The 50,907-nt window shown below is 45.8% G+C and carries 44 protein-coding genes, 1 pseudogene and 1 riboswitch; of the genes and pseudogenes, 25 read left to right on the forward strand and 20 right to left on the reverse strand.

What is annotated here, in order from left to right:
• Positions 1-112 precede the first annotated feature (112 nt).
• The 3 genes from QUB04_RS17540 (at position 113) to QUB04_RS17550 (ending at position 2,067) form a co-directional block, all read left to right on the forward strand.
• Positions 113-871, forward strand: a complete 759-nt coding sequence (locus QUB04_RS17540) for a DNA cytosine methyltransferase (RefSeq protein ID WP_333286346.1) — start codon at positions 113-115, stop codon at positions 869-871.
• Positions 872-1,191: 320 nt separating this feature from the next.
• Positions 1,192-1,674: a hypothetical protein gene (locus QUB04_RS17545; RefSeq protein WP_333286237.1), complete on the forward strand. Its 483-nt coding sequence runs from the start codon at positions 1,192-1,194 to the stop codon at positions 1,672-1,674.
• Positions 1,675-1,905: 231 nt separating this feature from the next.
• The gene (locus tag QUB04_RS17550) at positions 1,906-2,067 is read left to right on the forward strand and encodes a DNA cytosine methyltransferase (RefSeq protein ID WP_333139071.1); all 162 of its coding nucleotides are present in this window, start codon (positions 1,906-1,908) and stop codon (positions 2,065-2,067) included.
• 479 nt (positions 2,068-2,546) lie between these two features.
• Here QUB04_RS17550 and thiC read toward each other — a convergent pair whose 3' ends face one another.
• A complete protein-coding gene (gene thiC, locus QUB04_RS17555; RefSeq protein ID WP_333102218.1) occupies positions 2,547-3,920 on the reverse strand; it encodes a phosphomethylpyrimidine synthase ThiC in 1,374 nt (457 codons plus the stop codon).
• Positions 3,921-3,927: 7 nt separating this feature from the next.
• Positions 3,928-4,024: riboswitch (TPP riboswitch) on the reverse strand.
• A gap of 225 nt (positions 4,025-4,249) precedes the next feature.
• Here thiC and QUB04_RS17560 point away from each other — a divergent pair.
• The gene (locus tag QUB04_RS17560) at positions 4,250-4,396 is read left to right on the forward strand and encodes a DUF4058 family protein (protein WP_333286239.1); all 147 of its coding nucleotides are present in this window, start codon (positions 4,250-4,252) and stop codon (positions 4,394-4,396) included.
• Positions 4,397-4,573: 177 nt separating this feature from the next.
• On the opposite strand, the gene QUB04_RS17565 is transcribed toward QUB04_RS17560, so the two are convergent.
• From QUB04_RS17565 to QUB04_RS17580, 4 genes are all read right to left on the reverse strand, one after another.
• Positions 4,574-7,408 (reverse strand): hypothetical protein, encoded by a 2,835-nt coding sequence (locus QUB04_RS17565; RefSeq protein WP_333286241.1) that lies wholly within the window; start codon positions 7,406-7,408, stop codon positions 4,574-4,576.
• A gap of 268 nt (positions 7,409-7,676) precedes the next feature.
• Positions 7,677-7,856 carry a tetratricopeptide repeat protein gene (locus tag QUB04_RS17570; protein WP_333286243.1) on the reverse strand — a complete coding sequence of 60 codons (180 nt, stop codon included), beginning with the start codon at positions 7,854-7,856 and terminating at the stop codon, positions 7,677-7,679.
• 12 nt (positions 7,857-7,868) lie between these two features.
• Complete coding sequence (locus QUB04_RS17575; RefSeq protein ID WP_333286246.1) at positions 7,869-8,429, reverse strand: Uma2 family endonuclease; 561 nt, start codon at positions 8,427-8,429, stop codon at positions 7,869-7,871.
• Between the two features lie 34 nt (positions 8,430-8,463).
• Positions 8,464-8,619 carry a hypothetical protein gene (locus QUB04_RS17580; protein WP_333286248.1) on the reverse strand — a complete coding sequence of 52 codons (156 nt, stop codon included), beginning with the start codon at positions 8,617-8,619 and terminating at the stop codon, positions 8,464-8,466.
• Between the two features lie 746 nt (positions 8,620-9,365).
• Here QUB04_RS17580 and QUB04_RS17585 point away from each other — a divergent pair.
• Both QUB04_RS17585 and QUB04_RS17590 read left to right on the forward strand, forming a co-directional pair.
• Complete coding sequence (locus QUB04_RS17585) at positions 9,366-15,410, forward strand: AAA family ATPase (protein ID WP_333286250.1); 6,045 nt, start codon at positions 9,366-9,368, stop codon at positions 15,408-15,410.
• Positions 15,411-15,419: 9 nt separating this feature from the next.
• Positions 15,420-16,919, forward strand: a complete 1,500-nt coding sequence (locus QUB04_RS17590) for a response regulator (protein ID WP_333286252.1) — start codon at positions 15,420-15,422, stop codon at positions 16,917-16,919.
• Between the two features lie 169 nt (positions 16,920-17,088).
• Here QUB04_RS17590 and QUB04_RS17595 read toward each other — a convergent pair whose 3' ends face one another.
• Positions 17,089-19,239 (reverse strand): tetratricopeptide repeat protein, encoded by a 2,151-nt coding sequence (locus QUB04_RS17595; RefSeq protein ID WP_333286254.1) that lies wholly within the window; start codon positions 19,237-19,239, stop codon positions 17,089-17,091.
• A gap of 31 nt (positions 19,240-19,270) precedes the next feature.
• Between QUB04_RS17595 and QUB04_RS17600 the strand changes: the two genes are divergently transcribed.
• On the forward strand, positions 19,271-19,396 hold the full coding sequence (locus QUB04_RS17600; protein WP_333286256.1) for a hypothetical protein: 126 nt from the start codon (positions 19,271-19,273) through the stop codon (positions 19,394-19,396).
• A gap of 149 nt (positions 19,397-19,545) precedes the next feature.
• Here the strand turns inward: QUB04_RS17600 and QUB04_RS17605 are convergent, their stop codons facing one another.
• Positions 19,546-19,857, reverse strand: coding sequence for a 6-pyruvoyl trahydropterin synthase family protein (locus tag QUB04_RS17605; protein ID WP_445301068.1), 312 nt, complete (start codon positions 19,855-19,857; stop codon positions 19,546-19,548).
• A 43-nt stretch (positions 19,858-19,900) separates the two neighbouring features.
• Positions 19,901-20,185, reverse strand: coding sequence for a TRADD-N-associated membrane domain-containing protein (locus QUB04_RS17610; protein ID WP_333286258.1), 285 nt, complete (start codon positions 20,183-20,185; stop codon positions 19,901-19,903).
• Between the two features lie 162 nt (positions 20,186-20,347).
• Here QUB04_RS17610 and QUB04_RS17615 point away from each other — a divergent pair, with 162 nt between their 5' ends.
• Positions 20,348-21,703 (forward strand): pentapeptide repeat-containing protein, encoded by a 1,356-nt coding sequence (locus QUB04_RS17615; protein ID WP_333286259.1) that lies wholly within the window; start codon positions 20,348-20,350, stop codon positions 21,701-21,703.
• A 177-nt stretch (positions 21,704-21,880) separates the two neighbouring features.
• Here QUB04_RS17615 and QUB04_RS17620 read toward each other — a convergent pair whose 3' ends face one another.
• The gene (locus QUB04_RS17620; RefSeq protein ID WP_333286260.1) at positions 21,881-22,753 is read right to left on the reverse strand and encodes a 6-carboxytetrahydropterin synthase; all 873 of its coding nucleotides are present in this window, start codon (positions 22,751-22,753) and stop codon (positions 21,881-21,883) included.
• A 442-nt stretch (positions 22,754-23,195) separates the two neighbouring features.
• On the opposite strand from QUB04_RS17620, the gene QUB04_RS17625 reads away from it, so the two are divergent.
• Both QUB04_RS17625 and QUB04_RS17630 read left to right on the forward strand, forming a co-directional pair.
• Positions 23,196-24,695, forward strand: coding sequence for a cyclic nucleotide-binding domain-containing protein (locus tag QUB04_RS17625; RefSeq protein ID WP_333139051.1), 1,500 nt, complete (start codon positions 23,196-23,198; stop codon positions 24,693-24,695).
• The gene (locus QUB04_RS17630) at positions 24,685-24,819 is read left to right on the forward strand and encodes a hypothetical protein (protein WP_333286262.1); all 135 of its coding nucleotides are present in this window, start codon (positions 24,685-24,687) and stop codon (positions 24,817-24,819) included. The genes QUB04_RS17625 and QUB04_RS17630 overlap by 11 nt, the downstream gene beginning before the upstream one ends.
• 184 nt (positions 24,820-25,003) lie before the next feature.
• Here QUB04_RS17630 and QUB04_RS17635 read toward each other — a convergent pair whose 3' ends face one another.
• The 7 genes from QUB04_RS17635 to psbD all read right to left on the reverse strand — a co-directional run bounded on the left by QUB04_RS17635 (position 25,004) and on the right by psbD (position 34,746).
• Positions 25,004-25,684 (reverse strand): J domain-containing protein, encoded by a 681-nt coding sequence (locus QUB04_RS17635; protein ID WP_333286264.1) that lies wholly within the window; start codon positions 25,682-25,684, stop codon positions 25,004-25,006.
• Positions 25,685-26,294: 610 nt separating this feature from the next.
• The gene (gene cysK, locus QUB04_RS17640) at positions 26,295-27,257 is read right to left on the reverse strand and encodes a cysteine synthase A (RefSeq protein ID WP_333286266.1); all 963 of its coding nucleotides are present in this window, start codon (positions 27,255-27,257) and stop codon (positions 26,295-26,297) included.
• 56 nt (positions 27,258-27,313) lie between these two features.
• Positions 27,314-27,754 carry an RrF2 family transcriptional regulator gene (locus QUB04_RS17645; RefSeq protein ID WP_015176708.1) on the reverse strand — a complete coding sequence of 147 codons (441 nt, stop codon included), beginning with the start codon at positions 27,752-27,754 and terminating at the stop codon, positions 27,314-27,316.
• A gap of 393 nt (positions 27,755-28,147) precedes the next feature.
• Positions 28,148-30,418, reverse strand: coding sequence for an iron uptake porin (locus QUB04_RS17650; RefSeq protein WP_333286268.1), 2,271 nt, complete (start codon positions 30,416-30,418; stop codon positions 28,148-28,150).
• A 292-nt stretch (positions 30,419-30,710) separates the two neighbouring features.
• Positions 30,711-32,363 (reverse strand): HD domain-containing phosphohydrolase, encoded by a 1,653-nt coding sequence (locus QUB04_RS17655; protein ID WP_333286270.1) that lies wholly within the window; start codon positions 32,361-32,363, stop codon positions 30,711-30,713.
• A gap of 141 nt (positions 32,364-32,504) precedes the next feature.
• A complete protein-coding gene (locus QUB04_RS17660; RefSeq protein WP_333286272.1) occupies positions 32,505-32,786 on the reverse strand; it encodes a 4a-hydroxytetrahydrobiopterin dehydratase in 282 nt (93 codons plus the stop codon).
• Positions 32,787-33,687: 901 nt separating this feature from the next.
• On the reverse strand, positions 33,688-34,746 hold the full coding sequence (gene psbD, locus QUB04_RS17665; RefSeq protein ID WP_333055206.1) for a photosystem II D2 protein (photosystem q(a) protein): 1,059 nt from the start codon (positions 34,744-34,746) through the stop codon (positions 33,688-33,690).
• Between the two features lie 89 nt (positions 34,747-34,835).
• Here psbD and QUB04_RS17670 point away from each other — a divergent pair, with 89 nt between their 5' ends.
• The 3 genes from QUB04_RS17670 to QUB04_RS17680 all read left to right on the forward strand — a co-directional run bounded on the left by QUB04_RS17670 (position 34,836) and on the right by QUB04_RS17680 (position 36,126).
• A complete protein-coding gene (locus QUB04_RS17670; RefSeq protein WP_333286274.1) occupies positions 34,836-35,015 on the forward strand; it encodes a hypothetical protein in 180 nt (59 codons plus the stop codon).
• Positions 35,016-35,161: 146 nt separating this feature from the next.
• Positions 35,162-35,431 (forward strand): hypothetical protein, encoded by a 270-nt coding sequence (locus QUB04_RS17675; protein ID WP_333286276.1) that lies wholly within the window; start codon positions 35,162-35,164, stop codon positions 35,429-35,431.
• Positions 35,428-36,126, forward strand: coding sequence for an energy-coupling factor ABC transporter ATP-binding protein (locus tag QUB04_RS17680; protein WP_445301067.1), 699 nt, complete (start codon positions 35,428-35,430; stop codon positions 36,124-36,126). The genes QUB04_RS17675 and QUB04_RS17680 overlap by 4 nt, the downstream gene beginning before the upstream one ends.
• 124 nt (positions 36,127-36,250) lie before the next feature.
• On the opposite strand, the gene QUB04_RS17685 is transcribed toward QUB04_RS17680, so the two are convergent.
• Positions 36,251-37,039 (reverse strand): DUF4058 family protein, encoded by a 789-nt coding sequence (locus tag QUB04_RS17685; RefSeq protein WP_333286348.1) that lies wholly within the window; start codon positions 37,037-37,039, stop codon positions 36,251-36,253.
• A gap of 157 nt (positions 37,040-37,196) precedes the next feature.
• The gene (locus QUB04_RS17690; protein ID WP_333286280.1) at positions 37,197-37,439 is read right to left on the reverse strand and encodes a hypothetical protein; all 243 of its coding nucleotides are present in this window, start codon (positions 37,437-37,439) and stop codon (positions 37,197-37,199) included.
• 127 nt (positions 37,440-37,566) lie between these two features.
• On the opposite strand from QUB04_RS17690, the gene QUB04_RS17695 reads away from it, so the two are divergent.
• From QUB04_RS17695 to QUB04_RS17705, 3 genes are read left to right on the forward strand one after another with little or no spacing between them, the layout of a single operon-like run.
• A complete protein-coding gene (locus QUB04_RS17695) occupies positions 37,567-37,779 on the forward strand; it encodes a helix-turn-helix domain-containing protein (protein ID WP_194063647.1) in 213 nt (70 codons plus the stop codon).
• 20 nt (positions 37,780-37,799) lie between these two features.
• Positions 37,800-38,012, forward strand: a complete 213-nt coding sequence (locus QUB04_RS17700) for a helix-turn-helix transcriptional regulator (protein ID WP_333286282.1) — start codon at positions 37,800-37,802, stop codon at positions 38,010-38,012.
• A 20-nt stretch (positions 38,013-38,032) separates the two neighbouring features.
• Positions 38,033-38,245 (forward strand): helix-turn-helix transcriptional regulator, encoded by a 213-nt coding sequence (locus tag QUB04_RS17705; RefSeq protein ID WP_333286349.1) that lies wholly within the window; start codon positions 38,033-38,035, stop codon positions 38,243-38,245.
• Between the two features lie 285 nt (positions 38,246-38,530).
• Here the strand turns inward: QUB04_RS17705 and QUB04_RS17710 are convergent, their stop codons facing one another.
• Positions 38,531-38,803, reverse strand: a complete 273-nt coding sequence (locus QUB04_RS17710; protein ID WP_333286284.1) for a hypothetical protein — start codon at positions 38,801-38,803, stop codon at positions 38,531-38,533.
• A gap of 175 nt (positions 38,804-38,978) precedes the next feature.
• The gene (locus QUB04_RS17715; protein ID WP_333263523.1) at positions 38,979-40,487 is read right to left on the reverse strand and encodes a UbiD family decarboxylase; all 1,509 of its coding nucleotides are present in this window, start codon (positions 40,485-40,487) and stop codon (positions 38,979-38,981) included.
• Positions 40,488-40,677: 190 nt separating this feature from the next.
• On the opposite strand from QUB04_RS17715, the pseudogene QUB04_RS17720 reads away from it, so the two are divergent.
• From QUB04_RS17720 to QUB04_RS17760, 9 genes and pseudogenes are all read left to right on the forward strand, one after another.
• Positions 40,678-40,773, forward strand: a pseudogene (locus QUB04_RS17720) (IS1/IS1595 family N-terminal zinc-binding domain-containing protein); the annotation flags it as partial.
• 69 nt (positions 40,774-40,842) lie between these two features.
• Complete coding sequence (locus tag QUB04_RS17725; protein WP_445301069.1) at positions 40,843-42,111, forward strand: NYN domain-containing protein; 1,269 nt, start codon at positions 40,843-40,845, stop codon at positions 42,109-42,111.
• A 210-nt stretch (positions 42,112-42,321) separates the two neighbouring features.
• Positions 42,322-43,350 (forward strand): phosphate ABC transporter substrate-binding protein PstS, encoded by a 1,029-nt coding sequence (gene pstS, locus QUB04_RS17730; protein ID WP_333286287.1) that lies wholly within the window; start codon positions 42,322-42,324, stop codon positions 43,348-43,350.
• 512 nt (positions 43,351-43,862) lie between these two features.
• Entirely contained in the window at positions 43,863-44,864 is a 1,002-nt protein-coding gene (gene pstC / locus QUB04_RS17735; RefSeq protein ID WP_333286289.1) for a phosphate ABC transporter permease subunit PstC, read from the forward strand.
• Positions 44,865-44,946: 82 nt separating this feature from the next.
• Positions 44,947-45,927 (forward strand): phosphate ABC transporter permease PstA, encoded by a 981-nt coding sequence (gene pstA, locus QUB04_RS17740; RefSeq protein WP_333286291.1) that lies wholly within the window; start codon positions 44,947-44,949, stop codon positions 45,925-45,927.
• Between the two features lie 56 nt (positions 45,928-45,983).
• A complete protein-coding gene (gene pstB / locus QUB04_RS17745) occupies positions 45,984-46,835 on the forward strand; it encodes a phosphate ABC transporter ATP-binding protein PstB (RefSeq protein ID WP_333286293.1) in 852 nt (283 codons plus the stop codon).
• A 384-nt stretch (positions 46,836-47,219) separates the two neighbouring features.
• The gene (locus QUB04_RS17750; RefSeq protein WP_333286295.1) at positions 47,220-48,491 is read left to right on the forward strand and encodes an APC family permease; all 1,272 of its coding nucleotides are present in this window, start codon (positions 47,220-47,222) and stop codon (positions 48,489-48,491) included.
• 42 nt (positions 48,492-48,533) lie between these two features.
• Positions 48,534-49,943 (forward strand): NYN domain-containing protein, encoded by a 1,410-nt coding sequence (locus tag QUB04_RS17755; RefSeq protein ID WP_333286297.1) that lies wholly within the window; start codon positions 48,534-48,536, stop codon positions 49,941-49,943.
• A gap of 184 nt (positions 49,944-50,127) precedes the next feature.
• Positions 50,128-50,835, forward strand: a complete 708-nt coding sequence (locus QUB04_RS17760; protein ID WP_333286299.1) for an SDR family oxidoreductase — start codon at positions 50,128-50,130, stop codon at positions 50,833-50,835.
• Positions 50,836-50,907 lie beyond the last annotated feature (72 nt).

Raw genomic sequence — 50,907 nt, forward strand, 5'->3', positions numbered from 1 at the left:
TAGAGTCGAACTCATGCACTGGCTAATTTCATAAATTCCTTTTTTTGTCAACTCCTAATAATGAACCGACGCCCTAGTAGGAATTTTAAATGCTTCGCCCCAATTTGGCTTAATTTCTGACTTAGGCCCAAAAGATTCGCATTCCTCTAGTCATCAACAGCTATCCTTATTTTCCCCGTTAAGTCAACCTGTTACAGTTGCAGATATTTTGGAAGACAATCCAGATCCAAAATATGATTGTTCGCCAGAATTTGTTAATGCGTTGAAACAAATAGTTAACAATGATTTCAGTCGCTTGCACGGTAGGCGGCTAATTGACTATCGCGGCGGCAATTCGATTCATTCTTGGGAACTGGGTTTGCGAGGCGAGTGCAGTTTAGACGAAATTGAATTAATGAATCTTTTTATATTGAAAAGGCGCAATAAAGAATTTGGCGCTGACCAAGATGGCAAGCTATTAACTAAAGAGCAAATAGCTACTTTTTTTGCTCATCCCAATCTCGATGAAATTCTGGATTCATTGGTAAGAAAAAAGTACCTGCAACGGAACAACAATCAATACAAACCTGTATCAGGTAACTTTTCCTTTGAAGTCTATAAATTTCTCGATCCGCATAAGATTTCTGTAACAATTGTTGCCAGTGATGCTAATAGATTAGGGGTTTACTCTCATAACCGAGTCCGCAGGATTACTCCCCGCGAAGCAGCACGGATACAAGGTTTTTCCGATAGTTTTATTTTGCATCCCAATGATGATAAAGCTTATCATCAACTGGGTAATAGTGTAAGTATTAATGTAGTTAAAGCTGTTGCTCTAGAAGTTATTCAGAATGTTTTGTGTTCTACCAAACAAAAAGTTAGCGCCTGGTGAATTGGGAAGGGTGGGCGGAGTGTTTCGCCTCACCCTAGCAACTAGCTTTGCGCTACAGGTTCCTTAGCCAAAAACTTCTCTAATTCCGCCAAAGCATCGCCCATCAACCTTAGATCGGTATTTTATGGGGTGGCATTAGAAACTATGTCTGCTCTAATTTTATCAAAATCAGCTCAGGCACTTGCAGGACAAGGGAAAATAAAGTTTTCGGTGCTAAGCAAGCGCAAGCTTTCAGGTTCAGAATCTCTACCAATCGGCTGATTTTAGCAGAGGGAAATTATAACCTGAGCGAGATATTAACTAGAGAAGACTGTTTTAATATGTTAGATGACGCGCAAGGAGAAGCAGTAATGATTTTACCTGCATCTATTAAAAGCAAATGGAAACTACTGGCAACAGCCTTTATTTGTCCTCTGACACTGATTGGTGTTGGGATTCAGCAACAACCGCTTCAAGCACAACAAAATCCATCTAAGACTAATGTTGCTGCTTTGCCAGATGGTATTTACCTGTACGGAGATTCGCCACAGCCCAACCAAGTTCTTCAAAACTATATCGTGTTTCAACGTCAGAACGATCGCGTCGTTGGTGCAATCTACGCGCCGCGATCGGACTTTGCGTGCTTCACTGGTAAAATTGAGGGAAATACACTGTACGGGAAAACCATGTCAGGCGGACAAATTCAAACAGTTGAAGTCAATACTCAGCTAACAAATCTGCATTCTATTCGCACAATTAGCGCAAACGATCGGCGCATTCTTTCAACGTGCAAAGATACAGCGCGAGCTAACATATCCAGGTAAATCTTTTACTTAGCTCAAATGGTACATTAGGCGGGCGGTGCGTTACACTGCATTAACGCACCCTACGAATTGAAAATTTCTCGTTACCAGGCTCTACCTGGTAATGAATATCTAGAGGCTCTGCCTCCATATTTCTCGTTACCAGGCTCTGCCTGGTAATGAATATCTAGAGGCTCTGCCTCCATTAAAAAATAGCACAAAATATGAGTTTTCACCACCGGCTTAATAGCCATGAAAAAAATCCGTTTTATTGACTTATTCTCAGGAAGAGGCGGCATGAGATTAGCGTTTGAAGCCGCCGCTAGTTCCTTGAATCGGGAAACGGAATGCCTCTTAAGCAGCGAAATCAATCCCGACGCTCAGTTAGTTTACCAGTACAGGGTAGGCCGCTAATTGACTATCGCGGTAGCAATTCTCTTCATTCTTGCAAACTGGGTTTGCGAGGCTAGTGCAGTTTAGACGAAATTGAGTTGATGAAGAGTTTTATATCGACAAGGCGAAATAAAGAATTTGGGCATGACTAAGATGGCAAGCTATTAGCTAAAGAGCAAATAGCTACTTTTTTTGCTCATCCCAATCTCGATAAAATTTTGGATTCCTTGGTAACAAAAAATTACCTGCAAGGGAACATCGCAATTCTCGTTGTCGGAAACTGCTTTTAATAAGTAACCACACAAAATTAATTACATAAAGACTCCTTGCTAGGCAAGGGTTTCAGTAGAAATATTGTGTAATTAATTCTGCACACCTACTTATAACCTTAAGTAAGGTACGCCATCAGCACCATAGTTTTGGGCGAGCAGGAGGCCCGCCCACAAGAAACGAAACAGCTTTAGGATTAAGTAAGGTGAGCAATGCCCACCCTACTAATATTAGCTTTGGGCTACAGGTTCCTTAGCCAAAAACTTCTCTAATTCCGTCAAAGCATCGGCATCAACCTTAGTCTGCATCGGACAGAACTTAGGCCCGCACATCGAACAGAATTCAGCAGTTTTGTAGATATCCGCCGGCAAAGTTTCGTCGTGATATTCCTTTGCCCGTTCTGGATCTAATGACAGCTCAAATTGACGGTTCCAATCGAAATTGTAACGCGCTTTCGAGAGTTCATCATCGCGATCGCGCGCACCCGGACGGCCCCGCGCAATATCTGCAGCGTGAGCCGCGATTTTGTAAGCAATCAGCCCGTTTCGGACATCCTCAGCATTCGGCAATCCTAAGTGTTCCTTCGGTGTCACGTAACACAGCATTGCAGTACCGTACCAACCAGCCATCGCGGCCCCAATTGCTGAGGTAATGTGGTCGTACCCAGGCGCAATATCTGTCACCAACGGCCCCAAAACATAGAAGGGTGCTTCCGAACATTCCTCCATTTGTTTCTTGACATTAAACTCAATTTGATCCATCGGCACGTGGCCCGGGCCTTCCACCATTACCTGCACATCATGTTCCCAAGCTTTGCGAGTTAATTGTCCCAAAGTTTTGAGTTCAGCTAATTGAGCATCATCCGACGCATCGTGAGTGCAACCGGGGCGCAAAGAATCTCCCAAACTAAACGAAACATCGTATTTTTTGAAGATTTCAATGATGTCGTTAAAGTGAGTGTAGAGAGGATTTTGTTTGTGGTGATGCAGCATCCACCGCGCCAAAATGCCGCCGCCACGAGAGACAATCCCAGTCAACCGATTTTTTACCAACGGCAAATGCTCGATCAAAATTCCGGCGTGAATTGTTTGGTAATCAACACCTTGTTGAGCGTGTTTGTCAATGATGTGAAGAAAGTCATTCGGCGTTAGACTTTCCATATTACCATGAACGCTTTCTAAAGCTTGGTAAATTGGTACAGTACCGATCGGCACCGGTGAAGCTTTGATAATCGTAGTGCGAATTTCATCCAAATTGCCGCCGCCAGTGGACAAGTCCATCACGGTATCAGCGCCGTATTTCACTGCTAATTTAAGCTTGTCAACTTCTTCTTCCATATTGGAAGAGTTGGGAGATGCACCGATATTAGCATTGACTTTGCATTTAGACGCAATGCCGATCGCCATCGGTTCCAAATTCGGGTGATTGATATTAGCGGGAATAATCATCCGTCCCCGCGCTACTTCCGCGCGGATAAGTTCTGGCGGGAGATTTTCTCGCTTCGCAACAAAGTGCATTTCCTCAGTAATTACACCTTGGCGGGCGTAGTGCATTTGAGATACATTGCTCTGGCCCTGACGCTTAGCGATCCATTCGGTACGCATATTTAATTTCCTTGATAAACAGCTTCCCTCCGCTGGTATTACCCAGACTCAGGTTCTAAGGGTGTTTTCTCAGCCCGGATATTCGGGCACCCCTAGCTAAGCTGTTGATTGTATCACCGATTTCTGTGCGCCACGGCAGCAACTAAGGAAATCTTAATATTGAGAGATAGATGAGGGGAGCGATCGGTCTTTTGGGGCTTCTGATATTTCTGCTGTTTAAAAAGTGCGATTGTACCCCATTTAACAATCTAAAAACAATCACACCTCATCAGGATTAATCCCCATTTCGCGCAATTTGGCTGCTACGCGATCGGTGCGTTGTTTTTCTTTTGAAGCTTTTTCAAGACGATAAAGTTAAAGATCTGTCAGGAGATGAAGAACCTGTTGTGAATTTATCTGAGGTTTTGGGTGAAGTTTATCAGGAAGCAGCTTTAGATTTGGCGATCGATTATTCAGTGCCGCCTGTACACCCCTGAGCGATAGAGATTTTCAGTGGGTGCGATCGTTGATGGAATCGTAGAACAGGTTCTTTATTGTAAAACCATTGTCTCCTCCAAATAGAACTTATGCAAGAGTCGGATGTTGAATCTTGCATTTCACTGCTACTCAGATTCCTATCAACTTTCAATAATCGGTTTACACAGCTAAACCGATTAACTTCTTGTCGCTTTGTCAATTAACCGGTTAATTTCATCTGCTACTCGATTGGTCGTAGCATTCCAGTAGTGGGTATGTGCACCTGCTCCTAAACAAAACTCCCGGTATTTACCCTTCTCTGAAATATTATCTTTATCTTCAACAGAAGAGCTGGGTTTAAATAGTTTCTCTTCCCTAGTCCGTTTCTTTTCGTTAACCTCGCTCTTGCTCTTTCGCCAGAGATAACGTCCCACATAGTCACCACTGTTATATGTATTGACCCACTGCTCTAACCCCAAATCTTCTGGTTTTGGCTTATCGCCAAGCCCATTCTGATCGTAATTGTTAGGTCCATTTTCATCGGGTTCGTTATAATTTATCACCCACTCGTAAAGATGAGGAAAACCAACACTGTACAGTTGACGAAGGGGATTGCCCATCGAGAAAAAGTAGACAGGAATTTCCTCTTGGTGTGAAGAAGAGAATAGCCGCTTTAAACTTTTGCGTTCTTCATTTTTAATAAACCGAAGTAAATCTGCTGTAATCACTGCTCCTTGGCTATGTGCCACAAGGATAAGTGCATCGTATTTAGGTTGATTTTGCGAATCTGTCTCTTTGCACAGATAACGCAATAACGAGTAATAGCGAGAAAAGATGCGAGCACGTGGATTATCCTTTTCCGGGTGCAGCCGTAGGTAGTTGTCTACATCCAAAATGACATCTATAACGTTTCGTATCCCCAAAGAAAGCTGTTCTAGCCTGCTACCAATCACGAAAATGCTAGTAGCAGAAGCGGTTATAAGTACGGCAAAAAACTGTGTTACGGGTTCTTTAAATAATACATATTTCTTAATAAATTCAACAATCCATAAGTTGGGAAAAAAAACGATTATGGTCCAGTAGGCGATGACCACAATAATAAAAACTGCAGATATCGCCGATAGAAAACAATGCACTGTTCTATACCCGTTGTTTAGCCATATTCCAAACTTAAGCGACAACTTTTCATCAGAATTAGGCTTGTCTGGTTGAGATGTTAAGTCAGGCTGTTGAACTTCTGCCTTAGGTTTGTCTGTTTTATGTGTAGACTCAGGCGGTTGAACTTCTGCCCAGACCGAGGGCAAAAACGACCATGCCATTAGCGGAAGTACAATTACAATCGAAAATATAGCAATGCCAAGAACCGGATCGACAATGAGTTCATTAATAAAATCAGATGGGGTATAGTAGGGGTCTTTAAGTGACAACCAATTTCTGAACCAGTCAGTTGGACGATACGGATAGTCTGATGATGCTAGACAATACGGACCATAATCTTTTGGCAGTAATGATGCTGGACAATACAGGTGGTTTTTTGGCAGTAGTGATGCACCAACTTGGGCCAAAACAGCCCAGAGCGTTAGGGTGACAGAACTAAACGAAACGCTAGGAATCCACAGTGAAACACTGGCTGTCCAGCTTGCACGTTTGGCGCGTTCTTTTGCTTGAGCATTAGTAAGCCCACATTGGGCAAACCATCCCCAAATTACTACAACGAAGTAGAGGCAAAAAAATAAGATCCACGACACGACCAAAAGGAAATAAATCAATTCAATCAGCTTAAAGCTGACTTTTAGAATTCCCACAGGTGAATTTTCGACTTTAAAAACTGAATTCCACAAGGCTAAAACTACCAAGAGTAATGCTAAGAAGATCGCAACCCTATCCGCACCAGGACGGTAATCAGAATATTTCTTAATGACTAGTGCAGTTAAGAGAGATAACACGACGAGCCATTCAAGCGCCAAAAGTTTATAGCTAAATTCCTGGCACCAGCTAGACCTTATAATTGCCAATGCCACTATCCCAGGCAAAAATAGCCAAGGTAAGGGTAGCTTCATAACGTTCTTCCAAAATACAAACCCCAGGAGGAAAATTCCCAAAAGACTAAGGATGACGGATGCCACAGAGGATGAGTAAGAACCTGGAATATTACCCACTAGATTGAGCAAGGCAGCTACCACTAGAAAGAGATTCAATAAAGGAATCGGAATGGAGAGTATTCTTCCTGCCCAACCATGTAAGCTCGCATAACACCTCCACCTGAATTTATCCGGATGTTCTAGTGCTGCCATGTCGAGCGTATGCCGTCCCAAAGCGCTCAAATGAAAGAGAATCTGATAAAACTCGCTGAAGACTTGGAAGAAACCTCTTCCTACACGAGACAAATCGGCCCAGTACATTTCATAGAGATGTACCTCATGCCGATCGTCTCGACAGGCTTTAATACAAATAGTTTCATAAAAGCTGGCTTTCAGGTCTTTTTTGGGACTGTAGGAATCCAAGAAATCACAAGTGAAAGCGTGCGATTTTTCCTCAAAACTTAGATTTGCGGTACTCGAAGGTTTTGAATCAAGGTAATCGCGAATACGTTCTCCTCGTTCATCTAGCCAACCCCAAAGCCAACGTAAAAGCATAGTCCTCGGACTAATATCAGATTGCACAGGCTCTCCTCGTTCATCTAGCCAACCCCAAAGCCAACGTAAAAGCCAAGTCATCGGACTAATATCAGATTCCCCAAGCTTAGTTCGTTTACGTACAGGGATTGGTCGAACGGGAATTCCGATAAGTTGTTCATTCCAAGCAGAATATCGAGGCTCTTCATATCGAGCCTCTTCCTCATTGGCATGAATTAGAGACTGCTTCTCATTGGTATCGAGTGGAGGCTGCTCTTTATTGGTATGGAGTAAAAGATTAGCGATGCTACGGGCAGAATCATAAGGTTGCTGATCTGAGACACCGTGAACTACGATAATCGCGACTTTCTTCGATGAATCACCACCTGACTCAGGCGGCGCGGTACTTGGCATCATTTAACTACCCCCTTAAAATCCTAATACTCTGTTGTAATCGTTCGACACACTTATAGCCTTTCTCAGTAACATGAGGTACTATCTGGCATAAGGCATTGGGCATTGGCCCGCGCAGGGCATTGGCCCGCGCAGGGCATTGGGCATACCTCACCACGCGATCGAACCGCTATATATACTGGTTCTCAAGCGTGGTGAGCTACGCCCCGATCGCATTCCAATTCCCAGGCGCACCTGATTTTACTGAAAAGTGCTATGTAATAATCAATTCTTACATCGAATCTGCTGACTTAGGTTGCCCCACCTTGTTATCTGAGGCATTTGTAATATCAGATTCCCCGGAGTCAATTTTGTCTGTATCCTGTTTTAATTCCGATATAATTGCGCCGCGATCACGCCAAGCTTCCGCATTCTCAGGCTTAATGGCGATCGCTCGATCGTAAGCTGCCATTACTTATTGATACTAACCCAATATAAAATCAACGCTCACTTCTAAATCGGGAAAAGCCAGTGGCGCAACTTGTTGACCGCGCCAAAACTTGAGCATTAAACTATAACCGTTCGGGCCTGGCTGACGGTAGACTTCCAAACAATTTTCAACTAAATCTACTAGCCAAACTTCCTGAATGAGCGATCGCGCGTAAATGGATACTTTCACATCTCTGTCATAATCAACCGTACTATCTGAAACCTCCACTAGCAGCAAAACTTCAGACGGTACTGGATGGGCTGTGGCGTAGTAATCAGCGCGAGGTTGCAGCAATACAACATCCGGTTGAGGTTCAGTGCGCTCCGTCAACTGGATAGGGTCTTGGGCACCTATAATCGCACGTCTTCTCTCCAAATCCGAGAACACAGCGATCAGACGCTTAACGGAACTTGCGTGACGAGTACCAATTGCAGCCATTTTAACAATCTCTCCTTCTATAAGTTCTACCCGATCGCCCTCGGAGAGAATACCAGCCTCAGTCATCAAATGATATTCTTTTACTGTAAATAACCGTTTTTGAAGCTGAACAGACATATAACTATTCTCCTTGTTTGCAGCTTACCTAAATTTACCATAAAAAAACCGCCCCAAACAGATGATCTACTTCCTTGTAGCTACTGAATCCTGCTGGTTCTGGCAATTCCTTCTCTAATTTCTCTACAGTTTCACGATTGATTATTCTTGGTCTTCCCGAACCGGGTTTTTGGGATAATAATTCTTCCATTCCCCCTTGACGATAGCTAGACAATCATCTTTCATTGCAGGCTAGGTACGATGTTTCCCGACGCGCACAGAAGACGATACAGTTTGTACCGTTTGGGTTTTGGGCAAATGCAGAGATTGCTGTTGTTCTTGTCGGTGAGCATCTTTAACTCTGAGCGATAAGAGCTTTCAGTTCAGATTCTGTTTCCCCCATTTGAATCTTGACAACTCCTGACATTTTCGCTCTTTATATTTGGGTAGTAACTCACACAAAAGACATCTACTAACTTTAGCAGTTTTTTAGAAAATTGGTATAATTCCTGAAACTCATTTGAAGCTTTGTGAATTTATTTTTTTATGATATTTAATATTGTTAAACTTTCTTTACTGATTGATACAAAAATATAATTAAATGATATGCGTTTGAGCGCAATCCGATGGAGCCAAGGAGAGTAAAAACCAATAAATAAATAAATTACACTTTATTAACTTTTAATATGTTTTAAGATTTTTAGGGCATCCTAGATAGATCAGCATAGTTCGCTAAAAGCAAGCATAGCCTTTCTAAGATAGTGAACTTTTGGCTGTAGAAAAAGCCCTTCTGACTCGCTGCCCTTTGCTCCTCTACGCTTTGTATAAAAGTCCTGGCAAAAATCAAGCTAACTTTTGTTGAGTAAATTGCTATGTTACAATCAGCTCTAACAATAATTAAGTTTTAAAACCGGCCTGAACCTCACGCTCAATTCCCTGGCGATCGCTAGAATAACAATGACTATCAACTTAGCTGGCTATCAATTCGTTGAAACCCTCCACAGCGGCACAAGAACTTCAGTCGATCGCGCTCGCAAGGATTCGGACTTTTCCAGCGCGATCGTCAAAACGCTAAAGGCTGAGTATCCCACTCTTTCTGACATCACCCGCTTGCGGCACGAATATCAAATTCTGAACAGCTTGAACGTAGAACCGATTATCAAAGCCATTAGTTTAGAAAGCTATAAAAACGGTTTAGCACTAATATTAGAAGATTCAGGCTCCGAGTCTCTCAACGATTGGATGAAGCGTAAAAAACTCACAATCATTCAATTTCTTTCTTTGGGTCTCCAGCTTGTCTCTGCCTTAGCCGAAATCCATAAACATAATATTATTCATAAAGATGTAAAGCCACCAAATATTATCATCAACCCAGCCACTGAAAAAGTTCAAATTATTGATTTCAGCATCGCTTCGCGCCTGGAGCGAGAAAATTCTACCCTCAGCCATCCAGATTTGCTCGAAGGCACACTCGCCTATATGTCGCCAGAACAAACTGGCCGGATGAATCGGTCAATTGACTACCGCACTGATTTTTATTCACTAGGCGTTACCTTCTATGAAATGCTCACAGGCGAGTTGCCCTTTAATTCCACAGACCCGCTGGAATTGGTACACAGCCATATTGCCAAAACTCCCATTCCCCCTCACCAGCTAAATCCTGAAATCCCACCACAAATTTCAGCGATTGCGATGAAGTTATTAGCTAAAAATGCTGAAGACCGCTACCAAAGCACTGAGGGACTAAAATTTGACTTAGAAACTTGCTTGGTAAAATTACAGGCTAGCGGATATATTTCCAACTTTGTTGTTGGAAGTGCGGATAAAGCAGGGCAATTAAATATACCGCAAAAGCTCTACGGTCGCGACCCAGAAATTGAAAATATTCTAAAAACTTTCGATCGCGTTGCCAGTGGCACCACCGAATTAATGCTGGTTTCCGGTTATTCCGGGATAGGCAAAACAGTTTTGGTCAATGAAGTTCACAAACCCATTGTGCGGCAACGAGGTTATTTTATTGCAGGTAAATTTGACCAGTTCAAGCGCAATATTCCTTATACTTCTCTGATTCAAGCATTCCAATCCTTAACTCAGCAACTTCTAACCGAAGGCGAAGTAGAAATCCAAACTTGGAAAGAAAAACTGTTATCCGCTTTAGGCGATAACGGACAAGTCATCATTGATGTTATCCCTCAAATCGAATTAATTATTGGCAAACAGCCACCCGTACCTGAGCTAGGGGCAACTGAAGCTCAAAACCGTTTCAGTCGCGTCTTTAAACAATTCATTGGCGTATTTACGACTATTGACCATCCCTTAGTTATCTTCCTCGATGACTTGCAGTGGGCGGATTCGGCATCGTTGAAATTAATTGAATTGCTAATAACTGATACTGATAGCAAGTATTTATTGCTGATTGGGGCATATCGAGATAACGAAGTTTCTCCAACTCATCAGACTATTCAAACGATTGACAAGATTCGCCAAACTGGTGCGACGGTGAATAATATTGTCCTTCAACCATTACACCTGGTTCATGTCGAAGAATTAATTGCGGATACCTTAAATGAATCGGGCGGTTCGGAATCCCTGTCTGTAAAGACGCGAAATTTCGCGTCTCTACTTTTTAATAAAACGCAGGGCAATCCTTTCTTCTTAAGTCAACTCCTCAAAACTCTCTATCAAGAAGATTTGTTGACTTATGATTTATATTCTGGCGTCTGGCAATGGAATATCGAGCAAATTCAAGCGATCGGCATCACCGATTACAATGTTGTCGAACTGATTGCTAGAAACATACGCAAATTGCCCGAAGATACACAAAAAGTATTAAAACTGGCTGCTTGTATTGGCAACAGTTTTAACTTAGAAGTTTTGGCGATTGTCAATCAGGAATCATCCTTAGTCACGGCGGCGCAATTGTGGGAAGCACTTCAAGCTGGGTTGATTTTACCTTTGAGCAATGAATACAAAATTCCCCTCGTATTTACTCAGGAAGAATCGGGTCGTTTTACCTTAACTGATGTGAAGGTTGACTACAAGTTTTTACATGACCGAGTGCAGCAAGCTGCCTATTCTTTGATTCCAGATGAGCAGAAAAAAGAAACCCACTTAAAAATCGGTCAACTGCTACTGCAAAGTACAACGCCAGAAGACCGAAAAGAAAATATTTTCGCTTTAGTTAACCAACTCAATTATGGTACTGACTTACTTACGACTGAATCCCAAAAATATGAACTAGCCGAATTGAATCTGATTGCAGGTCAGAAAGCGAAAGCTGCTACAGCCCACGATTCCGCCGTCAAATATTTGCAAGTGGGTTTATCTCTGCTAGCGGTAGATAGCTGGGAGAATCGGTATGAACTGACATTAAGGCTGCATGAGGAAGCAGCAGAATCAGCATATTTGAGTGGTGATTTTGACCGAATGCAGAGATTCGTTGAGATAGTACAAAACTGCGCCAAAACGCTATTGGACATAGTAAAAGTGTACGAAGTCCAGATTCAAGCTTATATGGCGCAGAACAAGCTGCTCGAAGCATTGAATACGGGGCTGCAAGTCTTAAAGCAGTTGGAGGTAGAGTTTCCCGACTCGCCAAACCCATCTGATATTGGACAGGCGCTGGGGGAAACTGCGGCAATTTTGAGCGGAACCCGAATTGAGGACTTAATCGAGCTCCCTGAAATGACCGATCCTTATCAATTAGCAGCGATCAGGATTTTGTCAAGTATATTTTCTGCTTGCTATTCTGGGATGCCCGTACTGGTGCCTTTAACAGTGTGCAAACAAATCGATTTATCCGTTCAATATGGCAATGCTTCTGTGTCTCCCTTTGCATATGCGGTATATAGTCTTCTTCTTTGTGGGGCGGTAGGAGATATTGAGCGGGGCTATGAGTTCGGCCAATTAGCTTTACGTCTAGTGTCAAAGTTAAATGCCAAAGAAATCGAAGCCAAGACTTGCCACTTAGTGTATGCAGCCGTTCAACATTGGAAAGAACACGTCCGAAATACCTTAGAACCTTTCCTGTCAGCTTTCTCTGGCGGGCTAGAAACTGGAGATTTAGAATATGCTGGCTATGCCGTCATGGTGTGGAGTCATTACTCGTTTTTTGTTGGCAAGCAACTAATGCAACTCGAACGAGAGATAGCAACTTATACAGATGCCCTTCATAAAATCAGCCAAGAAACTGCGCTTAATAATACCAATATCTGTTGGCAAGCCGTCTTAAACATGATGGGAAGAAGTGAAAATCTATGCCAGTTAAAGGGGGAAGTATACGACGAAGAGAAAATGCTGCCGCTATATCAGCAAACTAACAACCAACTGGCAATTCATTACTTATCCTTGCACAAACTTGCGCTTTGTTATGTGTTTGATAATTACCAGGAAGCGTTAAAAAATATCCCCCAAGTAGAAAGTTCTTTCGGAGCATCTACAGGGCAGCTAACTGTTGTTATCTTCTATTTCTACGATTCTCTAGTACGGCTAGCTGTGTATTCTGAAACTTCGCAGTCCGACCAACAGGACATTCTTAACCGAGTACAAGGTAATCAAGAAAAATTGCAAAAATGGGCACATTATGCCCCAATGAATCATTTGCACAAATTCTATTTAGTAGAGGCCGAAAAGCATCGGGTTTTAGGGGAAAAATTAGAGGCGATCGAGATGTACGATCGCGCGATCGCTCTTGCTAAAGAAAACGAGTACATCAACGAAGAAGCACTAGCTCACGAACTCGCTGCTAAATTCTATTTTTCCTGGGGTAAAGAAAAGATTGCCAGAACTTACATGACCGATGCTTATTATGCCTATATGCGCTGGGGAGCTTTAGCTAAAGTTAAACATCTCGAAGAAAAATACCCGCAATTAATAGCGCGATCGCCTGCACTCACCGAAACCCCTTTCGACCCTACGAGGACAATTCCTCCTTTGACCATTACAGGCGGTCAAACAGAGTTGCTAGACTTGGCAACTGTAATGAAAGCATCTAGTGCCATTTCTAGCGAAATTGTTCTACCTAACTTGCTCACCAAGTTAATGACAATTTTGATAGAAAACGCAGGCGCTGAAACTGGAGCGCTTATTCTCTCAAAAGAGGGTCAACTTGTTATAGAAGCGGCGGGGACTAAAGATCAAGTCCGAGTGCTAGAATCTTTACCAATATCAACTTCTGGGCAAGTGCCTATCTCGGTACTTAATTACGTCACCAGAACTCATAAAGATGTCGTTTTAAATGATTCGGGCCGCGAGGAAATCTTTAACGCCGACCCCTACATTGCCCAACACAAACCCAAATCAATTTTGTGTGCGCCTATCCTATCTCAAGGTAAGTTAAGTGCCATCCTGTACCTAGAAAACAACGTGATTGCTGGCGCTTTCACGCCGAAGCGGGTAGAAGTGTTGCGGATGCTATCGGGACAAGCTGCGATCGCCTTAGAAAATGCCAACCTCTATCACACTTTAGAAGTCAAAGTAGAAGAGCGAACCGAGGAATTAAAAGCCAAAAATACGCGCCTAGAAGTAGAAATTCAAGAGAGACAGCGAGCCGAGCAAGCGGCAGAAGCCGCAAACCGCGCCAAGAGCCAATTTCTCGCCAACATGAGCCACGAACTTCGCACACCGCTCAACGGCATTTTAGGTTATACCCAAATCCTCAAACGAGACATAGATTTAACCAGTCAGCAAATTTCTGGTATTAACATCATTCATCAGTGTGGCGAACACCTCCTAACTCTAATCAATGACGTTCTAGACCTCTCCAAAATCGAAGCCGGAAAAATGGAACTCTACCTCACCGAGTTTCACCTGTCAGACTTTCTCCAAGGCATTACTGAAATCTGCCAGATTCGCGCCCAACAGAAGGGAATCTCTTTGATTTACGAACCGCTAACTCGACTTCCCACTTGCGTCCAAGCCGATGAAAAAAGATTGCGGCAAATTCTCATCAACTTACTCGGTAATGCCATAAAGTTCACCGAAAAAGGAGGCGTTAGTTTTAAAGTAGACAGAGTGAAGACTCAGCAATCTTTGTCATCACCAATCCCCAATCCCCAATCCCCAACAGCGAAATTTATTTTCCAAGTAGAAGATACAGGCATTGGCATCGGGCCGGACGAACTCTCAAAAATATTTTTGCCCTTCGAGCAAGCCAGCGGTTCAGATCGCCAGATAGAGGGAACAGGATTAGGGCTGCCAATTAGTCGCCAATTAGTGGAGATGATGGGCGGCGAACTGAAAGTACAAAGCTCTTTAGGTAAAGGCAGTATTTTCTGGTTTGAGTTAGAGTTGCCTATTACCGAAAGCTGGGGAGGGTATCAAAAAGAACCTGAAAAAATTATCAGGGGTTACTCAGGCGATCGGCGGAAAATTTTAGTCGTGGACGATCGCTGGCAAAATCGCTCTGTCCTAGTTAATCTTTTAGCTCCCATTGGGTTTGAATTAATGGAGGCAACGGACGGTCAAGACTGCGTGAATAAAGCGCTGTTATTTCAACCGCACTGTATTATAATTGACTTAGTAATGCCAGTCATGGACGGCTTTGAAGCGGTGAGGCGGATCAGAAAAATCTCTGCATTGAAGGATGTAATCGCGCTCGGAACTTCTGCTAGCATTTTATCTGGCGATCCCCAAAGCATTTTCCAGGCTGGTTGCAACGCTTTTCTCCTCAAACCTATTCGGGCAGAAAAGTTATTAGAATGCTTGGGAAACCATTTAGGTTTAGAATGGATTTATGAAGACCGAACAACTTTCAGTTCAGAAGGTATCTTCACCGATACCCCTTCCCAAATCCAAGACCAACCACTGATTGCTCCCCCTTCGGAAGAAGTTGCAGTCCTGTTCGATTTAGCCATGAAAGGTGAACTCCTCAGTATTGAGCAGCGAGCCAGCAAGCTGAAGGCAATAGATATCCGTTATGCACCTTTTGCCAATCAGTTGCTTGAATTAAGCAAAAACTTTGAAGAAGACAAATTAGTAGAATTTGTTCAACAGTTTAGATGAGGACTAAAAATGACTAGGGAATCTTTAGACCGAGGCACCATTTTAATTGTGGATGATACGCCCACTAATCTGGGTTCAGTATTGGATTTTTTGACCGCATCTGGCTTCACTGTTTGGGTAGCTCGCAGTGGGTCTAGCGCTCTCAAAAAAGTGCAATATTGCCAGCCGGATTTAATTTTGTTGGATGTTCTGATGCCAGAGATGGACGGATTTAAAACCTGTCAAAATCTGAAATCGAATGACTTAACTAAAGATATCCCAGTCATTTTTATGACCGCGCTGGACGATACAGAAAGCAAAGTCCAAGGCTTTAATGTGGGGGGAGTTGATTATATAACTAAGCCCCTTCAACACGAAGAAGTTTTAGCTCGCGCTATCACGCACCTGAATCTGCGAAATCTAACTAAAAAGCTTCAGGCGCAAATTGTCGAGCGCGAGCGAGCGCAAGCCGACCTACAAGTTTTGGCACAAGAGCTAGAGACGCGAGTAGAACAGCGCACCGCTGAACTTTCCCAAACGAATGAACGCCTCAAGCAGGAGGCTGCTGAACGCAAACTTGCAGAAGCAGCTTTGCAAGCATCGGAAGCGCGAGAGCGGCACAAAGCCCTACAGCTCGAAAATTCCCTGCACGAACTCAAGCACCTGCAAAGCCAGCTCATTCAGAGCGAAAAAATGTCCGGGCTAGGCCAGCTCGTGGCTGGCGTAGCTCATGAAATCAATAATCCAATTAATTTTATTTATGGAAATCTTTCCTATGCTCTGGAATATTCAAAAGCTTTGGTCACTATCCTTGACCTCTACGAAAAGCACTATCCTCATCCGCCTCAAGATATACAAGCAGAAATCGTGGCAAGCGAGCTAAATTATCTCAAAGACGACTTGCCTAAATTGTTCAAATCTATGTACTTAGGAGCCGATCGCATCCGCGAAATCGTTTTATCTTTGCGCCTCTTCGCACGGCAAGAAGGATATGAAATGAGATCGGTCAACCTTCACGAAGGCATGGACAGCACCTTGATGATTTTACAGAGTCGGCTAAAATTTAACTCAGAGCGCCCCTCGATTGAAGTGGTGCGGGACTATTGCCCAAACCTGCCCGAAGTGGACTGTTATGGGGGAGAAATGAATCAGGTATTTATGAATATACTTGCCAATGCGATCGATGCTATTGACGAGTGGAACACGCAGAGATCGCTAGAAGAAATTAAAGCGAATCCTAGCGTGATTCGGATTAGCACAGAAGTAACAAGCAGCAATTGCGTAGCTGTCCGAATTGTGGACAATGGGCCTGGGATCTCGGAAGAGGTTCGTCGCCACGTATTTAACCCGTTTTTTACGACAAAACCCCCCGGTAAGGGCACAGGGATTGGGTTGTCGATTAGCTGGCAAATTGTAGTGGAAAAACACCGGGGAAGCTTGGGGTGTATTTCTGCACCAGGCGGGGGAACAGAGTTTACTATTGAGATTCCGCTTCAGCAGGAGTCTCCTGTCTTGTCGCTGTCAGCTTGATATAATGTCGGGTATCTTCATCTATCATTGTGCGCTGTGATATCATTTCCGGTAACACCGGAATGATGTTGACGGTTGACGGTTGACAGTGAACAGTCAACCATCAACCGTCAACGCCGTCAACAGTGAACTCGAATTTACTATTCCGATGCTAACGGATTTGATATAACTAACTGTCCGAAGATTCATCGGATTGTGGCTGTTTCTGAGTATCTTTTTCCCCGGCAATAAATCCTTCTGTATCCTGCTTTAATTCTGATACAAGTGCGCCTCGATCGCGCCAAGCTTCCGCATTGTCTGGTTTGATGGCAATAGCTCGATCGTAAGCTGCCATTGCTTCCTCATACCGCTTTAATTCTGACAAAGCTGTACCCAAGTGATGCCAAGCATCGTAGGAGTCGGGCTTAATAGCAATCGCTTTCTCATAAGCTGCGATCGCTTCTTCATTGCGCTGCAATTTTGCTAAAGATTCCCCTTTGGCAAACCAAGCTTCGTAACACTCCGAATTAAGAGTAATTGCTGATTCGTAAGAGGCAATTGCTGCTTCGTGCTGCGATAGTTTGTCGAAAGCTACGCCTCGGTTGTGCCACACTTCAAAATCCTGCGGTTTAAGGGCTATTGCTTTGTCGTAGGATTCGATCGATTCTTGATATCGCTGCAATTTTCCGAGCACCGCGGCTCTATTGTACCAAACTTCGTATTTATCGGGCCGGATGCCGATCGCCCGATCGTAAGAATCAATAGCATCACTGTAGCGGAGCAGTCTCCACAGCATATTGCCTCGATTGTACCAAGTTTCGTATCTGTTGGGATTGATCTCAATAGCGCGATCGTAAGATTCGACTGCTGCGACGTACTGTTGTACTTTGGCCAGCATCGCACCTCGGTTGTGCCAAAGTTCGCTGTCGGTTGCTTTGATAGCCAGGGCGCGATCGTAACTGGCGATCGCTTCTTCGTAATGCTGCAATTGACCCAACAAAGCCGCTATACTGTGCCAACACCCGTATTTTCGGGATTCGCTCAAACTTGCTCGCTCGTAACAGGCGATCGCCTCTTCGTACTTCTGCAATTTGCCCAGCAAACTCGCTTTATTATACCATGCTTCGTAGTTATCCGGTTTAATTAATATTGCTTGGTCGTAACAGGCGAGTGCTTCTTCCAGGCGCTGCAATTTTACTAACACATTTCCGCGCCAATACCAAGCCTCATTCAAAAATTTATTCGCTAAAACAGCTTTTTCCAAACAAACTAATGCTTCATCATAATTGCCTTGAAAATAAAGCCCTTCGGCTTGCTTGATATAATCGTCAGCAATCATTTTTTCGTCGTTAGCAGGTGCAGTTTGCGATTTTTGGGAATTGTTTAAGGCCGGTTGAGGTGCGATTTTGAGAGCTTCTTTGGCAACAACTGCGGGAACTTGGGAAATTTCTTGAACAATTTGAGATTTTTTCTCGTCAACTTCTTTCCGCAAAACTTGCAGGTGCATGATAAATTGAGATTTGAGAGTCTCAATTTGCTCGACGGAAGATTTGGAAAGTTCAGTTTCTCTAGTTAAAAAATCAAGGGATTGTTTAGCTGCACCCATTTGTGCTTCTAATTCATCCTTCAACTTTTGAGTCAGTTGGCTAGAATTTCTGAGCTCGGATTCCAATACACCAATGCCCTGCAATCGTTTATTGGCATCAGCAACCAACTGTTTGATTATCAGCCGTCGCATCATCCAAAAAAATGCAATTGTCACCGGTGGAAATACCGTACCAAGAATTAGTAAAATATTGAGCAGAGTTATGGTACTATTAAAACCATATCCAGATTCAGAACTGCCAGTAGACGGGGAGATAAAAGCGAAAACCTCGCGAACTTGAGGATTGCTTTCAGCCCCGGTTTCGATTAATTTAGCCAGCCAGGTTTCTTGTAAAGATTTTGTTAGTTCATCGCCGGATGCAGCAGGAGGATTCGCCTTGCTTTTTGCACTAGGAGATACATCGGGTTGAGCGGCCGCTACCAGTAAACCTGTCGGCGATTTTACAGCACTTCGCGGGGAAAATTGTTCGTGGGCGATCGTCTCAGGCTCGCTAATTGGCTCAGCCCGACGGGATACGGTAATATTTGGGGAAAATTGTTCGTAGGCGATCGTCTCAGGCTCACTAATTGACTCAGCCCGACGCGATTCAGTATTATTTACGGCATCAACAAAGTTGCTAGCTTGCGGTGTCTGAGGAGAAATAGGAGGTGCAGCAGGATTGGCGCTAGTATTAGCAGTTAAATTGTGGGATGCGAGGGCAGCCAGACTTAAGAGAGCTAGATTAGAGACGCGCATAAACGTCAACTCATTTAGGAGAAATTAGTGCTTGGTTGTCAGCGATCGGGCGATCGACCTCATAGTCTCAGCAGTTAGAATAGCTGACATGAGGAATGCTGACTTACTATCTCCAAAATACGCGCGCAGCCTGACTTTTCAGGAAAAGTGCCAATAATTCTGGCTGTGGAACTTTTGTCCAAAAATATATTCTCGCGCCTAATCCGGTTGAATAACCCTCGAAATCATCATTAGGCTGGTAGGGCCGGGTTCACCAATCTGCACAATTAGCCAAAGATCCGGGTGAACCAGACCCGATTTTTAGCTCTAAACCTTAGCTAAAACCGCTTCCGGCTGCTGACTTTGGGCCGCCACTTCCTCTAAATCAGCACCGAAAATTTCACAGCTATTATTCGGACTTTCAATCAGCTTAATTTTGTGCAACTCTGCGCCCAATTCCCGAACCGGCGATCGCAACAATTGCCCGATCCGAACAGCAATATTCTCCGCAGTCGGCACAACGTTCTCAAAATAGGAAATCTCCTTATTTAAAAAAGTGCGAGCGATGGTATTTTTCTCTGAATAAGCGCGTTTTGTAGGGGCAATCCCGCCGTGGTTGCCCCGATCGATCCTGATGATTGTTGCGTCAGTCGTATTGCTCTAATTATCTGCAATCAACCTGCTATCGATCGTCGTTGAGATCCTCCGCAACCTTATCAAGTCTGTCATTGGCCTCTTTGGACAGCTTGAGACAATAAGCAGTCGATGCCAGACCTCCTGTTGCCGTGATAGTGCCCTCTGAGGCTTTGCCCAGAAGTACAAGCCCAACTCCCGCAAAACTGATGAGGACACAGGCTGCGGTACTTACAAAGGCCAAGTTAAAACTATGGTGGGCTTGGCGCCATCGTTCTTTGGCAATAATCATTTCTATTGTGGAGTCAGAGTGGGTGATTGGCTGGTTATTCATGGGTTTCGTTGAGCCTAAACTTTATACTTCTAGTGTGAAGCAAAATGCTTGAAACCCTGACTACACAATGATTTACTTGTCGCTCTCTTGTGATTGCTCTATGATTGTCCTATGGTCTAGTTTCGATTTTGTCAGCGATCGTGTCAAAACACTCTCCACATTATGACTGACCTAAGCATCAGAAAAAAGAAGAAGATAACTATCACCGCATCTTCAGAAGGTGTAAAGATAGCAGAAAAAGCTCTGATCCGGCTAGGATTTGATACAAAAAGTAACTTTGCCGAAACTCAGCGTTTAGCACGCAGTACAGTTACCAAGTTTTTTAATTGCCAGCCCATTCAGCTTGATTCCTTTAAAAAGATATGTCTAGAACTGAAATTAGATTGGACGAAAATAGCGGAATTCTCAGAAGAAAAACCATCTCAAATACCAGGAAAAACAGATTGCATAAACCCTGATATTAATGAAGGAGGCGAGAAAAGGCCAACACCAACATTTTACCGCCAAGTGACTGTAATAGATAAAATAACTAATACAATTAAAGCTGAAATTAAATTGACAGGTGATATAAATTCCTTTGGAGATTCAAGTAGGGTTGAATTTATTTTACGAGAATTTGCAGGAGACACTATAAAAATCACTGATATTAAAGAGGGCAGCATCCGATTAACTGTAGAGGGTTCTCAAGAGGATATCGCTCGGCTTGTATCTCGCATCAAATCAGGAGAATTAAAGGAAGTAAGCGGTTTTCCTGTTGAAGATGTTCAAATTTTGAGTGAAAGCTCAGAGGATGACGAAAGTAACGAACTCAATAATAAGTGGTGTCTAGTACGAGAGATTGTTACTCAGAAAATTAGCCATCGAAACTTGAGTGGGGTTGACTTAAGTGATGCCGACCTGAGAGGTGCCAACCTGAGTTTTGCCGACCTGAGAGGTGCCAACCTGAGTTTTGCCGACCTGAGAGGTGCCAACCTGAGTGTTGCCAAACTAAGTGGTGCTGACCTGAGTGGTGCCGACTTGAGCAGTGCCAAACTAAGTGGTGCCGACCTGAGTGGTGCCGACCTGAGTGGTGCCGACCTGAGTCGTGCCGACCTGTTTGGTGCCAAACTGAGTGATGCCGACCTGAGTGGTGCCGACCTGAGTCGTGCCGACCTGTTTGATGCCAAGCTGTTTGGTGCCAACCTGAGTGGTGCCGACCTGAGTCGTACCAACCTGAGTGGTGTCAACCTGAGTCGTGCCAACCTGAGTCGTGCCAACCTGAGTCGTACCAACCTGAGTCGTGCCGACCTGAGTCGTGCCAACCTGAGTCGTGCCGACCTGAGCGGTGCCGACCTGAGTTATGCCGACCTGAGTCGTGCCGACCTGAGTCGTGCCGACCTGAGTGAGACTAAGGTTGAGAAAGCCCGATTCAGCTCGAACTTAGGCATTTCTGAATCGATGAAGCAAGACCTGATTAAACAAGGCGCAATCTTTGAGGATTCTCCAGGCGATCGCTCTGAAGTTCTCACAAAAGTATAATGGTCTGGAAGAAGCTAAAAATGAGCCAACTTCTCAAGGAAAATATGATTAATTGTAGTTTTCTTTCAGACGACTTTAGCTATGAGACAGGGGTTGAAAACCCCTGTCGGACTCTCGGACTGCCGGACTCTCGGATATACAGAGAAGACTGGTGAATCTACCAGCAGATATTCAGCTCTAAACCCCAGCTAAAACCGCTTCCGGCTGCTGAAGTTCCGTCGCCACTTCCTCTAAATCAGCACCGAAAATTTCACAGCTATTATTCGGACTTTCAATCAGCTTAATCTTGTGCAACTCTGCGCCCAATTCCCGAACGGGCGATCGCAACAATTGCCCGATCCGAACAGCAATATTCTCCGCAGTCGGCACAACGTTCTCAAAATAAGCAATATCCTTATTTAAAAAAGTGTGATCGAAAGGTTCAACAACATAATCGTCAACGGCTTTTTGTAAAGCTCCCAAATCCGCAATCATGCCAGTCCGCGCATCAATTTCCCCTTTAACAGTCACCTCTAAATGATAATTGTGACCGTGACCGTTCGGACGAGCACATTTGCCGTAAATTTCCGAGTTTTCTTCAAAGCTCAAATCGGGACGAGCCAACCGATGGGCCGCGCTAAAATGAGTGGACAAAGTTAGATAAGCTTCCATTCCGTTTCCTAAATATTCAGCCCAAAGTTCGGGATGTTCAAACAATTGAATTTTGCTCACAGGTAAATGAGGGGCTAGCCGCAGCCAAATTTGCCGTGCTATGTTTTCGGTAGTTGGCAGAGTCTGCTCAAATTCCGGCCACGCTTCGTTAAGAAAGGAAAAATCGAGATCCTTGGTAACTTCCCGCTTGATGACGTGCTTGACATCAGACAGGTTGAGGACCATGCCGTACTCGTCGAGTTCTCCTATCATGGAAACGTAAAGGACGTAATTGTGTCCGTGTCCCGGTGCGCGGGCAGTTGGGCCAAACCGCTCAAAGTTCTCGGCTTCGCTTAACTCCGGCAGCCAGTACCGGTGACTCGCCGAAAACTGTGCCCGACGATTGATGATGCACTGCATAAAAGTCAAGTAGGGTAAGCTTGTTAAGTTCTGTAAAGGACTCGCTTCTTAAGGATAAACTAATTTTTGCTGGAATTTTTCGATTATTTGAGGGTGCTGTAAATGAATTTCTACCAATTTTCCCGATATTGGCAACACGTCGTCGCTCGATCGAGCCGCGGGGCCCATTTTACGCCACAACACAGATATCCGGCAGAAAATACCGCTACAAAACAGTTTCTCGCCATCAATTGCTAACCCATCAGTTACGAGCCTTTGAGAAAGTACGCGCGTGCGGATTTATCCCGTTCGCGAAGCGGGCCCGTTGCGGTAAGGAATCGACCTTTTTTGCAACACAGGGCACTCCACAGTTCGAGTTTTTCGCCTAAGCTCTGCAATAGTTAGCAGTTGGCGGTTCAGTTGCGCTCAAAACTAATCACCCATTACCCCTTACCAAATATTAATGAATTGGATTACTTCACGAGCCGATCGCTTTTTTGAAGATTGGTCGGGTGCGATGACAACCCCCCTCTTTTATATCGGGGACGCTCATCTGTCCATCAGTGCGATCGTCCAACTGATAGTTTTAGCTATATTTGCCTTCATTCTAGCTAAGATTATCAGTGAAGGAATCAAGCGCAGCCTGCTAGTTCGGATGGGATTGGATCGTGGCAGTCGAGAAGCAATTTCCACCATCATTAGCTATATTTTAGCAACGCTTGGCTGTATATTCGTCCTGCAAAGTGCCGGCATCAACCTCACTTCTCTCACCGTCTTAGCTGGCGTTGTCGGCATTGGTTTCGGCTTCGGCTTGCAAAATCTCGCCAGCAACTTTATCAGCGGTCTCACCCTGCTATTCGAGCACCAAATTAGAGTCGGAGACTTTATTGAAATAGACAAGTTATTAGGAACGGTAGAAACCATTTCGATCCGCTCTACGATTATAAAAACAATTGACGGTCTCTTTGTAATCATACCCAACATTAAGTTTGTCGAAACTAACATTATTAACTGGAGTTACAAAGACCCCAGATGCCGCATCCACATCCCCGTCGGCGTTGCTTACGGCTCTGACCCAGTAATAGTTACGGAAGCGCTATTAATTGCGGCGCGGATGGAATCGAATGTCTTATCCCATCCTTCTCCTAAAGTATGGTTTTGCGGTTTTGGAGATCACGCTTTAAATTTTGAACTTTTAGTTTGGATTGACCAGCCACAGGAAAGCGATGCTATTAAAAGTGCAGTTTATTTTTTAATAGATTACGAATTTCGCCACCGAAATATCGAAATTCCCTTTCCACAGAGGGATTTATGGCTGCGAAACCCGCAAGAGTTAACTCAACTTTTTCACAATAACAAAGACGATAATTCCAACGGCAAACTTTTTCCGCAGAATGCCACACATTCTACAGAAATCAAATCTAATTCCACGGTTTCCGATCATAAAAATTCAGGGTCTAAATCCCCTAATAATTGGACGCTGCGAGATTTGTTGCGGCGAGTAACTTATTTTGAACAGTGTACGGATTTAGAACTGCGACAGTTAATTGAATACGGCTACCGACAACTGTTTCCAGCGGGACAGGTTGTATGTAAAGAAAATGACCCTGGCGATTCTTTTTATATTATTCTTTCGGGTACTGTAGAAGTTCTTTCTCAAAAAGCCGATCAGTATATTGCTACGCTTCACGAGGGCGAGTTTTTTGGGGAAATATCTTTGCTGTTGGGAACTCCGAGAACCGCGACGGTTAAAACTAGCGAAGATGCAATTTTGTTTGTGGTGGAACGCCACGACTTGCAAAAACTTTTAATAGAACAGCCGAATTTAGCAGATCAGATTGCTCAAAAATTGTCGGAACGCCAGCAAGCTTTGAGAGATTTAGGATTGTTAGATGGCGACTCTCTGGGACAAACTCCTTTTATTAAAATTCGCAAGCGAATTCAAGTTCTTTTTGGAATTTGAAAGAAGGAAGAGGGAAGAAGGAAGAAGGAAGAAGGAAGAAGGAAGAAGGAAGAAGGAAGAAGGAAGAGGGAAGAGGGAAGAGGGAAGAGGGAAGGAGGAAGAAGGAAGAGGGAAGAAGGAATAAGGAAGAGGGAAGAGGGAAGAGGGAAGAGGGAACAATGGGAGCATCTCATATTTGTAAAAACACTTATTCTGGCTCCTTCCTTCTTCCTTCTTGCTCTTTCCTCCTGGCTCCTGGCTCCTGGCTCCTAACTCCAATTTCTAGCTTGCCTGCTTTCATTGAGAGGCTCCCGGAACAATCTGCTTTTTTAACTTTTAATTTTTAATTCATCCTGTGCTTCCCGCCGCAGTCTAGCGGCAATTCTAAACAGTTCTTGACCGGTGTGCAAGTGGCGATCGTCATAATTGAGGGTAAATAGCTGCAATTCTTCTATTCCGTCTCCGACTTGATTGATGCTGTAGTAGAGATGGGCCGCAACTCCGGCTACATTAGATGGATTGGGCATGGATGTAAAAAAGTTATGAGCTTTTTTGAGATACTCGCGGCTGGTTTCGATATAAAGTTGAAACTTTTCTATCAGTTCGTCATCAAACGGATCTGCTGACAATTCGTCTATTTCTTTTTTAAGTGGCTTCAAGATGCTGTTGAGCATTCTATTGACTGGTTTGTATACTTTAATCAGCCACTGTTCCATTAGTTCGTCAGCGTCCCGTGCTGTTTGTTGTTGCTGGCGGCTGACGTTTGGTGCGACTGGTGATTGCTGTTCGGTTTGCTCGGAAAGTTGGCGATCGTAAGATTGTCTGTGCTGGGCGTCTCCTAATATTTCATAGGCTGCATTGAGGCGGACAATCTCTTCGTGACCGGCTGTGTCGCTGTTGCTGTCTGGATGAAATAATTTGACTAAACGGCGGTATGCTTGTTTAATCTCGGCTTGTGTTGCGGTTGGGCTAATCTTTAGGGTTTTGTAGTGATTGATAACGGAAGACACGCTGTTATTTCCTTGAAATCTGGATAATTTGTGAAAAAAAGCTTGACAAAAATATCATTATTTGCTAATTTATTAGGTATTTATCTGATATAAATGCCAAAAAGTGTAAGTTGAAAACGTCAGTTTTAAACTTATCATCAATCTATTTTAGAAAAAGATTGATGCTTTTGAAGTGGCAAGCCGAGCGACATTGGGGGCTCATATATAGCCTTTCTCGGTAACATGAGGTGCTCTCGCGGGCATAGGGCATAGGGCATAGGGCATAGGGCATAGGGCATAGGGCATAGGGCATAGGGCATAGGGCATAGGGCATAGGGCATAGGGCATAGGGCATAGGACAAAGCCCCCATACCTCACCACGCTTGAGAACCGCTATAGCCCTCCTTCGAGCAATTGTTAGCTGCTTCCTTCCCGACAAGGGCGCTTACCCGTCGCTTCCCTAACGCGCCGAAAGCGGTTCGTTCAAAAAAAGCCCCTGGAGAAATTTGGCCTTGATCGCGATCGATGCAGTTACAATCTAGGGCAATTCTTTAAGCTAAAAAGCCAAGCGAAGCAGGGCGTACACTGTACGCCCTGCTCTGAGTTTCTGCGACTTGGGTGGGAGGCTGACCTAGTTGAGGGCCATCGCCAGATTGAGTTCTGGATCTTGGAACAAGGGAGTGCTCAGATAGCGTTCGCCGAAGCTAGGCTGAATCATCACAATCAATTTCCCTGCATTTTCGGGACGCTTGCCGACTTTCACCGCCGCACATAGTGCTGCACCGCTGGAAATACCGGACAACAGCCCTTCTTCTCTGGCCAAGCGGCGGCTGTAGGCGATCGACTCGTCATCCGTAACAACTATAATTTCGTCGATCAAATCCACATTCAGCACCGGCGGCACAAAACCAGCACCGATACCTTGAATTTTGTGAGGCCCTGGCTTCCCGCCCGACAGTATTTGACTATTGGCCGGCTCAACGGCGATCGCCTTAAACTCGGGTTTCCGGGACTTAATCACCTCTGCCACACCCGTAATCGTACCGCCGGTGCCGACTCCCGCAATCAGGAAATCCACCTCGCCGTCTGTATCTTCCCAAATTTCCTCAGCCGTTGTCGAACGGTGAACCTGCGGGTTCGCGGGATTCCGAAACTGCTGCAACATATACGCATTGGGAGTTTTGTCCACAATCTCTTGAGCGCGGCGAATGCAGCCGCTCATGCCCTCAATTCCGGGAGTCAGTTCTAGTTGGGCCCCGTAAGCTCGCAGCATCGATCGGCGTTCCGTGCTCATCGTATCCGGCATGGTCAAAATCAACTGGTAGCCCTTAGCCGCCGCCACCATTGCCAGAGCAATTCCGGTATTGCCAGAAGTCGGTTCCACTAAAACCGTTTTCCCTGGACTAATCAGCCCTTCGGCCTCGGCTTGATTGACCATATTGACACCGATGCGGTCTTTCACCGAGGCTGCCGGATTCATGCCTTCGAGTTTTACCACAATCCGAGCCAAGCAGCCTTCGGCTTGGGGAATGCGGTTGAGTTGCACCAGGGGCGTCCGCCCTACCAATTCTGTAATGTCACCAGCAATACGCATAATCTTTGTCAGTTTGTGGTTGAAAGTAAATCTTAATTCCTAGTTGGTAATACTAACTAGATGTAATACATGATATCGAGCTGCCGTCTGCCATTGCGCTTTTCGCACAAATCCTGTAGCGTGTATTTTTGCAACACTGAGTTGGCAATCGATCGAGCTTCTTGCCAAACTTCCCAAATCACCGCACTTTCTACAGTTTGAGCAGGCGAGTCTTTTTCAGAGCGATCAAACTCTGAGCCTTCGAGACAGTTGATAATTTCTAGGAGGGTAATTTTCCAGGGTTCCCTCGCCAAGATATAACCTCCCTTAGCTCCTCGCTGGCTGCGAATCAGCCCGCAGCGTCTCATGGTAGCCAGCAACTGCTCTAAATATCGATCGGGAATATTTTGCTGAGCCGCTATCTGGCGAATTTGCAGAGGCTCGCCTTCATCGTAGCAATCGGCAAGCTCCAGCAAAGCTAAGATTGCGTATTCGCTTTTACAGGAGAGTTCTACCATAATTGCTTCAAATACCCGAATTATCAACTCCTAAGTCAGAGGTTAAAATTCTCCTCAATGTTGAGTTCCCAATTCTAACTCCTAACTTTACTTTTTATTATACCCCGGTTTTCCACTGAACTTAATCGACTTTCATCACTCGATCGTGGGAACGATCGGCAATCTGAACTCAACCAACCCAGTTTCTCGTTTCGACTCCCTCCCCTTCCACCACAGCCTTACCTCAAGAAACCTGGTTTCTGCGTCTATGACTGATAATTTTAAATTTTTAAGAGATTGTCGGCGCCCTATTCATCCGGCAAACAAAAAAGCCCTGCAGCAGACAGGGCTCAACTTGGTCTTTAGAGTTGCCAGCAGAGAGGGTATGACCCCCCTGCCTCTTCTAACCCGCTCTTAGAACGTGAAAGTAGTTCTCAGAGTACCAATAATGATGTCGTCGTTACGGTCATCTTGATTAGGATTAGTTACCCAAATCACGCCCGGAGTAACAGAAATGTTGTCAGAGAGCTGAAACTTGTAGAACCCTTCGACGTGATAGGAATCATCGTTGCGGAAGCTCCGCAAACTGCTGGCAGCTTCAAGTTTATCCAAGTAAGGCTCACGACCTACCACGAACCCTAGCAAGTTGCCTTCTTTCCCTAAATCAGGCAAAGCCAAGGTGACAGCGTAGTTCCAAATTCTCGCATCGCCGATGCCGAGAATGCGGGCATTGGTTAAACCAGCCCAGCCACCCAGGATAAATCTCGGGCTCAGTCGCAGCGAAGCCTGAGCACCGTAGGAGTTGCTGACAACTTTGCGAGCGCGGAAGCCATCAAAGCCCTCGCTCAAACCGTTGAGAGAATTAGCCACGCCGGTACCTGTGAAACCGCCGAGACTGCCTGGCCCATTCGATAAAGCATTGTCAAACCCAAAGTTACCTCTGCTAAAGTAACCGTGGTTGTAGTTGAAAGCAACTTGCAAGTTGCGTCCGGGGGTAAAAGTCAACTGACCCATCGCCGCGTAGTCGCCGTTCGTCAAGCCTGCACCCCTAGCCGGACTGGCTGCATTTGACGCCAAATAACCGAACGACAGAGAAGTCGGGCCGAACACGCCGCCCAGCAAGCCCCTGCCACCGAAGGCATAGTCAAACCCGATACCTGCGCCACCGCCCAAGCGATAAATCGGGTTACGCTGTCCAAAGGTGCTCAATGACCCGTTACCGCCGTCAAAGTCTTCAAAGTAAGGGTTGACAGTCGGCATAATGTCGTCCCAAACGCCAGCGTTGGCTATCAGGCTAACGTTCAGTCGCTGACCGACCGGGAACTTGTACAGCAAGGTGTCGAGGGCAACAACGTTGTCGGTTCTGCCGACAAAATTCCAAGTTTGAGTCCCTTCGCTGGTAGCCCCAAGGTTAAATCTTTGGCCGTTGCCGACTTGAAGCCTGGTCAGCAGCAAGTCTCTGCCGGTAAAGCTAGTGTTTAAATTCAGACGCACCCGTTGTTGGAAGACGGTTTCGTTGTTGTTGCTGCCGATTCTTTCGCCGTCTCTGCCAAAAACGCTAACGTCGCTACTAAAGTCGTCGCTGAGAGCGAAAATTGCTTCCCCAGTCAGCTTGGTAGTGGTGGAGAATTGGTTGGCTTCGAGTTCGGCTGTCCGAGCTTCCAAAGCATCGACGCGACCCCGCAGGGTTGCCAGTTCCGCTGCAAATTCTTCTTGGAGCCGTTGGAGGGCTGCCAAGTCATCTCTCGTAGCGAAGTTGCCACTGCCTGCTCTAATGAGCTCGCTCACCTTGTCTAAGCAAGCATTTAAACCGGCTGCGAATTCGTAGCGGGTCATTGCCCGGTTGCCGCGGAATGTGCCGTCGGGATAACCGGCAATACAGCCGTAGCGCTCGACTAGGGATTGCAGTGCTTGGAATGCCCAGTCTGTGGGCCGCACGTCGGAAAGTTGAGATACTGAGGTAACTTGACCTTCAGTTTCGCTGCCGACAGCACCTTCGGTGGTGTACTGGTTGAGCTGTTCTAATGTGGCGGCTGGGTTTTGCTCTTGTGGTGCGGCAGTTTGGGCTAAAGATTCAGCCGGTTTTGGCAAACTTTGTTCTGCCGACTCTGCCACTGCCGGGGCTGGAGTTTCTAATTGAACTGCACCGATTTGCTCTGGGAGAGCGGTAGCTGCCGGGGCTGGAATTTCTAGTTGGGCTGCCGGGGCAGAATTTTCTACTGGTTGAGCGACTGCTGGCCGGGCTGCGGCTAAAGATTCACTTGTAGGTTGTGATGCCGCTTGGGGCTCTGCCTCAGCAGGGGCTGTGTTGGCTCCGAAGATCGCACTTTCAGTTGCAGGCGTGGCCAAATCTGCCATCGCTGCCTGGGTTTCGCTGCCAGCGGCTTGGGAAATTTCTTCTACTGGCTCGGAGGCTGCAGTTGTTTCGGAAACAGCAGCTAAAGCATTTAGTTTCGCTTCGGAGGTTTCAACGGTTTCAGCTTTTGCTGCAGTTGTTTCGGAAACAGCAGCTAAAGCATTTAGTTTCGCTTCGGAGGTTTCAGCGGTTTCAGCTTTTGCTGCCGCGGGATTGAGCGCATCAGCAGCCTGCTGAGCGTCTGCTGCCATCGCGCTCGAAGAAACTACTAGGGTAGCTCCTAAGACTGCTGGGCTGATTAGTAAGTAACTCCACAAAAATTTCGACATATTCACTCTCATCCTCACACCGATTACAGAGAAACTTTTTTAGTCTTCTATGTGGTCAGTCGTTGCTCAACTAGCATACTCTAAAAAGAGACCTAAAATTCACTTTTTCTTTTGATTCTTTCGGGCTGACCGAGTATATAGATGTGACTGACGGCTGCATGGAGCCTGTTTTTTAACCTGTACTCAACTGCTTCAAAACCAGACCCTACTTGGGCTGTGGATTGATTTGACTGCTGACCCTTGATAGCGCCCGATCGCCTATTTACTTTTTAGCACAGCACGCCTGACTCGTCTAGGCTGATTCGACTTTAACATCCAAGCTGTGTCCGAGAACGCTAAAGACTTGGCGGTTATCGAACAGTTCTAACAAATCGGCGTTGATTTTATTGTGAGCTGCTTCTTGCCGCAAAATTTTCATCGCTGCCTCTGTTCGCAGAGCTCGCTTATAGGGGCGATCGCCTGCTGTCAGGGCGTCGTAAATATCGGCGATCGTCATCAATTGCGCTTGAATTGGAATTTCTGACTTGTTTAAACCTCGCGGATAGCCTGTGCCGTCCAGTTTTTCGTGATGTCCGTAGGCAATGTCTGGAACATTTTTTAAATCCTTTGTCCAAGGAATTTGTTTCAGAAACTCGTAAGTGTGAGTTACGTGAGATTCTATTTCCGATCGTTCTTCCGGCGTCAGGTTGCCCCTGGAAACCATCAATTGCACGATCTCGTCTGGGTTCAGCAGGGGTTTCCTTGCCCCATCTATATCTCTATAAGTTTGTCGAGAAATTTCTCGCAGTTGAGCTAAGGGTTCGGCTGGCAAAATGTGAGGCTCGTTTGCCTCTAGCAGCACTTCCCAGTATTCTGCTAATCTGGTTTTCGCCTCTGCTAGCTTAGTGTCTAGCTGTTCGATTTCCCGGCATTGAGCGCACTCTGGCTCCTGGATCGGGTGTTTTCGGTAGGCTGAATGCTCCAGCAAGTATTTATATTTAGACTGGACGCATTCCATTTCCATCGTCCGCTGAGCTAAGCCAAAGCGGTGGCGAATGATTTCTAGCTGTGCGGGGTAGAGCTTTTTCTGTTTGGTCAAAACTGCTTCGGGCACTCCAATTTTGCCAAAATCGTGCAGCAGGGCGGCGTAGCGAAGTTCTTGAATTTGGCGGTTGTTAAAGTAAATAGAGCGCAGGCGTCCGCTGCTGACGGTGTTTACTTCTTCTGAAAGGCGTACTGTCAGGGCTGCTACTCGTTCTGAATGGCCGTAGGTACAGGGGTCTCTGGCTTCTATGACTTGCACCGAGGCTTTGACAAAGCCCTCGAACAAATGTTCTATGCTGTCTTGGAGTTGATTGCGCTCGATCGAGATTGCTGCTTGAGAAGCGAGCGATCGAACTATCCTTTCTTCCCACTCCGAATACTGCTGCGTCGCTTCCCAGGCATTGTCTGCTGTCAGCACCGTATCTGCCTTTGTTTTGCGGTTGATCAGTTGCAGTACACCTATTGTCTCCCCCTGTCGGTTTTGCATCGGCAGTACCATTACCGAGCAAGTGCGGTAATTAATATCCCTGTCAAAACTGGTATCTAGCCGGTAGGGTACGCCGGGGGGTAAGTCGTAGGCATCAGACAGGTTCAAACTTTGACCTGTTATTGCCACGTATCCCGCCAAGCTTTTGTCTGTCAGTGGCAGAGCAAACTCTTTAAACGACAGGCTGGGTTTAGAACCGTTTTGCGCTACCTTGAACAGCAGCTTAGGTGTTTCGTCGCTGTGATCTACTAAGTAAACACTGCCAGCATCGCTGTAGGTAATTTCTCTACTTTTGGATAAAATTAAGTTTAACAACTCGCCCAAATCTTGGGCGCTCGACAGAGCCGCGCCAATATCTAAAAGCTTTTCTATCAGATGGGTTTTTTCTGCTGCTGCAGACTCGTTCTTGAACTCTGGCTTTTCAAATACGATCATGGTCGGATGATGGGGAATAGCCTTTTATAGATTGAACGTTTGGCCTCTCGACTTTTTAGCACCCGATTCTAACCCCCAGTCGATTTTTTATTGGCCAGCTTTCCGCGAGCGGGGACTCTTGTTGGGCCAGCGGGCACTCTTTTAATCTAGCGTAGAAATCTCTTGGGCTAGCGCAAAGTCTTTCTCAGTTAAGCCTCCGGCATCGTGAGTTGTCAAGTTAAGTGTAACTTTGTTGTAGGAAATTTCTATATCGGGGTGATGTGCTGCGGCTTCTGAGGGGGCGACCAACTTATTTACAAAGGCGATCGCTTCGATAAAATCTTTAAATAAACGGGTAGAGCGCAGTTGTTTGCCTTCAACCGTCCAGCCTGACAATTGACTGGCGCGCTCTTGAATTTCGGTATTGTTAATTAGGTCAGCCATAAATTTTTTTCTTTGGGATTAGCAATGGCAGATTAACTGCCCACCTGTAGAAACCCTGACCAAAAACTATCCGCTCTCACCAATAGCGTTTAGTCTCAAGTTTTCCTACTCAAGATTTAACACTATTTGAGGTGAGAGCGGTCTAGCGGGTCTTCAGATTAGAACCTGACTGCCGGGAGAATCCCTAGCTCAGCCTGGTTCCCCGTGGAAGTCGTTTCCCGTTGGAGACGACGGCTGACTGCTAGTGAGCGGCCCCGGCGCACAGCCGGTAGTTTCCAATCTGATGACCCATGCGTTTACTACTTTCTATCATGGGCATCACCTCCAGGTTTAGCTAAATGGCTTAATATTGGAACGCACATCACCTAAATACAAGATTTAAGGTGATGATTTGTGCGCTAGCCATTGCCAGCGTTACCGAAAGAACTTGCGTTCTGAGTATCATTCCAGTAGTCACAATTATCAGAATAACACAAGAAATTAGAAGTGGGGGAGGCAAATTGAGAATTTTGCAATATCGGCGGAAATTAGTGATGCTGCAAGGTCTTTGATCGATCTCTACAGCAATTGGACGATCGCAGTTTTAGCCATTTGCCCATATTTTCTTCAGAATCCGGGCTGTGCGGTTATCAGGTGCATGGCCGCTCTGGGGGCTGGGAAAGGCCGATCGATTTCTTGCCAGATAGGAGACTTCACCAGATATAGAGACACGAGTTGTTCTAGCCGCAGGCAGAGTTTGTTTTTGTACAAAATCAACTTTTTTTAGGGCGCTAATTCGATCGAATCCTGGAAACAAAAAGCTCCCGCCACCAGGCAGGAGCTTTTTAAGCATTAAGGGTAAAGCCTAAACTGCTTTATCTTACCCTTTTAAAATGTTGGAATTTTTGATATTTCGCGCTGATTACAGAGCGTTACCGCGAGGCAGAACTTCTTCAGGGAAGATGAAGTTTTCGTGGGGTTGGTCTGTCGGAGCCATCCAAGCACGAATGCCTTCGTTAAGCAGAATGTTCTTAGTGTAGAACGTTTCAAACTCAGGATCTTCAGCAGCGCGTAATTCTTGGGATACGAAGTCATAGGCGCGCAGGTTTAATGCTAAACCGACGATGCCAATGGAGCTCATCCACAAGCCTGTGACAGGTACGAACAACATGAAGAAGTGCAACCAGCGCTTGTTGGAGAAGGCAATTCCGAAGATTTGCGACCAAAAGCGGTTAGCTGTAACCATCGAGTAGGTTTCTTCTGACTGAGTTGGGTTGAAGGCGCGGAAGGTGTTTGAGCCTTCGCCGTCTTCAAACAAGGTGTTTTCTACGGTTGCACCGTGGATGGCGCACAACAGCGCGCCGCCCAAGATGCCTGCAACGCCCATCATGTGGAAGGGGTTGAGCGTCCAGTTGTGGAAGCCTTGCAGGAATAACAAAAAGCGGAAAATTGCTGCGACGCCGAAACTGGGGGCGAAGAACCAGCCTGATTGACCCAAGGGGTAAAGCAGGAACACCGAAACAAACACGGCGATGGGGCCGGTGAATGCTAGGGCATTGTAGGGACGGATGCCTACCAAACGGGCGATTTCAATCTGACGCAGGCAAAAGCCGATCAGTGCGAAAGCGCCGTGGAGGGCTACGAATGTCCACAGCCCACCGAGTTGGAACCAGCGGGTGAAGTCCCACTGTGCTTCGGGGCCCCACAGGAACAGCAGGGAGTGCCCGAGGCTGTTGGCTGGGGTGGAGACTGCTACGGTGAGGAAGTTGGCTCCTTCGAGGTAGGAGCTTGCCAAACCGTGGGTGTACCAGGATGTGACGAAGGTGGTGCCTGTTAACCAGCCACCGATGGCTAGGTAGGCGCAGGGGAATAGCAGGATGCCAGACCAGCCTACGAAGACGAAGCGATCGCGTTTGAGCCAGTCGTCGAGGACATCAAATATGCCTCTTTCGGTCTGGGCGCGTCCGACTGCGATTGTCATTTACGCAAATCTCCAAATGGATATAATTACAACGGATCTGCCTCTAGTCCTTAGTATTCAACCGTTGCCTCTGCTTAGCAGAAAACAAGTTGGATTATGAACAGAGTTTACTTTTCTTTACCGTATTGACGATTATAGAGGTAATTCTTTACAAGAGCAAGTTTTTCTTAAAAAACTTCCGACTTTTGACTTTTGACTTGTGCGAAGTCCCCGAAGCCCTCGAAGTCCCCGAAGTCTTTGCCCTGCTTTTGGGAACTTCTACTCTATAGGAGTCTCTGCGCTTTGCGTCAGAAGCCCGGTGGCTTGGTAGATATATCGGCCTCAACCTCTTATTTTTCTAAGAAACTGGGTTTCCGTGGGTAAGTCCTATATATATACTGAGGATAGAGCTCCAAACTTAGGTTTTTAAGACTATATGTTCAGCATTGACATCATTGTGAAGAATACGCCCGTCTCGCTGTCGGTGCAGCGGAAGTTGGAGGCGGACGCTGAGACTGTTTACCAGCAGGTACTGGCGGCGATTCGCAACTCCCAACCGCAAATTTTGGAACTCACTTGCGAGAAAAATCCTGAGAAAAAGGTGGCTGTACTCAGCAGCGAGATTTCTGGGGTGGTGGTTTCTCAGAAATCGGGGGCGTCATCTACAGGCAGATCCCCGGGTTTTGTCTCGATGGGAGCAGAATGAGGGCTGGGGGTGTTGGTGCCGATATGAGCCACTCAGCCGTTGCTGTGCGGGATTTGGGTTTTTCCTGGCCGTCGGGCGATCGAGTGTTGCAAGGTTGCTCTCTGGATGTACCCAAGGGCGAGTTTTGGATGCTTTTGGGCACTAACGGCAGCGGCAAGTCTACGCTGTTGAGGCTGATGGCTGGGCTGCTGCACCCCCAGTCGGGGGAAATTGACCTGGGCGGGCGAGTGGGTTTTGTGTTCCAAAACCCCGACCACCAACTGGTGATGCCGACGGTGGGTGCGGATGTGGCTTTTGGTTTGGTGGAGGAAAAGCTTTCTAACGTTCAGGTGCGGGCGAGGGTGGCGGAGGCTTTGGAGGCTGTGAATTTGCTGGATTTGCAGCGGCGGCCGATTTATGCTTTGAGTGGGGGCCAGAAGCAGCGAATTGCTCTTGCTGGGGCGATCGCCCGTCACTGCGAAATTCTGCTGTTGGACGAACCGACGGCTTTGTTAGATCCTGATTCTCAGTTGGATTTGGTGGCGGCGGTGCAGCGGTTGGTGAAAAATCGCGGGATTACGGCTTTGTGGGTGACTCACCGTTTGGATGAGTTGAATTATTGTGATGGGGCTTTTTTGTTGGAAAAGGGCGAAGTGGTCGATCGGGGAGATCCGGCGCGTTTGAAGCAGCGGTTGATGCAAAGTCAAGATGTTTAGCCCTCAAGCAATTTGAGAATTAAGTCATTCTGCGAGGGAAATCGTTCTGCAAGTCAAACGAAGTCTGCCTCCGCAGACTAAGAAATAAATAGGGTATTTAACCAGATTTGGGCGGCAGCCCAAATTAATCTCGCAATCCTCGATCGCGCAACCAAGCATCTGCCCAAATTGTATCGGCTTCTGACAGCGCTGGTATGACTTCCCAGTTGCGATAATCTATCTTCAGGTCGTAACTTGCTATGTCGTATATTTGAGTGAATAATTCCTGCAAGTTTATGACAGGTTCAGTATCGCCCGATCGCAGCGGCAGAGGAAAGGCAGGCAGCGGGTTCTGCACGTTAAAAGCGTACAAATCTGCTCTGGGACGGCGATTTCCCCGACACACCAAAACGCTATAGTGGCTTTCAATTTCATTGCCAATAACTGGCATTCTTTGACCGCCCCGCAATAAATCTATTTCAATTAAATGAGTGCGACTGGATAAAATTTCTTCTCGCTTTTGTTCGTACATTTGTCGTCCTTTTCCTCTGCGCTTATTGCTAGGCGAGAGTATTTCAATCAGGGTGATTAGTTCTTGGTTTCCTCTTTCTCTAATTTCTAAATAGCCTTCCCGAACCTGGTAGGGCATGGGAATATTTACTGTCAAGGGTTGTGTTGGTGGCGCTGCAACGGCTACGTTTGATGTGATTAATTCGGTTGTAGTTCTTTGCTGAATTACGTTTACATCAGGAATGCCAATTGATAAATTGTCGTCAGCCGTTTCATACATTCTCACTTCTACAGACACTAAATACTTAGGACGTAATTGCGGAGATAATAATCTGGCAATTTCAATAATTAGCCAGTGGTGTAGGGCAGGCCAGAGTTCAGGATGCTCTAAATACGGGTCCATACCGGGAAAGGGAGATGGCATTGATGTGACTCCTTGACTCAAATCTATTTCTAGTTTAGTTGAATATTTGTGGAACAGGCATCTTGCCTGTTTATTGGGCGGGCAAGATGCCCACGCCACAACATATTTTAATGTTTGTGGAACCGGCATCTTACCTGTTGTTCACACTTTTCAACGCTTAAACTTCGATCGACAATTGCATCCGAATTGGAACGCTATTTTCATCTAAGACAGACAGCGCATTTACGAAAACAATTGTATGCGGGACTGCGGGCATTAAGCGGCGCAGTGCATTTAGGTAAGATTCGGCATCGGGGCGGCGACTGAAACGGGCGACTGTTAACCGCTGACAGTTGGGGAGGTGGCGAATTATGCACCAAGGTTGAAGTCGATCGCGATATGTCGGTTGTTTTGGTATCATAGGAAAATCCTTCCCACTTTTGTGGGTGGTGAATGAAAGGCGATCGCTCTAGATTTCTCAGGTCACGGGGCGATCGCTGTTAACTATCTTTATTAAAAGATATGAGCATAGCTGCTGTCAAGCATAAATGGGATTAATTCGATTGCGAGTTCGAGAACTCGCTGAGGAAAAGGGTTGGACGCTGAAAGAAGTCTCTGACAGAACGGGAATTCCCTACAGCACGGTTAAAAAATACGCCCAAGCCCCCAAAATGGCAACGGTGGACTATACGGCTTTGCAGAAACTTGCTGAAGTCTTTGATGTGATGGTGGAAGATTTGGTTGAGGTTTTGGAACGGTAAACTGATTTTTCAGCGGGAAAATGGGGTTAATTCGGTTGCGAGTTCGAGAACTAGCCCAAGAGAAGGGTTGGACGTTGAAAGAAGTTTCTGAGCGATCGGGCATTCCTTACAGTACGGTTAGAAGCTATGCCCATTCTCCCAAGCTGGCAACGGTAGATTACACAGCTTTAAACAAAATGGCTCGCGTGTTTGATATTGCGATCGAAGATTTAGTTGAGATTTTGGAACAATAAACTGATTTGTCAGCGGGAAGATCGGTTTAATTAGGTTGCGAGTTCGAGAACTAGCCCAGGAAAAGGGTTGGACGCTGAAAGAAGTCTCTGACAGAACGGGAATTCCCTACAGCACGGTTAAAAAATACGCCCAAGCCCCCAAAATGGCAACGGTGGACTACACGGCTTTGCAGAAACTTGCTGCTGTCTTCGATTTGATGATCGAAGATTTGGTTGAGGTTTTGGAACGGTAAACTGATTTGTGATTTAGTTTTTGCACTTCTTGCAACAGTCCGTCGGGGGTTGAAACCCCCGCCTCAAAGCTCAAGTCGTCTAAAGACGACTGAAAAGGCGATCGCTCTCCGCTTCAATCCTTTTTTGCAACAGTCCGTCGGGGGTTGAAACCCCCGCCTCAAAGCTCAAGTCGTCTAAAGACGACTGAAAAGGCGATCGCTCTCCGCTTCAATCCTTTTTTTTAAATTTTGAATCAATCATTTCTTCAGTCCACAAAGCGTGGACTTTCGTTTTGAGGCAGGGGTTTAAACCCCTGCCGGAATGTCGCAACAAATGCAAGATATTTGTTCGATGCCCTCCCAAAGTTCAGAAAGGGGTAGAGTTTGTCCGGTTACAGCTTGGCGCCCGGATGTGCGAAAGCTTTCTGATGAAAAGTCTATATCTGCTTCGGGCGTGACTTGGTTTTCTAGAGAATGGGTTTCTTGAATGATTGTGGATAGTGTTTTTAGGAGTTCAAGCTGCTCTATGAAGGAAAGTGACTGAGCCAGATTTATGGCTTGTTGAAGTTGTGATGTCATGGTCTATCCTCCATCTTTAATTTTTCATTTTGCATTTTTAAGCCTGAGCAACCATTCCAACATACTGAAAATCTCAGAAGTGACTGAACGTTACTCTAAGTTTATCAAACTCCCGAAAAAAAAGGGAGAAATTATCGCTCTCCCCTTCTCCTCTGCGCCTTTACGGTTCCTTCTCTTATTTCATCTCATATCCAAACAAATTCGGATCGACTTCTCCCAAATTCAAATCGGCCAAACCATACTCAGCCCAACGCCTTTCTACCATCGCCGCCACATCCGGATCGGACTCCAAAACTTCCCCCCACTCGTGATCCGTTTCCGGCGGCATCTTCGTAGTAGCATCAATCCCCATTCTGCCTCCCAAACCAATCTTTTCACTGGCAAAATCTAACGTATCAAAAGGCGTATTCGGCAGAATAAATACATCCCGAACTGGATCAACTTTAGAACTAATTGCCCACACTACTTGACGCGGGTCGCGAATGTTGATACTTTTATCCACAACAATCACAAACTTAGTGTAAGTAAACTGCGGTAAAGCACTCCAAAATGCTAAAGCAGCCCGGCGCGCTTGACCGGGATATGCTTTATCGATCGAGATAATTGCCGCTTTATAACTCAGGGCTTCCATCGGTAAGAAGAAATCGACAATTTCCGATACTTGCTGCCGCAAAATAGGCGTATAAATACGGTTAAGCGCGATCGCCATCATTGCTTCTTCTTTCGGCGGCCGCCCGCTAAATGTGGTCAGATAAATCGGGTCTTTGCGGTGCGTCATGCAGTGGAACCGCACCAACGGCGAATCTTCCACGCCGCCGTAATAACCCATGTGATCCCCAAAGGGCCCGTCGGGCAGAACTTCCCCCGGCGTAATCGTTCCTTCTAACACAATTTCCGAGTCCGCCGGTACTTCCAAATCTACGGTTTTGCACTTCGCCAATTGCACGCCGGAACCGCCGTAAAGTCCGGCAAATAACCATTCCGATAAATCTACAGGAATTGGCGTTGCGGCGGCGAGAATAATCAGCGGGTCAACTCCCAGGGCGATCGCAACTTCCAACTTTTTACCAGCCTGCGCCGCTTTCCGCAAGTGTCGCGCCCCGCCCCGCACCGATAACCAGTGTACAGTCATCGTGTTTTTTGACTGCAACTGCAACCGATAAACCCCCACATTCGGCGTACCCGTTTCGCAATCTTTGGTAATTACCAAACCCAGGGTGATAATTTTGCCCGCATCTCCCGCATAAGGGCGAATCATCGGGATTTTGTTCAAATCCAGCCCTTCTCCCTCAAGTACCACTTGCTGACAAGCTGGGAAAAAGTCGCGGCCGGGTTTGGCTTTTACTACGTCAAACAGCACTTTGCCGAATTCTATCGCTTGGGAAATCTTTTTCGGCGGTTTTGGCTGTTGCAGCATTCCCAGTTTTTTGCCGAGCTCTTCTAGTTCGATCGGCTTTTCCATGTTCATCGCCCAGCAAACGCGCTCTTCCGTACCCAACAGATTGATTGCGACGGGGAATTCGGCCCCTTTGACGTTTTCAAACAGCAGTCCAGGGCCGCCTTTTTGCAGCATTTGGTTGGAAATTTCGGCAATTTCGAGGTCGGAATCGACTAAGGCGCTAATCCGGCGCAGTTGTCCCCGTTCTTCGAGTAGTTTTAGGAATCCCCGCAAGTCTCTAGCCATTTTTTTTAAGAATTGTTAACGTTCTTTTGTTATTATGAGCCGATCGACTGCCACAAGTTACTCCTGAACCGCTCAAAAGATACGTATTTAACGAACCGCGAAGACGCCAAGGGCGCGAAGGAAGAGAAAGAAGAAGATAGGTAATGCCTTGTTGGGTTCGGGAGGAGGCTGCAATAATAGTTACATGAAATGTCCTCGATGTGAATCTGACCAACTTCGTAAAAACGGCCGTCCCAACGGTCATCAGCGGTATCTTTGCAAAGCTTGTCGCAAACAATTTTTTGAGCCGCCCAGTCTGCAGTCTTTAAGTCGCCAATGCACGGAAACACGGTTAAGCGAAGCTATCCCGCAAGGAATCGAGTCTGCAACCACCACAGAGTCAGGCGGGATTGCGATTTTGCTGTTAGATGCCGAAAATCTAAAACTTAAGCTTAATACAGAACAATTTTTAGCGGGTTTGTGCGACTATCCCCTGCAAGTTAAAATTGCTTTTGCTAACTGGAAAAATCCGAGTACGGGGAAGTTGGATGCTGAACTTTACGATCGCGGTTACGAACTGATTCACGTTCCGGGCGGTGCGAATAGTGCTGATGGTAAGATGATTGCTTTTGGCGCTGCTATTTTATATCGATATCGGGATGTGCGACAAGTTTTTGTCTGTTCTTCGGATGGTTTGTTAAATCATCTTTGCAATCAGTTGCAAAATCAGGGAGTGACTGTGTTTCGGGTGCGTCGGCAAAATTCGGTTTTGTCTGTAGAAAATTGTCAGAATGGTGAGAGCAAGCACTATTCTTGCGAAAGGGAAGAGGAAATCCCTAGTTTTGAAGAATTGGCTAATCAAGTTGCAGAGTTGTTGAAGGCTGAACACAAATCTATTGATGAGCGAATCGCTCGGTTTTATAGTGTGGCTGAGCTTTTTCAAGAGCGCCGTAATGTTGCGTTCAATTCTACAAATTCCCCAGCAGCAGCACTGGCGGAGTCAGCACAAAACCAACTTCCCCCGGTGCTTGAACCATCTTTGGCGACCGTTGCTGTTCCTCCAAATATTGCGGAGCAAAATTTGCCAGAAATAATACCTGCTGTCAATTCAAAGGCTATTGAGTCGCTGGATGTTTTAAAAAATATACTTGTAGAAATAATTGACTCTGCCAAAAATGAGTTGAAAGAGGATGCTATTCCTGTAACAAGAATTAAGAAAGTTTTTTTTGCTAAATATCACTCTCATGCTGATTTAATTGTAAAAAGCTTTTTGGGTAAAGCTTCTAGTTTAATCAAATTTTTGCAGTTGCAATCAGCTACGTTTAAAATTAAATTAATCGGTACAGAACATCAAGTGGGACTCGTTCAACAACCCTCCGATTCAAAAATTGAATTATCTGCCGCCCTCGAAGCATCGGTAGCAAAAATTGTAATGGCATTAACTGCTGAATCTCCAGGTAGTTACATTCCGATTCCCCAGGTAGCCGGCGAATTTAAAAAGCAATACGGTCAACCAATTACTAAAAAGCTGAAATCGCTGGATTTGGACACCAAATTTGCCGATTTTTTGCAGTCCTGTAAAATATTTAAAGTTAAGAAAAAAGGTAAAATTTATGAAGTGGCGATCGCACAGTCCGCTCCCTGATGTATTTAATAAATCAGGTTTCCGAGTTTTCGGTCGGAAAATTTAATCTATTGTTAACCAAAATTTAAGACAAGCTTATTCTTTTATTATTTAATCTATTATTAACCAAAATTTAAAACAAGCTTATTCTTTTTGCTCCCTTTCCTTGCGGATTTCAGTCTATCCTAGGTCGTAGATTTGCAAAGTCGGCTATTAAGGGAGAGGAGGAATATGAATTTTTTCACAGGACGTTGGCGACGTAGTTTTATAGTGACACTAGCAGCAGCAGCATTTTCGCTAACTTTGATTAGTTCCGCTGTAGCTGCTGTTACCCTAAACGGTTCGGGAGCAACTTTCCCTAAACCTCTTTACGATCGCTACTTCTCTCAGATGAGAAGTGCAAATCAAATTACTGTAAACTACGAAGGAACTGGCAGCGGTGCTGGCATCAAAGCATTAATTGCAGGCACTGTTGATTTCGCAGGCAGCGACGCGCTGATGACTGCTGCACAAATCGCTGAGGTAAAGCGGGGTGTAATAGCTGTTCCGACTGCTGGCGGCGCTGTTGCAGTTGTTTACAACTTGCCCGGAGTGACGAATCTAAGGCTAAGTAACGATGCCATGAAAGGCATCTTTGAAGGGAAGATTACTCGCTGGAACGATCCTAAAATAGCCGGAATTTCTGGACAAGCTAAAGGCTTGCCAAATACTGCGATTCGAGTAGCTGTACGGGCAGACAGCAGCGGTACTAGCTTTATTTTTGCTAACCACTTGCAGGCGACTGGTAGCAGTATCAAAGCTGCCGCTCAGCCGAGTTGGCCAGGAAGCCCTGTCAGGGGTCAAGGAAACCCCGGCGTAGCTGCTTTGGTGAAGAATACAGCGGGTGCGATCGGCTACGTTCAAGATACTTTTGCTCGGCAAAACAATCTCCAAACAGCATTTATTCAAAATAAAGCTGGTCGGTTTGTAGATCCTAGCTTGGCTGAAGCAGAGAAAGCTTTCGCAGGGGAAACATTCCCCGCAGATTTCCGCTTAGTAGAAGGCAATCCTAACGACGGTTATCCGATTGTTGGTTTGACTTGGCTGTTAATCTACAAACAGTACCCTGCTGCGAAAGCAGAGGCTATTAAAAAGATGGTTAATTGGGTGATGACTACAGGTCAAGGTATCAACAAACAGTTAGAGTTTACTACAATTCCTTCAGCTACAGCTCAAAAGGTGGTTCAAGCAGTTAATCAGACTGTGGTTGCCAGAGGTTAATTGGAGCGATCGCACGGGGTTATGAGTTAAGCTGAGGCTCATCTAAATTTTACATTCCTCTCGCTCGTATTTAAATCCTCGATCCCCCCTAACCCCCCTTAAAAAGGGGGGAACAAGAGCATTGAAAGTTCCGCTTATTAAGGGGATTTAGGGGGATTTATGAGGCTTTCAAAGTCAACCCCTACTCCCCTTATTAAGGCAGGGCTGTTTCATTCTCTTGTAGGGGCAATCCCTCGTGAAGAGCCCCGATATCTGAAACCCCTACCCGCTCGTCTATCGGCTGGGCGGGCACTCTTGGCACCGGCCCTACAAAACCCTGGTTTTTCTGAGAATGAAACAGCCCTGCCCTTATTAAGGGGGATTTAGGGGGAGCGAGGCTTCGATACAAACGAGATAGATAGAAGGTTTCCGTCTTAAATTGATACCAATCGTGAGCACTGTACACCCTACCAGCCCATTAGAATTACTCGTCTTTCAAGCCAATATTTCACTTTATACGCAATAATTTCGGTATGACCAATATTTCAAAAAAACCGAACAAATTGACTCGGAAACCGACAGAAATAAACACAGAAGTAGATTTGACAGATACTGCTGGTGAAGGTCTATGGATGGAGTCAGGATTTACAGTATTTGTATGGGGTTTTGCCCTAGCGACAGCGGGTACGTTGTTTTTGATGAGTGCGGTAATTTTTAAAGATGCTTGGCCTGCTATTAGCCAATTTGGACTCTCTTTCTTGTGGAATCCCAAGTGGGATATCGGTGAGTTGCAGTTTGGGGCTTTGCCGTTTATTTATGGTACTGTAATTAGTTCTGCGATCGGCATAATCATCGCACTTCCTTTAGGGCTGTCAGTAGCTATAGTTACTAGCGAGAACTTCTTACCCGTTTGGGTGCGATCGCCCTTGGGATTCATGGTTGAATTAATCTCGGCCATTCCCAGCGTGATAGTTGGGCTGTGGGGAATCTTTGTTTTGATTCCCTTTTTGTTGCCATTGCAGCAGTCATTGTTCGATAATTTCAGTTGGTTTCCCCTGTTCAGCAGCGAACCTTTAGGCCCCGGAATGCTCCCGGCCGGAATACTGTTATCGATTATGATTTTGCCCACAGTAGCCGCCATCAGCCGCGATGTCTTGCTGTCGGTTCCAGTAGATTTGCGAAGTGCTTCCATGTCCCTCGGCGCCACCCGCTGGGAAACGATATTCAAGCTGTTATTACCAGCAGCTAGTTCGGGGATTATCGGCGCCACCATATTAGCATTGGGACGCGCATTAGGCGAAACAATGGCCGTCACAATGGTAATTGGCAACTCGATTCAAATTAATCCATCCCTGCTCGCTCCCAGCTACTCAATTCCTGCTGTTTTGGCAAGTCAATTTCGGGAAGCTATCGAACCGCTGCACACCGGCGCTTTGATGTATTTAGCCCTAATTCTATTTGTGATCACTTTGTTGGTAAATGCGATCGCAGTATTGTTAGTTCAGCTAATTGGGGCCAAGGAAGCGAAAACTTAACATCATCGAAAGCAGTTTGGTTCCAAGCCGCGCCGCCGGATTTACCCCCTGGTTCAATCTAAAATCTCAAATCTAAAATCGCATGACTCAAGCACAAAATTCAAACAGTATTCTGGATGCAGAAATCAACAACCCCCTGTCGCTAAGCCGAACTCTTTTCAGCCGGGGAATGACAGTTATCGCTTTCGCTCTGACAGCTCTGGCCCTGCTCCCTTTGTTTGCTATTTTATACAAAATATTGGGGGAAGGACTCACACATTTGAGCTGGGAAGTGCTAGTGTCTCTACCAGCACCCGTCGGAGTAGAAGACCAGCCCAACGGTTTTGCAAATGCCATTCTCGGCACTGCTTTAATGGTAGGAATTGCGACCTTAATCAGCGTACCAATAGGCGTAATGACGGGAATATTTTTGTCGGAGTTTGGTAGAGAAAACAAAGCGATTACCAATAGTATTCGCTTTATCACCGTCATTCTCAGCAGCGTTCCCTCGATCGTAGTTGGCGTCTTTTCCTATGCCCTAATTGTCGTTACCACCAAAGCATTTTCATCCTTAGCAGGCGGTTTTGCCCTCGGCATCATCATGCTTCCAGTGGTTGCTCTGACAACAGAACAAGCATTAAAATTAGTGCCTACTTCTTACCGCCTCGCTTCTGCTGGTTTGGGATGCGGACGCTTTCAAACTATGTTTCGCATTATCATACCCTCAGCACTTCCAACTATTACCACAGGTATTTTACTCGCTGCTTCCCGGGCCGCCGGCGAAACCGCACCGCTTATTGTAACGGCGTTGTCGAGTCAATTTTGGCCTCCTTTAGTTGATAAATTGGGCGAGATAATGCAGTCTCCCATAGGTGCAGAAACTATCTCAAAACTCAAAGAGATTCCAGAGACACTGCTAACTCCGACTCCTTCTATGTCGGTATTAATATATAGCTACGCCAGCTCTCCTTACAAGGAGCAGAACGAATTGGCGTGGACTGCTGCCTCTGTCCTTTTGGGGATGGTTTTAATTGCTAGCGTCGCATCCCGTACAGTAACTCGGAAACGATTGCAAAATCGATAAATCAATAACTAAAGTGCATCTCTCAGTCAAATATTAACAATATAACCAGGCAAATAATGAAACCTAAAGCTAACTTGAAATCCGAAGACTATACAGATAAATTCCTAGAAGATGCCACCCCGGAAATTGACCCCAATGCAATGCCAGCACTGCGGGTTCAGGACTTGAGTTTTTATTACGGAACTCACAAAGTCTTAGAAAATTTATCGATGAATATCCCTCACCCGCAAATTACGGCGATTATTGGCCCTTCAGGTTGCGGCAAATCTACGTTTCTCAAAGCTCTCAACCGGATTGGTGAATTGGAGGGAAAGGTTAAAATTAAAGGAAGAGTAGAGTTTTTTGGACAGGATATTTACAGCCCGAAAGTAAACATTAATAGTTTGCGCCGCCAAATTGGGATGGTGTTTCAAAGACCAAATCCTTTTCCGCTGAGCATCTACGATAATATTGCTTACGGCGTGAGGATTTTTGGTCGCAAAAGCAAAGCAGAATTAGATGAAATTGTGGAATCTGCACTAAAAAGTGCGGCGCTTTGGAATGAAGTCAAAGACGATTTGAAGAAATCGGCTCAGGGGATTTCGGGGGGACAGCAGCAGCGACTTTGTATTGCTCGCGCTTTGGCTGTGAAGCCGAAAATTTTGCTGATGGATGAACCTTGTTCTGCTCTCGATCCGATTTCAACGATGAAGATTGAGGAGTTATTTCAGACTCTGCGGCAGCAGTTAACTGTTGTGATTGTGACGCACAATATGCAGCAGGCTGCTCGCGTTTCTGATTACACGGCATTTTTTAATACTGATGAAAGTCGCATCGGCCGCCTGGTTGAATTTGGGCCGACAAGTAAGATTTTTACTTCTGCGGGCAATTCGAGTACGAGAGATTACATTCAAGGCCGTTTCGGTTAATACCAGGGTGCTTTCCTTTCTCTCAGTCGCTATATTCCGACAGGGGCTTAAGTCCCTGTCTCACAGTTAAAGTCCTCTTCAGAACACTATGAAATAGTAATAGTATTTGAATTATCTCAAATCCACTCTTCATCGTCCTGTATTCATCTCTCTGTTCTCTTCCTCTGCGTTCTCTGCGTACTCTGCGGTTTAATCATTCTAATGCAAGCGGAATTGATATTAGTGTTGACTCCTATTGGGCAACATTCTCAAGAAGTATTGCAGTCCTCCTAGCTGGGGACTTGATTTTTGAGGCGGGGGTTTAGGCCCCGGCCGGAATTATTGCAAATATTGCTAGATGTAACCTACTATCAGTATGGCACTGAACAGAAAACCGCTATATTTATGTCTTCAACACTGCTGAAGCGAGAGTTAGGTGTTTTTGGCGCAACTCTCATGGGCCTGGGTTCAATCCTCGGTACCGGAGTATTTGTGAGTATCGGCATTGCTGCGGAAGTTGCTGGGCCGGGGGTGATTTTGGCTGTAGGTATGGCAGCTTTTGTTGCTGTGTGCAATGGCCTTAACAGCGCTCAATTAGCGGCCAATCATCCTGTTAGCGGTGGTACTTATGAATATGGCTACAAATATCTCAATCCTTGGCTGGGTTTCACTGCCGGCTGGATGTTTCTGTTGGCGAAAACGGCTTCTGCTGCTACTGCTGCTTTAGGTTTTGCGGGGTATTTTTTAAATGCAGTTGGTGTAGCCGATCGCACTTACCTGATCCTAACAGCTTTAGTCGCCCTCGCCGCCATCACTTTAATTGTATTGACGGGAATTAGGCGATCGAATATTGCCAATACTGCCATAGTCTCAGTTACACTTCTATCCTTAGCGGTGTTTGTTGCTGTCGGTTTGCCAGAGGTAAGGTGGGAAATGGCCACCGTACAGAATGATAGCTCGATCGGCTCCATCTTCCAGGCCACCGCCCTAATGTTTGTCGCTTATAGCGGTTACGCCCGCATCACCACAATGAGCGAGGAAGTGCGGGAACCGAGGCAAACCATTCCCAAAGCCATAATTTTCACTTTGGTGCTGACAATGCTGCTTTACGTCGGGGTAGCAGTAGTTGTCGCGGGCGCGGGGGGAGCCGATAAATTGTCTTTACAAACAGGGGGCACGACTGCACCTTTGGAAGTCATCGCCCGCAGTTTCCGAATTCCGGGAGTTTCTCAACTGCTAGCCGTCGGCGCAATTACCGCTATGTTGGGAGTCTTGCTGAACTTAATTTTAGGGTTGTCGCGCATCTGGCTGGCGATGGGGCGACGCTTGGATATGCCGAGAGTCTTGGCGCGGCTGAATCCTTCAGGGACAACTCCCTACGTGGCTGTGGTGGTTGTGGAAGTTACGATCGCACTTTTAATCCTCGTCGGCGATGTCAAAACCACTTGGTCATTTAGCGCTTTTAGTGTTTTGATTTACTACGCTATCACCAACCTCGCCGCGCTGCAACTTTCCCCCGCCGAAAGGCTTTATCCGCAGTGGTTGGCTTGGGTGGGTTTGGGGAATTGTCTGTTTCTGGCTTTCTGGGTGGAGAGGCAAATTTGGCTGACAGGATTGGCATTAATTGTCGCCGGTTTAATTTGGCGGGCGATCGTCCGAATCCCGGCGAGAAACTAGAAGTGTGATAAATTGAAACAGCATCCCGCATTGTAGAGGGCCATGCCCGATCGAACTTCCGAGCTTGCGACTCAAGAACCTCTTGCATTGAGCGCCATCAGTCGCTATATCGCTCAAACCCTAATTACCATTCAGGAACAGCATCCCGAATGGATAGCTGAAAAATACAGGAAAACCCCCTGGGCCCAACCTGATTTTCAGTCAGTTTTGATTGGAAAATTGACAAAAAGTTTCAGCGTAGCCAGCGATACAGATTCCCTGCTGCTGACTGCGAAAAAATACCTACAAATTCTGCTGGTTCCAGAATTCGTTAATTCACCTCAATTCAGCAAATTATCTGCCAAAATTCAGCAGCTAGCCCAATCTCAAACAGCACCAGCTAAATCAGAAAACTCAGTTTCGTCAGAACCTCCAACTCCAACAGCCAATCAACCAGCCCCGCTTCCTAGCGGCATTGCTATCTTGCTGCTAGATGTCGAAAACTTGCAACTCACCCTCGAAACCGAAAAATTCCTAGAGGGAATTTGCCACTATCCCATCCAAATCAAAGTTGCCTTTGCCAACTGGCGCAGCATGGGCAAGAAAGATGCCGAATTTCACCAGCGCGGCTATCAACTAATTCACGTCCCCCCCGGCAAAGACAGCGCCGACTTAAAAATGGCTACAGTCGGCGCCTCGATTTTCGTACATTATCCCACAGCCAAAGAGATTTTTGTCTGTTCGTCCGATCGCGCCCTCACTCACCTCAGCAACACACTGCAAGCCCACGGATTAACAGTATTTCAAGTCCGCAAACAAATAGATAAAATCATAGTTTTAAACAGCAAAACCGGACAAGTGGAAACCCATTCCCTCGTAACCATACCGGAAATTACACCCCTAGAACAATTAGTTATTCAACTAAAAGAATTAATCAAAAAAGAGCAAAAACGCACCTCAACTCAGTGGATAAAACTTTCTACTGTTTCAGCTTTATTTAACGAAAATTACGGTTTAGTCCTAAATCAAGTTGTTGCCCATCATTTGCTGGGTACTAAAACCAGGGATATCTTTCTCAAATATCCCACAGATTTTGCCCTCCACAAACCCTCAGAAACTTCTCAAACTTATGTCACTCTTTTTGAAGTCAAGCTGCCGCCCCCACCGCCAATACTTAACCAAGAAAATCTGAATAACCACCAGCCAGCACCTGCGACTTTGACCGATATTAATTCTCTGGAAGACTTGGAAAGAGCTCTTGTCAAAATCGTTGGCGAGTTAACCGGCAACTCTCCTGAAAATTCTGTATTTCTCTCCAATGTAGGCAGCGAATTTCACCGACAATACGGCAAACAAATTACCCAAATAATTAAAGATTTTAATCTTGGTAGAAAATTTACTAAATTTTTGCAATCCTGCGCTTCTCTCCAGCTAAAAAAAGCCGAAAAAGGCTGGCAAGTTTCCCTCAATTAATTAAAAATTAAAATATATAGCCATCCTAAATAATTTGTGAATTTCTTACTCCCTCCCCTTGATAAGGGGAGGGTTGGGGTGGGGTCAAAAATTTACGACTCCTGCAAGGATTGCTATATCAACATCCCCATTACTAGCAACTTGAGTTATCATACAATCGGGACGTAAAGAAATGTAAAGGGATATGCACGACAAAGTTGTGGTTGTGGTGGGTGCGACTGGCGGCATCGGTTCAGCGGTGGCCGGCAAACTCGCTGATGCGGGTGCGAGGCTAGTGCTCGCCGCCAGAGACAGCAGTAAATTAGACGCTTTAGCTAGCGAACTTTCAGCAACAGAGGTACTCTGCGTGCCCACAGATATCACCGATTTGCCGCAAGTCGAGACGCTGATGCACAAAGCTGCGGCGCATTTCGGACAAATTGATGCCCTCGTAAACGCCGCCGGTGCCGGAATTCTCAAGCAGTGGAACAAGTTAGAACCCGCTGATTTAGATGCAATGCTTGACTTGAACTTAAAAGGCAGTTTTTACACGTCTCAAGCAGCGGCGAATGTGATGAAAGAGCGCAAATCCGGTCACATTTGCAATGTCGTCGGGATTTTGGGCAAGCATTCGATGGCGATGGGAACGGCTTATTGCGCTTCAAAGTTTGGGGTAGTTGGTTTCAGCAAGTGCATGGCAGATGAGCTGCGACGCTACGGCATTAAGTTTACGCTATTCTATTTTGGCGGGGTGGATTCTCCGTTTTGGGATAATGTGAGTTTGAAGGTAGACAGGTCAAAAATGCTGAGTACCGAAACTGCTGCAAATGCGATTATGTTTGCTCTTTCGGCTGACCCGCAAGCTGTGCCGATGGAGATTAATATTCAGCCGGAAAGTCATTTGTTCTTTTAGCGATTGAGGAGTCAATCGATTTTCGATTTTCGATTTTCGATTTTCGATTTTCGATTTGAGAGGCGACCCCAC

Origin of the sequence: Microcoleus sp. D2_18a_B4, from assembly GCF_036702475.1 — a bacterium.
Taxonomy (GTDB): Bacteria; Cyanobacteriota; Cyanobacteriia; order Cyanobacteriales; family Microcoleaceae; genus Microcoleus.

Bases quoted from the DNA above. Each gene is read 5' to 3' on its own strand.
- QUB04_RS17610 (WP_333286258.1), bottom strand. From the start codon at position 20,185: ATGAATAACCAGCCAATCACCCACTCTGACTCCACAATAGAAATGATT.
- QUB04_RS17660 (WP_333286272.1), bottom strand. From the start codon at position 32,786: ATGGCTGACCTAATTAACAATACCGAAATTCAAGAGCGCGCCAGTCAA.
- QUB04_RS17680 (WP_445301067.1), top strand. From the start codon at position 35,428: ATGAGGGCTGGGGGTGTTGGTGCCGATATGAGCCACTCAGCCGTTGCT.
- QUB04_RS17715 (WP_333263523.1), bottom strand. From the start codon at position 40,487: ATGGCTAGAGACTTGCGGGGATTCCTAAAACTACTCGAAGAACGGGGA.
- QUB04_RS17575 (WP_333286246.1), bottom strand. From the start codon at position 8,429: ATGTCTGTTCAGCTTCAAAAACGGTTATTTACAGTAAAAGAATATCAT.
- QUB04_RS17590 (WP_333286252.1), top strand. From the start codon at position 15,420: ATGACTAGGGAATCTTTAGACCGAGGCACCATTTTAATTGTGGATGAT.
- QUB04_RS17695 (WP_194063647.1), top strand. From the start codon at position 37,567: ATGGGATTAATTCGATTGCGAGTTCGAGAACTCGCTGAGGAAAAGGGT.
- QUB04_RS17650 (WP_333286268.1), bottom strand. From the start codon at position 30,418: ATGTCGAAATTTTTGTGGAGTTACTTACTAATCAGCCCAGCAGTCTTA.
- QUB04_RS17625 (WP_333139051.1), top strand. From the start codon at position 23,196: ATGAATTGGATTACTTCACGAGCCGATCGCTTTTTTGAAGATTGGTCG.
- QUB04_RS17595 (WP_333286254.1), bottom strand. From the start codon at position 19,239: ATGCGCGTCTCTAATCTAGCTCTCTTAAGTCTGGCTGCCCTCGCATCC.
- cysK (WP_333286266.1), bottom strand. From the start codon at position 27,257: ATGCGTATTGCTGGTGACATTACAGAATTGGTAGGGCGGACGCCCCTG.
- QUB04_RS17585 (WP_333286250.1), top strand. From the start codon at position 9,366: ATGACTATCAACTTAGCTGGCTATCAATTCGTTGAAACCCTCCACAGC.
- QUB04_RS17545 (WP_333286237.1), top strand. From the start codon at position 1,192: ATGTTAGATGACGCGCAAGGAGAAGCAGTAATGATTTTACCTGCATCT.
- QUB04_RS17685 (WP_333286348.1), bottom strand. From the start codon at position 37,039: ATGCCATCTCCCTTTCCCGGTATGGACCCGTATTTAGAGCATCCTGAA.
- QUB04_RS17750 (WP_333286295.1), top strand. From the start codon at position 47,220: ATGTCTTCAACACTGCTGAAGCGAGAGTTAGGTGTTTTTGGCGCAACT.
- thiC (WP_333102218.1), bottom strand. From the start codon at position 3,920: ATGCGTACCGAATGGATCGCTAAGCGTCAGGGCCAGAGCAATGTATCT.
- QUB04_RS17615 (WP_333286259.1), top strand. From the start codon at position 20,348: ATGACTGACCTAAGCATCAGAAAAAAGAAGAAGATAACTATCACCGCA.
- QUB04_RS17675 (WP_333286276.1), top strand. From the start codon at position 35,162: ATGTTCAGCATTGACATCATTGTGAAGAATACGCCCGTCTCGCTGTCG.
- QUB04_RS17700 (WP_333286282.1), top strand. From the start codon at position 37,800: ATGGGGTTAATTCGGTTGCGAGTTCGAGAACTAGCCCAAGAGAAGGGT.
- QUB04_RS17645 (WP_015176708.1), bottom strand. From the start codon at position 27,754: ATGGTAGAACTCTCCTGTAAAAGCGAATACGCAATCTTAGCTTTGCTG.
- QUB04_RS17580 (WP_333286248.1), bottom strand. From the start codon at position 8,619: ATGGAAGAATTATTATCCCAAAAACCCGGTTCGGGAAGACCAAGAATA.
- QUB04_RS17760 (WP_333286299.1), top strand. From the start codon at position 50,128: ATGCACGACAAAGTTGTGGTTGTGGTGGGTGCGACTGGCGGCATCGGT.
- pstC (WP_333286289.1), top strand. From the start codon at position 43,863: ATGACCAATATTTCAAAAAAACCGAACAAATTGACTCGGAAACCGACA.
- QUB04_RS17550 (WP_333139071.1), top strand. From the start codon at position 1,906: ATGAAAAAAATCCGTTTTATTGACTTATTCTCAGGAAGAGGCGGCATG.
- QUB04_RS17620 (WP_333286260.1), bottom strand. From the start codon at position 22,753: ATGCAGTGCATCATCAATCGTCGGGCACAGTTTTCGGCGAGTCACCGG.
- QUB04_RS17710 (WP_333286284.1), bottom strand. From the start codon at position 38,803: ATGACATCACAACTTCAACAAGCCATAAATCTGGCTCAGTCACTTTCC.
- QUB04_RS17570 (WP_333286243.1), bottom strand. From the start codon at position 7,856: ATGGCAGCTTACGATCGAGCGATCGCCATTAAGCCTGAGAATGCGGAA.
- pstB (WP_333286293.1), top strand. From the start codon at position 45,984: ATGAAACCTAAAGCTAACTTGAAATCCGAAGACTATACAGATAAATTC.
- QUB04_RS17655 (WP_333286270.1), bottom strand. From the start codon at position 32,363: ATGATCGTATTTGAAAAGCCAGAGTTCAAGAACGAGTCTGCAGCAGCA.
- pstA (WP_333286291.1), top strand. From the start codon at position 44,947: ATGACTCAAGCACAAAATTCAAACAGTATTCTGGATGCAGAAATCAAC.
- psbD (WP_333055206.1), bottom strand. From the start codon at position 34,746: ATGACAATCGCAGTCGGACGCGCCCAGACCGAAAGAGGCATATTTGAT.
- pstS (WP_333286287.1), top strand. From the start codon at position 42,322: ATGAATTTTTTCACAGGACGTTGGCGACGTAGTTTTATAGTGACACTA.
- QUB04_RS17755 (WP_333286297.1), top strand. From the start codon at position 48,534: ATGCCCGATCGAACTTCCGAGCTTGCGACTCAAGAACCTCTTGCATTG.
- QUB04_RS17690 (WP_333286280.1), bottom strand. From the start codon at position 37,439: ATGATACCAAAACAACCGACATATCGCGATCGACTTCAACCTTGGTGC.
- QUB04_RS17565 (WP_333286241.1), bottom strand. From the start codon at position 7,408: ATGATGCCAAGTACCGCGCCGCCTGAGTCAGGTGGTGATTCATCGAAG.